The organism is Erythrobacter sp. (genome assembly GCF_030066995.1).
Lineage (GTDB): Bacteria > Pseudomonadota > Alphaproteobacteria > Sphingomonadales > Sphingomonadaceae > Erythrobacter.
The window spans coordinates 1-57,671 of the sequence record NZ_JASJAP010000005.1 but is presented as its reverse complement, the minus strand read 5'-3'; the positions used below and the strand labels follow the sequence as shown (position 1 = coordinate 57,671).

General features: G+C 62.1%; 48 protein-coding genes, 1 tRNA gene, 1 pseudogene and 1 riboswitch (1 of these 51 running past the window's edge). Of the genes and pseudogenes, 26 read left to right on the top strand and 24 right to left on the bottom strand.

Annotation, left to right across the window (positions count from 1 at the left end; all coding sequences use genetic code 11):
• Nucleotides 1-930 carry the 3' portion of a solute:sodium symporter family transporter gene (locus QNI87_RS11890; protein WP_300596759.1) on the top strand. It extends 780 nt beyond the left edge of the window, so 930 of the gene's 1,710 nt are visible here — the last part of the coding sequence; the start codon falls outside the window, past its left edge; the stop codon is at nt 928-930.
• Nucleotides 931-1,137: 207 nt separating this feature from the next.
• Here QNI87_RS11890 and QNI87_RS11885 read toward each other — a convergent pair whose 3' ends face one another.
• The 5 genes from QNI87_RS11885 to QNI87_RS11865 are packed head-to-tail and all read right to left on the bottom strand — an operon-like array spanning nt 1,138 to nt 8,122.
• Nucleotides 1,138-2,046 carry a TauD/TfdA family dioxygenase gene (locus tag QNI87_RS11885; RefSeq protein WP_300596757.1) on the bottom strand — a complete coding sequence of 303 codons (909 nt, stop codon included), beginning with the start codon at nt 2,044-2,046 and terminating at the stop codon, nt 1,138-1,140.
• Nucleotides 2,039-2,995, bottom strand: a complete 957-nt coding sequence (locus QNI87_RS11880; RefSeq protein WP_300596755.1) for an aldo/keto reductase — start codon at nt 2,993-2,995, stop codon at nt 2,039-2,041. The genes QNI87_RS11885 and QNI87_RS11880 overlap by 8 nt, the downstream gene beginning before the upstream one ends.
• Nucleotides 2,996-2,997: 2 nt before the next feature.
• Entirely contained in the window at nt 2,998-4,074 is a 1,077-nt protein-coding gene (locus QNI87_RS11875) for a Gfo/Idh/MocA family oxidoreductase (RefSeq protein ID WP_300596753.1), read from the bottom strand.
• Nucleotides 4,074-6,002, bottom strand: a complete 1,929-nt coding sequence (locus QNI87_RS11870; RefSeq protein ID WP_300596751.1) for a beta-galactosidase — start codon at nt 6,000-6,002, stop codon at nt 4,074-4,076. The genes QNI87_RS11875 and QNI87_RS11870 overlap by 1 nt, the downstream gene beginning before the upstream one ends.
• Nucleotides 5,999-8,122, bottom strand: coding sequence for an alpha-galactosidase (locus QNI87_RS11865; protein ID WP_300596749.1), 2,124 nt, complete (start codon nt 8,120-8,122; stop codon nt 5,999-6,001). Before QNI87_RS11865 ends, QNI87_RS11870 begins: the two co-directional genes overlap by 4 nt.
• 119 nt (nt 8,123-8,241) lie before the next feature.
• Here QNI87_RS11865 and QNI87_RS11860 point away from each other — a divergent pair, with 119 nt between their 5' ends.
• From QNI87_RS11860 to QNI87_RS11790, 15 genes are all read left to right on the top strand, one after another.
• Nucleotides 8,242-9,732 (top strand): SLC5 family protein, encoded by a 1,491-nt coding sequence (locus tag QNI87_RS11860; protein WP_300596747.1) that lies wholly within the window; start codon nt 8,242-8,244, stop codon nt 9,730-9,732.
• Entirely contained in the window at nt 9,729-10,775 is a 1,047-nt protein-coding gene (locus QNI87_RS11855) for a UDP-glucose--hexose-1-phosphate uridylyltransferase (protein ID WP_300596745.1), read from the top strand. The genes QNI87_RS11860 and QNI87_RS11855 overlap by 4 nt, the downstream gene beginning before the upstream one ends.
• Nucleotides 10,772-11,995: a galactokinase gene (gene galK / locus QNI87_RS11850; protein ID WP_300596743.1), complete on the top strand. Its 1,224-nt coding sequence runs from the start codon at nt 10,772-10,774 to the stop codon at nt 11,993-11,995. The genes QNI87_RS11855 and galK overlap by 4 nt, the downstream gene beginning before the upstream one ends.
• 155 nt (nt 11,996-12,150) lie before the next feature.
• Nucleotides 12,151-13,167 carry a metalloregulator ArsR/SmtB family transcription factor gene (locus tag QNI87_RS11845; protein WP_300597510.1) on the top strand — a complete coding sequence of 339 codons (1,017 nt, stop codon included), beginning with the start codon at nt 12,151-12,153 and terminating at the stop codon, nt 13,165-13,167.
• Nucleotides 13,164-14,090: a methylenetetrahydrofolate reductase [NAD(P)H] gene (gene metF, locus QNI87_RS11840; protein ID WP_300596741.1), complete on the top strand. Its 927-nt coding sequence runs from the start codon at nt 13,164-13,166 to the stop codon at nt 14,088-14,090. Before QNI87_RS11845 ends, metF begins: the two co-directional genes overlap by 4 nt.
• 56 nt (nt 14,091-14,146) lie before the next feature.
• Nucleotides 14,147-14,914: a class I SAM-dependent methyltransferase gene (locus QNI87_RS11835; RefSeq protein ID WP_300596739.1), complete on the top strand. Its 768-nt coding sequence runs from the start codon at nt 14,147-14,149 to the stop codon at nt 14,912-14,914.
• Nucleotides 14,911-16,014, top strand: a complete 1,104-nt coding sequence (locus QNI87_RS11830; RefSeq protein ID WP_300596737.1) for a homocysteine S-methyltransferase family protein — start codon at nt 14,911-14,913, stop codon at nt 16,012-16,014. Before QNI87_RS11835 ends, QNI87_RS11830 begins: the two co-directional genes overlap by 4 nt.
• Before the next feature lie 29 nt (nt 16,015-16,043).
• Complete coding sequence (locus tag QNI87_RS11825; RefSeq protein WP_300596735.1) at nt 16,044-16,595, top strand: GNAT family N-acetyltransferase; 552 nt, start codon at nt 16,044-16,046, stop codon at nt 16,593-16,595.
• Nucleotides 16,592-19,255: a methionine synthase gene (metH, locus tag QNI87_RS11820; RefSeq protein WP_300596733.1), complete on the top strand. Its 2,664-nt coding sequence runs from the start codon at nt 16,592-16,594 to the stop codon at nt 19,253-19,255. Before QNI87_RS11825 ends, metH begins: the two co-directional genes overlap by 4 nt.
• A gap of 32 nt (nt 19,256-19,287) precedes the next feature.
• On the top strand, nt 19,288-20,505 hold the full coding sequence (locus QNI87_RS11815; RefSeq protein WP_300596731.1) for a serine hydrolase: 1,218 nt from the start codon (nt 19,288-19,290) through the stop codon (nt 20,503-20,505).
• Between the two features lie 99 nt (nt 20,506-20,604).
• Nucleotides 20,605-20,700: riboswitch (glycine riboswitch) on the top strand.
• Between the two features lie 188 nt (nt 20,701-20,888).
• Complete coding sequence (gene gcvT, locus QNI87_RS11810) at nt 20,889-22,049, top strand: glycine cleavage system aminomethyltransferase GcvT (protein WP_300596729.1); 1,161 nt, start codon at nt 20,889-20,891, stop codon at nt 22,047-22,049.
• Between the two features lie 6 nt (nt 22,050-22,055).
• Nucleotides 22,056-22,427 (top strand): glycine cleavage system protein GcvH, encoded by a 372-nt coding sequence (gene gcvH / locus QNI87_RS11805; protein ID WP_300596727.1) that lies wholly within the window; start codon nt 22,056-22,058, stop codon nt 22,425-22,427.
• Between the two features lie 110 nt (nt 22,428-22,537).
• A complete protein-coding gene (gene gcvPA / locus QNI87_RS11800) occupies nt 22,538-23,917 on the top strand; it encodes an aminomethyl-transferring glycine dehydrogenase subunit GcvPA (RefSeq protein ID WP_300596725.1) in 1,380 nt (459 codons plus the stop codon).
• A gap of 118 nt (nt 23,918-24,035) precedes the next feature.
• Nucleotides 24,036-25,613: an aminomethyl-transferring glycine dehydrogenase subunit GcvPB gene (gene gcvPB / locus QNI87_RS11795; RefSeq protein ID WP_300596723.1), complete on the top strand. Its 1,578-nt coding sequence runs from the start codon at nt 24,036-24,038 to the stop codon at nt 25,611-25,613.
• Entirely contained in the window at nt 25,610-26,641 is a 1,032-nt protein-coding gene (locus QNI87_RS11790; protein ID WP_300596721.1) for a DUF6624 domain-containing protein, read from the top strand. The genes gcvPB and QNI87_RS11790 overlap by 4 nt, the downstream gene beginning before the upstream one ends.
• A 14-nt stretch (nt 26,642-26,655) precedes the next feature.
• Here the strand turns inward: QNI87_RS11790 and QNI87_RS11785 are convergent, their stop codons facing one another.
• Both QNI87_RS11785 and QNI87_RS11780 read right to left on the bottom strand, forming a co-directional pair.
• Nucleotides 26,656-27,990, bottom strand: a complete 1,335-nt coding sequence (locus QNI87_RS11785) for a lipopolysaccharide biosynthesis protein (protein ID WP_300596719.1) — start codon at nt 27,988-27,990, stop codon at nt 26,656-26,658.
• A 19-nt stretch (nt 27,991-28,009) separates the two neighbouring features.
• The gene (locus QNI87_RS11780) at nt 28,010-28,822 is read right to left on the bottom strand and encodes an NTP transferase domain-containing protein (RefSeq protein WP_300596717.1); all 813 of its coding nucleotides are present in this window, start codon (nt 28,820-28,822) and stop codon (nt 28,010-28,012) included.
• A gap of 107 nt (nt 28,823-28,929) precedes the next feature.
• Here QNI87_RS11780 and QNI87_RS11775 point away from each other — a divergent pair, with 107 nt between their 5' ends.
• Complete coding sequence (locus QNI87_RS11775) at nt 28,930-29,655, top strand: hypothetical protein (RefSeq protein ID WP_300596715.1); 726 nt, start codon at nt 28,930-28,932, stop codon at nt 29,653-29,655.
• A 36-nt stretch (nt 29,656-29,691) separates the two neighbouring features.
• On the opposite strand, the gene mmsB is transcribed toward QNI87_RS11775, so the two are convergent.
• The 5 genes from mmsB to QNI87_RS11750 form a co-directional block, all read right to left on the bottom strand.
• Complete coding sequence (mmsB, locus tag QNI87_RS11770; protein WP_300596713.1) at nt 29,692-30,609, bottom strand: 3-hydroxyisobutyrate dehydrogenase; 918 nt, start codon at nt 30,607-30,609, stop codon at nt 29,692-29,694.
• Between the two features lie 90 nt (nt 30,610-30,699).
• A complete protein-coding gene (locus QNI87_RS11765) occupies nt 30,700-31,494 on the bottom strand; it encodes an enoyl-CoA hydratase-related protein (RefSeq protein WP_300596711.1) in 795 nt (264 codons plus the stop codon).
• 113 nt (nt 31,495-31,607) lie between these two features.
• Entirely contained in the window at nt 31,608-32,666 is a 1,059-nt protein-coding gene (locus tag QNI87_RS11760) for an enoyl-CoA hydratase/isomerase family protein (protein WP_300596709.1), read from the bottom strand.
• Nucleotides 32,666-33,067 carry a VOC family protein gene (locus QNI87_RS11755; protein ID WP_300596707.1) on the bottom strand — a complete coding sequence of 134 codons (402 nt, stop codon included), beginning with the start codon at nt 33,065-33,067 and terminating at the stop codon, nt 32,666-32,668. The genes QNI87_RS11760 and QNI87_RS11755 overlap by 1 nt, the downstream gene beginning before the upstream one ends.
• A gap of 307 nt (nt 33,068-33,374) precedes the next feature.
• On the bottom strand, nt 33,375-34,520 hold the full coding sequence (locus QNI87_RS11750) for an acyl-CoA dehydrogenase family protein (RefSeq protein WP_300596705.1): 1,146 nt from the start codon (nt 34,518-34,520) through the stop codon (nt 33,375-33,377).
• Nucleotides 34,521-34,649: 129 nt separating this feature from the next.
• On the opposite strand from QNI87_RS11750, the gene QNI87_RS11745 reads away from it, so the two are divergent.
• On the top strand, nt 34,650-35,087 hold the full coding sequence (locus QNI87_RS11745; RefSeq protein ID WP_300596703.1) for a hypothetical protein: 438 nt from the start codon (nt 34,650-34,652) through the stop codon (nt 35,085-35,087).
• Nucleotides 35,088-35,089: 2 nt separating this feature from the next.
• On the opposite strand, the gene QNI87_RS11740 is transcribed toward QNI87_RS11745, so the two are convergent.
• The 5 genes from QNI87_RS11740 to QNI87_RS11720 all read right to left on the bottom strand — a co-directional run bounded on the left by QNI87_RS11740 (nt 35,090) and on the right by QNI87_RS11720 (nt 38,515).
• Nucleotides 35,090-35,602 (bottom strand): DUF1254 domain-containing protein, encoded by a 513-nt coding sequence (locus QNI87_RS11740; RefSeq protein WP_300596701.1) that lies wholly within the window; start codon nt 35,600-35,602, stop codon nt 35,090-35,092.
• Entirely contained in the window at nt 35,599-36,201 is a 603-nt protein-coding gene (locus QNI87_RS11735) for a DUF1214 domain-containing protein (protein ID WP_300596699.1), read from the bottom strand. Before QNI87_RS11735 ends, QNI87_RS11740 begins: the two co-directional genes overlap by 4 nt.
• Nucleotides 36,198-36,596, bottom strand: a complete 399-nt coding sequence (locus tag QNI87_RS11730) for a RidA family protein (protein ID WP_300596697.1) — start codon at nt 36,594-36,596, stop codon at nt 36,198-36,200. The genes QNI87_RS11735 and QNI87_RS11730 overlap by 4 nt, the downstream gene beginning before the upstream one ends.
• Nucleotides 36,593-36,865 (bottom strand): I78 family peptidase inhibitor, encoded by a 273-nt coding sequence (locus QNI87_RS11725; protein ID WP_300596695.1) that lies wholly within the window; start codon nt 36,863-36,865, stop codon nt 36,593-36,595. The genes QNI87_RS11730 and QNI87_RS11725 overlap by 4 nt, the downstream gene beginning before the upstream one ends.
• Before the next feature lie 156 nt (nt 36,866-37,021).
• Nucleotides 37,022-38,515 carry a CoA-acylating methylmalonate-semialdehyde dehydrogenase gene (locus QNI87_RS11720; RefSeq protein WP_300596693.1) on the bottom strand — a complete coding sequence of 498 codons (1,494 nt, stop codon included), beginning with the start codon at nt 38,513-38,515 and terminating at the stop codon, nt 37,022-37,024.
• A gap of 168 nt (nt 38,516-38,683) precedes the next feature.
• On the opposite strand from QNI87_RS11720, the gene QNI87_RS11715 reads away from it, so the two are divergent.
• From QNI87_RS11715 to QNI87_RS11705, 3 genes are all read left to right on the top strand, one after another.
• On the top strand, nt 38,684-39,439 hold the full coding sequence (locus QNI87_RS11715; RefSeq protein ID WP_300596691.1) for a hypothetical protein: 756 nt from the start codon (nt 38,684-38,686) through the stop codon (nt 39,437-39,439).
• Between the two features lie 94 nt (nt 39,440-39,533).
• Nucleotides 39,534-40,352 carry a DUF5522 domain-containing protein gene (locus tag QNI87_RS11710; RefSeq protein ID WP_300596689.1) on the top strand — a complete coding sequence of 273 codons (819 nt, stop codon included), beginning with the start codon at nt 39,534-39,536 and terminating at the stop codon, nt 40,350-40,352.
• A 72-nt stretch (nt 40,353-40,424) separates the two neighbouring features.
• Nucleotides 40,425-40,498, top strand: a tRNA-Gly gene (locus tag QNI87_RS11705).
• Between the two features lie 21 nt (nt 40,499-40,519).
• On the opposite strand, the gene QNI87_RS11700 is transcribed toward QNI87_RS11705, so the two are convergent.
• The 3 genes and pseudogenes from QNI87_RS11700 to QNI87_RS11690 all read right to left on the bottom strand — a co-directional run bounded on the left by QNI87_RS11700 (nt 40,520) and on the right by QNI87_RS11690 (nt 42,221).
• Nucleotides 40,520-40,729, bottom strand: coding sequence for a hypothetical protein (locus QNI87_RS11700; RefSeq protein WP_300596687.1), 210 nt, complete (start codon nt 40,727-40,729; stop codon nt 40,520-40,522).
• Nucleotides 40,730-41,346: 617 nt separating this feature from the next.
• On the bottom strand, nt 41,347-41,697 hold the full coding sequence (locus tag QNI87_RS11695) for a hypothetical protein (RefSeq protein WP_300596685.1): 351 nt from the start codon (nt 41,695-41,697) through the stop codon (nt 41,347-41,349).
• Nucleotides 41,698-41,819: 122 nt separating this feature from the next.
• A pseudogene (locus QNI87_RS11690) lies at nt 41,820-42,221 on the bottom strand (single-stranded DNA-binding protein).
• Between the two features lie 513 nt (nt 42,222-42,734).
• Here QNI87_RS11690 and QNI87_RS11685 point away from each other — a divergent pair.
• From QNI87_RS11685 to QNI87_RS11665, 5 genes are all read left to right on the top strand, one after another.
• Nucleotides 42,735-44,654, top strand: coding sequence for a winged helix-turn-helix domain-containing protein (locus QNI87_RS11685; protein WP_300596683.1), 1,920 nt, complete (start codon nt 42,735-42,737; stop codon nt 44,652-44,654).
• A 353-nt stretch (nt 44,655-45,007) separates the two neighbouring features.
• Nucleotides 45,008-48,082: an outer membrane lipoprotein-sorting protein gene (locus tag QNI87_RS11680; protein ID WP_300597508.1), complete on the top strand. Its 3,075-nt coding sequence runs from the start codon at nt 45,008-45,010 to the stop codon at nt 48,080-48,082.
• Entirely contained in the window at nt 48,072-49,388 is a 1,317-nt protein-coding gene (locus QNI87_RS11675; RefSeq protein ID WP_300596681.1) for a DUF1302 family protein, read from the top strand. Before QNI87_RS11680 ends, QNI87_RS11675 begins: the two co-directional genes overlap by 11 nt.
• Nucleotides 49,389-49,793: 405 nt before the next feature.
• Nucleotides 49,794-50,279: a DUF2141 domain-containing protein gene (locus tag QNI87_RS11670; protein ID WP_300596679.1), complete on the top strand. Its 486-nt coding sequence runs from the start codon at nt 49,794-49,796 to the stop codon at nt 50,277-50,279.
• A gap of 2 nt (nt 50,280-50,281) precedes the next feature.
• Nucleotides 50,282-52,615, top strand: coding sequence for a hypothetical protein (locus tag QNI87_RS11665; protein WP_300596677.1), 2,334 nt, complete (start codon nt 50,282-50,284; stop codon nt 52,613-52,615).
• A gap of 105 nt (nt 52,616-52,720) precedes the next feature.
• Here the strand turns inward: QNI87_RS11665 and QNI87_RS11660 are convergent, their stop codons facing one another.
• From QNI87_RS11660 to QNI87_RS11645, 4 genes are all read right to left on the bottom strand, one after another.
• On the bottom strand, nt 52,721-53,434 hold the full coding sequence (locus tag QNI87_RS11660; RefSeq protein WP_300596675.1) for a LytTR family DNA-binding domain-containing protein: 714 nt from the start codon (nt 53,432-53,434) through the stop codon (nt 52,721-52,723).
• Nucleotides 53,431-54,456 carry a sensor histidine kinase gene (locus QNI87_RS11655; RefSeq protein ID WP_300596672.1) on the bottom strand — a complete coding sequence of 342 codons (1,026 nt, stop codon included), beginning with the start codon at nt 54,454-54,456 and terminating at the stop codon, nt 53,431-53,433. Before QNI87_RS11655 ends, QNI87_RS11660 begins: the two co-directional genes overlap by 4 nt.
• Before the next feature lie 599 nt (nt 54,457-55,055).
• Nucleotides 55,056-56,291 (bottom strand): hypothetical protein, encoded by a 1,236-nt coding sequence (locus tag QNI87_RS11650; protein ID WP_300596670.1) that lies wholly within the window; start codon nt 56,289-56,291, stop codon nt 55,056-55,058.
• Between the two features lie 314 nt (nt 56,292-56,605).
• A protein-coding gene (locus tag QNI87_RS11645) for an IS5 family transposase (RefSeq protein WP_300596668.1) occupies nt 56,606-57,387 on the bottom strand; the annotation gives its coding sequence in 2 pieces (ribosomal slippage) (nt 56,606-57,063 and nt 57,063-57,387; 783 coding nt in all).
• Between the last annotated feature and the right edge of the window lie 284 nt (nt 57,388-57,671).

Here is a 57,671-nt window from a genome sequence, read left to right as displayed (position 1 = left end):
TATTGGTGCACCAACCAGTATGTGATCCAGCGCACGCTGGGCGCGAGCAGCCTGGCGGAGGGGCAGAAAGGGGTGCTCTATTCGGGCTTCTTCAAGATTCTGGTGCCGTTCCTGATGATGATCCCCGGCGTCATCGCCTTCCACATGTACGGACCTGGATTGGGTGGCATCGACGAGGCCTATCCGCGCCTTATCCGCGACGTCCTGCCCGTGTGGTTGAGCGGGTTCTTCCTCGCTGTCCTGCTGGGCGCGGTGTTTTCCTCGTTCAACTCGCTCTTGAACTCGGCGGCGACCCTATTTGCGCTCGACGTGTACGCTCCCGCCCTGAAACGCGCGGCGAGCGATGCGGAGCTGGTGCGCGTGGCCAAGATCGCGAGCCTTGTCATTGCACTCGCCAGCTTCGTTATCGCGCCGATGCTGACCTTCGCCTCCGAAGGGCTGTTTCAGGTGATCCGCAAGTTTACAGGCTTTTACAACATCCCGACCATCGCGATCGTGATGGTGGGCCTGTTTACAAAGCGCGTGCCAGCGCTGGGCGCGAAGATCGCGATCGTCTTCCACGTCATCGCCTATGGCCTCTTGCGGTTCGCGCTGGATGATGTGGTGACGCTGCACTTCATCCACCAATACGCGGCGCTGTTTGCGGTGGAGGTGGCCATCATGCTCGCCTGCGGGGCGCTTCGCCCGCGTGACGAGGCGTGGCGTTTCAGACGCGATGAGAAGGTTGATATGACGCCGTGGCGCTTTGCCAGACCGCTGGCGGGGACGCTGCTTTCGTGCGTCGTGGCAACCTATCTGCTGTTCTCGCCGCTGGGGCTCGCGCGCGCGGACGAGATCAGCACGTGGTTCGGGCCGTTGATGGGGGCGCTGGTTTTGGTGAATGCGGGCTATTGGGGGCTCGCTCTTCTCCGACCAACCCGCTCATCCTGAGGAGCCCGCGAAGCCGCAGGCAGAGCGGGTGTCTCGAAGGACACGCTCATGGGCTGGGTGCTTCGAGACGGGCCCTCTGGCTGCGCCTTCGGCCCCTCCTCAGCATGAGCGGGACTGAGGGATTTGAGCCACGAGCCAGGCTGTGTGTTGCGAATGTGAGCTAGTGGGGCGCTATCTGGAGAAGCCTTCAGCATGACTAGGTGCGCCTTAGGCCACCAGCGAGGCCAGCACTCGGCGCTTGCCCTGGAACGGCCTGCGCCCGTGCATCACGGTGAAGTTGTCGACCAGCGCGACGTCGCCCGCCTGCCACTCGCAATCCACGGTGAGCTCGTCGGCGAGCGCGATGGCGGGCGCCATGTCCTCAGCCGTGATCGGCTCGCCTTCGCCAAAGGTGATCGCCTTGTTGGGATCGTTGCGGCTGTCCGACCACCCTCTGAAGGCGGCGATAAGCTGGTTGAAGAAGCTGCGACGGCCATCGCGCAGCGCTCGAACAGCGGGAAGCGCGGCTGTGGTGACGCGCAGCGAGCCGTCCTCCAGCCACGCCCACGAATAGCCGAGCTCCATAAGGCGCGTCTCGGCTTCTTCGCTCGTCGCGACGCTCAGTGTCGAGCGCCAGCTGCGCCCTTGTCCCGAGCCCGCGTCGTCATCGCCCGGCATCACATTGGTGTAGCGCACGCCTTCGGCCTCCAGCCGCGCGAGAAAGTCCGGCGCGACCTCAGCCAGACGTTCGGCCACCCGGTCCGAACGGCACAAGGGTGTGGCCCCACCCGTCATCTCGGCCACCTCGCAATAGAAGAACAGCTTGGAGGGGTAGAGCGGGGTCTGCGCCATCTCGTGGTGGAGGAAGATCTCGGTCGATGGCGGGGCTTCGTTGGCGGTGAAGACGCGCGGCGTCACATTGGTGCGCACCGCGTTGCTGAGCGAATCCTCGTAGGTGAAGCCGGCTTCGCCATAGCCCTCGACCGCGGCGTCGAACGCGATCGGGTCGGGTACGTCGAACCCGCGAAAGAGCAGCGCGCCCGCGTCCTCCAGAGCGGCGTCGACCGCGCCTTTATTGGTCTTCAGGAAAGCGGCCAGGTCGCCGCCGCCGGTGATCAGGGCGGGAAAATCAGTCATAGATCGGGTGGAAGGTTCCAAAAGCGGCCTCGGTGAAAGTGCCGGGATCGTTAAAGCGGCGGTTCTGGTTGAGCGCGCTGATCGCCGCCATCTCCACCGCGCTCAGTTCGAAGTCGTCGATCGCCAGGTTCTCGCGCATCCGCTCGGGCTTCGATGTCTTGGGGATCACCGCCGTCCCGCGCTGCACCCCCCAGCGCAGCAGCACCTGCGCGGGCGTTTTGCCATGCGCCTCGGCGGCCACCATCACCGGCGCTGCGCCCAGCAGGCTCTCGCCGGCCTCCGCCATATCGAGCTCGAAATAGCTTTGCGCGCCCAGCGGGGAAAAGGCGGTCACCTCGACCCCGTAATCGCCCGCGAGCCGGATCAGCCGCTCCTGCGTGAGGTAGGGATGCGCCTCGATCTGGAGCGTGTGGGGCCTGACGCGCGCGTAGCTCATCAGGTCGTGCAGCAGGCCGGAATTGTAGTTGCACACGCCAATGCGCTTCACGAGGCCTTTCTCGACCAAGGCCTCCATCGCGCGCCACGTCTCATGAAGCGGCACACGCGCGCGGACCATGCGCGGGGATTCAGCGTCGGGATCGACGAGCCATTCGGGCGGGTAGCGCTTTTCGATGGGCACATATTGCAGCGCGATGGGGAAGTGGATGAGGTAGAGGTCGAGGCAATCGAGGCGAAGGTCGGACAGCGTCTTGCGGCACGCCTCCTCGACGTGTTCGGGCGCGTGGAAAGTGTTCCATAGCTTCGAGGTGATCCACAGGTCTTCGCGCGCCACCAGGCCCTCGGCCATCGCCTGCGCAAGGCCTTCGCCGGTCTGCGCCTCGTTGGCGTAATCCGCCGCGCTGTCGAAATGGCGGTAGCCCGCGCGCACCGCCTCGACGACGGCGCTGGCGGTCTCTCCCTGCGGGATTTTCCAGAGGCCAAAGCCCACGCGGGGCATGTCTTCACGCATTCCTAGTCCTCATCCTTGAAATCGATTGCGACCGGCATCCCGGTGGCGATGCTCTCTTGCGCGGCGGCGCCCATGACGACCGAGCGATAGCCATCGCGCGCGGTGATCCGAGGCTCGGCCCCGCTCGTCAAGGCCGCGTGGAAATCGCGCAGCTGATAATAGGTTGCCCCGTGATGCGAGCCGGCTTCGAGCGCCTTCGCAGGCACCGCGACATGCTCGCAATGGGGCCCGGACTTGTCGCGCGGAGACCAGGTGACGAACCCTCCCGGCAGTTTGACCTCGAGCTTGCCGACCGGGCCGACGGCGCTGATTTCCTCCTGCTCCTCGGACCCCTCGGCAAACATGCACAGGTCCAGCACCGCGCGCGCGCCGCCTGCAAAATCGACCACGACGAACGCGTTGTCGAGGATGTCGGGCGCCTCTCCGTCATAGCGCTCCTCCAAATGGTTCACGTCCTGCGCGCCGCTTGCGAACACGCGCACGGGTTCATCGCGCAGGATGTGGCGCATCAGGTCGAAGAAGTGGCAGCATTTCTCCACCAGGGTGCCGCCGGTGTTGCGGTTGAAACGGTTCCAGTCGCCCACCTTGGTGAGGAAGGGGAAGCGGTGCTCGCGGATCGCGAGCATCTTGATCGCGCCCGCCTCGCCCGCGTGCACCCGCTCGATAAAGCGCGTGGCGGGCGGCATGTAGCGGTATTCGAGGCCGACCCAGAACAGCCGGTCATAAGCGCGCACCGCCCGCTCGAGCGCCTCGGCGTCGGCGAGCGTCGTGCACATCGGCTTTTCCATCAGCACCGCGCAGCCCGCTTCCATCACCGGCCCCGCCACATCGAAATGGGTGAAGTTGGGCGAGGCGATGATGACCGCGTCCGGCTTCGCCTCGGCCAGCAGGGCGGCGCTGTCCTCGAACACGCGCACATCCAGGCCGAGCGCGCGAGCCTCGGCCTGCGCCAGCGTGCGCGAACCGGCATCCGGGTCCGCCACTGCGACCAGATCGGCCCCCTCGACCAGCGCCATATTGCGCATATGCTCGCGGCCCATCATGCCGCAGCCAATGATCGCGTAGCTGCGCGTTTCCATCAAGGACGCCTCCACACGGCGTATCCGGCGGGCGGGATCACGGTCTTGCCGATCAGAGGCGCGCCGGGGCCGATCCCGGCGGTGTTAATCGGCGTATCGCAATAGTTGAAGGCCAAGAGGTGCCGCGCGGTGCGGCGCAGGCGCAGCCCTTCGGGAAGTGTGGTGAGCGCGACCCCCGCTTCTCTGGCCATGCGCGCAACAAGCTGATCGAGCAGGCGCGCATCGGGCCAGCCCGCAATGTAGCGCGTGCGCGCCCGGCGATAGACAACGCCGCCCGTACTGGCTGAAAGCTCAGCCATTTCGCTTGTCTCCACGTCCTCGCGCCAGCGCGCAATCGAACCGTCTCCCGCCTCCAGGCGCACCCCATCGCGCAGGCTTTCGACGCGGGTGACGGTGAGCGGCATAAGCGCGCGCAGCTCACCCGGCGCAAGCTCATCGGGGATCGCGAAGCTGGCGGTCTTGCTGCCGGTGCGAGGCCCGATGAGAATCGGCGCGGTGAGCTTGGACAGGCGCTCGACAAATCCGCCGGGCAAAATAGGCAAGCTGGGCACCAGCACCATGGCGTAGCGCGACAGATCCGCTTGCGGTGAGACGATGTCGACATCGAGCCCCTGGCGCCTGAGCGCGCTGTACCATTCGAACACCAGCTCCAGATAGCGAAAGCTCTTGGCCTGCGGCTGGATACCGCACACCCAGGCGGCTTCGTAGGAGAAGACGAGTGCCGCCTGCGCCTTGACCGGCTCCGCCTCCCCCAGCGTGTCCAGCGCCTTGGCGGCGGCGCGCGCTTCGGGCGCGGCCTCGGCTTCGGAGCTGTCGGGACGCAAGAGCCCGGCGTGCATCTGCTCCTGCGCAAACGGCGCCTGTCGCCAGCGGAAATAGCCCACGAACTCAGCGCCGTGGGCGTAGGCCTCAAGGGTCCACAGCGCGACCATACCGGGCAGTGGCGCGGGGTTGAACCGCGCCCAGTTCACCGGGCCGGGCTGCTGTTCCATCACCGCCCAGCGCCCGCCCGCCGTTGTGCCGCGATAAAGGTCGTGGTGGAAGGCGGCGATATCGGGATGGCCCTGGCGCAGGTAGGCGCGCTTGGTCGCATCATCGAACCAGAACTGCTCCAGAAAGCCGAGCGGATAGCTGTCCCACGTCGCCACATCGAGATCGCGGCCAACCGCGTGATGATCGAACTCGGTGAAGAAGCCCATGAAATTGTGCGTGATGTCGCGATCGGGCGAGAGTTCGCGCAAGATATCGGCCTGCTCGCGGTTGAAGCGCACCACTTCGTCCGAGGCGAACCGGCGGTAATCCAGCCAGTGCGCTGGATTGGCTTCGGTGACGGTCAGGTTGGGAGGATCGATGGCCTCGAAGCTTGCGTATTCCATGCTCCAGAACACATTGCCCCACGCCTCGTTCAGCGCTTCGATGGTGCCGTAGCGATTGAGGCACCAGACCCGAAAACCCGCCGCTGCGCTGTCCGAAAAGCTGAGCACGGTGTCGTGGCAACCATATTCGTTATCGGTCTGCCAGGCGACGATGGCGTCGTGTCGGCCGTAACGCTTAGCGAGCGCGGTGATGATCCGGCGGCTTTGCGCGCGGTAGCCCTGGTGCGAGAAACAGTAATGGCGGCGCGAGCCAAAACGGCGCGGGCGGCCCTCGGCGTCCACCGCAAGCATGTCGGGCATCCGGTCGACCAGCCATTTGGGCGGCGTGGCCGTCGGCGTGCATAGGATGATCCGGAGGCCTTCGGCGGCGAGCGTGTCGATCGCGCGATCCAGCCACTCCCATTCGAACCGGCCCGGCTCCGGTTCGATCCGGCTCCACGCAAACTCGCCGATGCGCACAAGGCTCAGACCCATTTCGCGCATGCGCCGCACGTCTTCGGCCCACATCTCCTGCGGCCAGTGTTCGGGGAAATAGCACGTGCCGAGCTTCATGGCTCACATCTCTCCAGCGCGATCAGCCACGTGGTTTCGGGGTGCGTGAGCGGCAAGGCAAGCCCCTGCCTCATAAGCGCCTCGCCCGAAAGCGTAAGGCCCTCGCGCCAGCGCTCCGGCTGGTCAAGGTAGAGCGAGGCCCTTGCGGGCCATGGGGCAGGCAGCGTGACGCGATACGATGCGCTCGGATCAAGCCCGGCGAGGCGCAGCGGCGCGGCGTCGAATTGGGGCGAGAACTGCGTCTGCGCGGCGATGGCGAGCGCGCGGGGCCCGCCCACGACCATCTGCGCGAAGATATGCGGATCGGGGTGGTCGAGCCGCCACAGATCGCCCGAATGCAGCAGGGCGCGCCAATCTTTGTAGAGCGCGATATGCGCCGCGAGCGTTTTGCGCTCCGCCTCGCTCATCGCGCGCGGATCGGCCTCGATCCCCATGTGCCCGAACAGCGCAACCTTGGCGCGAAAATCCATGTCGAGCGTGCGCCCGGTGATCGGGTTGGGCGAGGGGCCAACGTGATTGCCCAGAACCTCCAGCGGCAGGAATTGCGACCAGGCCTGCATGATGCGCACGCGCTCTGCCGCGTCGTTATTGTCCGAGGGCCAGACACGGTGGCAGCGCTCCAGCAGCGCGTAATCGATCCGCCCGCCGCCCTCGGCGCACCCTTCGATATCGACCTCGGGATGCGCGGCGCGAACGCGGTCGATCAGCGCGTAGGACCCCATGGTCTGCGCGTGGCGATGGCCGACGGGGAAGAGGTCGCGGTTGTGATCCCATTTGAGATAGGCGATCGCGTGCTCGTTCAGCAGCGCATCGAGCTGGGCAAAAACCGCCTCGCGAACCTCGGGGCGGGCGAGGTCCAGCACGAGCTGGCCGCGCATGGTGGGGCGCTCATCGCTCTCGCTGTGCAGGCACCAGTCGGGATGCGCGCGGTAAAGGTCGCTTTCGGGCGAGACCATTTCGGGCTCGACCCACAGGCCGAAATCCATACCCAGCGCGTGAACCTGGTCGATCAGCGGGGTGAGCCCGTTCGGGAACACATCGCGCGACACAAACCAGTCGCCAAGGCTTGTGGCCGTGCTGCGCCGCCCGGCAAACCAGCCATCGTCGAGGACGAACCGCTCCGCGCCGACTTCGGCCGCCGCCTCGGCGAGCGCGATCAGCGCAGGCTCGGAGAGATTGACGCCGAGCGCGTCCCATGAATTGACGTGCACCTTGCGCGGGGCGCCGGGGGAGCCAGTCGCAAGGCGCTCGGCCCGGACATGGCGGTGCCAGTTGTGGGCGAGAACCTTGCGGTCGGGCGCGATGGTGAACACCGCCTCAGGCGTTTCGTATGTGTCGCCGGGGGCAAGCGCGATCTCGCCCGGCGTCAGGCGCGGGGCCATTTGCAGGATCGCGCGGCCATCGCTGTTGCCCGGCCGGTCGCATTCGATACGGGTGTCGAAATCGCCGCTCCAGGCCAGATGCGCGCTGAGCGCTTCGCCCGTGTCTGGGCCGTCGAGGATCAGCCAGTTGCCGCCAAAGCCCGGCTTGCCGTGCGCGGACCCTTGCGCAAGTCCCTCGGCCCCCAGCGCGCGGCGGGTCTGCTGGATCTCGTGCGCCCAGCGCCCCGAAAATGTCGTTACATGCGTGAAGCGCGGTGGCACGGGCAGCGCCAGCGCGCTGAGGCGGTCCACCCAAAAGGGCCGCTGATGCGTGCTGGACAGCGCGGTCCGCGCTCGCACCACATCCCCGGCGCTGAGTGTCCAGGTCTGCACGCACTCAAGCCCCAGCCGTGGATCGGCGCTGCGGATGGCGAGGCGCGTTTCCTCCGCCTCCCACGAGGTGACGCGAAAGTCGGTGGCGAGCGCGATGGGCGCGCCGTCTTCGATCGCAGTCAGCGCCACAGCGGGCGAACCCATCCACCCGGCCTTTGGTTCGGGCAGGAGCCCCGGCACGGGCGGCGCGTCTGGCTGGCTTTCGTGCCGCCCGCGCCCTTGCGCCGCGGCGAGCGCGGACAGGTCCTCGCGTCCGGGCAGCCGCGCGCCAAGATAGACGAGGTCCGCCGCGCCGCCTTTCTCAAGCGCGACGACCAGTGTGGCCTTCTCCCCATCAAGCCGCACAAAGTCCCACCGCTCGCTCAAACCGGCTCTCTCCCTCACCGGCCCTGTGTCAGACCGCCGTTGAAGAGGCCCCATGAACTCTTGCCGCGCTGATGGCAATCGGCTCTAACGCGCGCACCTGAAACGAGACGTCATCATCCATGCTATCCAGCCTTCCGACGAATAACGCGATCCAGATCGCGGTCTGCCTTGGCATCACCGCTCTGGTGGGCCTGGCCACATGGCTCACCATCCGCCGCGCCAAGCACGATGGCTCGAAGAAGGACGTGTTTCTCGCGGGCGGCGGGCTCAATTGGGTGTTTGTCGCCGGCGCGATCACGCTCACCAACCTTTCGACCGATCAGCTGGTCGGGATGAACGGCAACCAGATGGCGCTGCTCGCCTGGTGGGAGATCGCAGGCTTTGGCGGCCTCCTGATCCTCGCCTTCGTGTTCGTGCCCATCTATTACCGCAACAATTGCACGACCGTCACCGAGCTGCTGGAAAAGCGCTATGGCGGGCGCTCGATCCGCACGCTGATTTCGGCGCTGTTCCTGTTCGGCAATATCCTCATCTACCTGCCCGCCGTGCTCTATTCGGGCGGTACTTTCATGCAGGCCCTGTTCGGGGACAATCTGCCGATCCTGTTCTTCGCCGCGATCCTGGCGGTTGTATCCGCAGGCTACACCATTTTCGGCGGGCTGCGCGCGGTGGCGGTGATGGACACCTATTCGGGTGTGGGCATTCTGGGCCTGGCGCTGCTGATCGTGTTCCTTGCGCTTGCGGCGGTGGATTTCGACCTCTCGGGCGTTCCGGCGGAGCGGCTGACCCTGATCGGCGGGCCCGACAGCCCGATCCCGTTTCACACGCTGTTCACCGGCATGATCTTCATCCAGATCTTCTACTGGTCGACCAACCAGAACCTTACCCAGCGCGCCATGGCCGCGCCGACGATCCGCGAGGCGCAAAAAGGGGTTCTCGCCGCCGCGTTCATCCGCATTCTGATCGTTCCGCCGATTGTCGTTGTCCCCGGCATCGTCGCCTACCAGCTGTTCGGCGATGTGGGCGATGCCGCCTATGGCCAGCTGATCGCCACCGTGCTGCCCCCGTGGCTTTCGGGCGCGTTTGCCGCGATGGTTGCCGCGGCGGTGATCACCACGTTCAGCGCGGTGCTCAATTCGAGCGTTGCGCTCTATTCGGTCGACTTTCACGAACAGTTCGTGGGCGAGGTGACGAACCACTGGAAGCTCGCCGCGGCGGTTTCGGTGCTGCTGACGGTCACATCGATCGCGCTGGTAACCGTCTTCATCGACGCCTCGCAGGCGGACCCGGAAGATTTCAGCATTATCAACCTGCTCCAGCAATTGAACGGGCTGCTATCAATGCCGATCCTCTCCGCATTCGTCGCCGGGCTGCTGTTCCGCAATGTCGATGCGCTCGCGGCGATTGCGGGCGTTGTGTGGGGCGTGGGCTTGTACGCGGTGTACACCTTCGTCTGGCAACCGGCGGGTGTGGTGACGATGCACTATATCGACTTCATGGTGGTGACGCTGGTGACAAGCGTGCTGGCGGCGCTGTTGGTCAACCGGTTGGCGCTGGGCAATCGGGCCGAGTTCGTCGGTTTCAAGCGCCACGACAAGGCCGCCGCGTGAGCATCGATCTTACAAGGCCGCACCGCCGCTACAACCCGCTAAGCGGGCGCTGGGTGCAGGTTTCGCCGCATCGGCTCGACCGGCCCTGGCAGGGCGAGGAGACCGTGCCCAAGCCGCCTGTGCCCGCTTACGATGAGGGGTGCTACCTGTGCCCCGGCAACACACGCAAGAACGGCGAAGTGAACCCTGACTACGAGGGCGTTTACGTCTTCGATAACGACTTTCCGGCGCTGCTCGATCCCCCCGACCTCGCCCAAAGTGAGGACGCGCTGTTCAAGGCCCAAACGACCCAAGGCGTCTGCCGCGTCGTCTGCTTCTCGCCCGACCATTCCAAAACTCTGCCGCTGCTGACGCATGCTGAGCTGCGCGAAGTGATCGATGTCTGGGCCGATCAAACCGCCGAGCTGGGCGAGCGGTTTGCGAGCGTGCAGATTTTCGAGAACAAGGGCGCGATGATGGGGTGCTCCAACCCGCATCCGCATGGGCAGATCTGGGCGACGCGGCACATGCCCGATGAACTGACGGAGGAAATCGTCCAGCAAGTCGGCTATCATGATAAGAACGGCTCCAACATGTTGCTCGATCTCGCGGCGCGTGAGGTCGAAAGCGGCGATCGGGTGGTGGAGTGCAATGCGGACTGGGTCGCGATCGTCCCGTTCTGGGCGGCATGGCCGTTCGAGACCTTGGTGCTACCGCGCTTCAAGGCCGCGCGATTGCCCCAGCTCTCCGATGGCCAGCGCGGCACCCTTGCCCGCGTTCTGAAAGCGCTCACCACGCGCTATGACAATCTCTTCCGCACCAGCTTTCCCTATTCGATGGGGTGGCATCAGTTTCCATTTGCCGAAACGGCGCTCGATCATGCGCAGCTCCACGCCCATTTCTACCCGCCGCTCTTGCGCTCGGCCTCGGTGCGCAAGTTCATGGTGGGCTATGAGATGCTCGCCGAACCCCAGCGCGACCTCACCCCCGAGCGCGCGGCGGACATGCTGCGCGCGGTCAGCGGCTCTGAGCATTACCTTGCCGCCAGCGAGGCGTCCGCGTGATCCGGCGCGAGCGCCTGATCGCCCGCGCCCGGCAGGGCTATCGCCTCGCTTTCGGCACCCAGGGAGAGAGCCCGCGCCGTTTCTTCGCCGCGCCGGGGCGGGTCAACCTGATCGGCGAGCATGTCGATTACAATGAGGGCTTTGTTCTCCCGTGCGCGATCAACCGCGAGACGGTCGTTGCCATTCAGGCGGGGCCGGAAGTCGGAGGCCAGGGCTATATCGAAGCGGTGGCTATCGACTTTGGCCAGAACCGCGACAAGATCGCGCTGTACGAGCCGATAGCCCGGTCCGATTCCAGCTGGCAGAACCTTCTTCGCGGGGTGGTGGTGGCCCTGCAAAAGCGCGGGCACGAAGTCCTGCCCGCCCGCCTTGCGATCACGGGCGATGTTCCGATTGGCGCCGGCCTGTCCTCCTCGGCCTCCTTTGCCGTCGTTGTGGCTCTGGCGCTCGCGTATCTGAGCCGCATCCAGGTTTCAAAGGCGGAGCTGGCGCTGGTCGCGCAGGAGGCGGAGAACGACTTTCTAGGCACAAAATGCGGGATCATGGATCAGATGGCCTCCGCGCTTGGAGCAAGCGACGCGGCTTTGCTGCTCGATTGCCGTTCGGGCCAGAGCATGCCGATTGCGGTGTCAAGCGAGCTGGCCCTTGTGGTCGCGGATACCGGTATCCGCCGCGAACTGGTCACCAGCGCGTTCAACGAGCGCCGCGCCCAGTGCGAGGCCGCCGCGAAACACTTCAACGTGCGCGCCTTGCGCGATCTCAGCGCGCGAGCCCTTGAGGCGGGGCGCAGGGACCTTGACGCGACCCTGTACAAACGCGCGCGCCACGTGGTGAGCGAGATCGCGCGGGTCGAACCCACGGCGGTCGCGCTCAACCAGGGCGACACGGCGGCGATCGCGCGGCTGTTTGCCGAGAGCCACACCTCCCTGCGCGAGGATTACGAAGTGACCGTGCCCGAGGTCGATCGACTGGTCGGGACGATCGGCGCGGCGCTTTCGGCTGGCGACACGCCTTTAGGCGGGGTGCGGATGACGGGCGCGGGCTTTGGCGGCTGCGTGGTGGCTGTGGTGCGCAAGTCCGCCGCCGACCTGGTTCTCGAAGCGGTGCACGACACCTACAACGCCGATGCCGATACCCCCGCGAGCGCGGCGATCTACTCAATGGTGGGCGGCGCCAGCGACATCAGCCCGCAGCGCCCATCCTCGCTTCCAACTTCGTAGCGCGCCCGAGGACTCTCCTGAGAGGCCATTTACACATATAAAAATATCTTTATATGCATGACGCGCCTATGACGACCGTGTCTTCCTCCAGCGCGCTTTCCAGCGCACCGCCCAGTTCCGCGACGAGTTCCGCGACGGGCGCGCTGACCAAGGCCGTGCCGGTGGACGCCCTATTCAAGGCGCTCGCCGATCCCACGCGGCTGCGCATGGCTCGGCTGCTGGCGACGATGGAGCTGGCGGTGGGTGAACTCGCGCAAGTGCTCGGGCAAAGCCAGCCGCGCGTCTCGCGCCATGTCGGCATTTTGTGCGATGTGGGTCTGGCCGAACGCCGCCGCGAGGGCAGTTGGGTCTTCCTGCGCGGCACGGGGGCTGCGGAAGAGGCTGGCCCGATTGCCGCTGCCCTCGACCGGGTGCTGGCCGTTGCCGAGGCGGAAGAGCCAGCCTTTGCGCAAAGCTGCGCGGACGACCGGCGCAAGCTTGCCGCGATCCGCTCCGCCCGCGAAGACGCTGCGACGCAATATTTCGCGCGACACGCTGGCGAATGGGATGAATTGCGCGCGCTCCACAGCTCGGACGGGGAAGTCGAAGCGCGCCTGGTCGAGGCGCTGTCCGGCCATGAGCTTGGCGCCTTGCTCGACATCGGAACCGGGACGGGACGCATTGCCGAACTGTTCGCGGGCCGGGCGGCGCGCGTCACCGCGCTGGACAAGAACCTTGAAATGCTGCGGGTCGCGCGCGCCAAATTGCAGCATCTGCCCACCGCGCAAATCGAGATTGTGCAGGGCGATTTCGCCGACCTGCCGTTTGACGCGGGAAGCTTTGACACGGTTCTGCTGCATCAGGTGCTGCATTTCGCGTCCGATCCCGCGCAGGCTCTGGCGGAGGCCGCGCGCGTCACCCGCCCGCAAGGTCGCATCGCGATTGTCGATTTCGCCGCGCACGACCGCGAAGAGCTGCGCGGCCGCCACCAGCACGCTCGCCTGGGATTTTCGGATCGCCAGATGGCGAGCCTTCTGCGCCGGTCGGGCTTCACCGCCAGCGAGCCGATTGCGCTCGAAGGCGGCGAATTGATCGTCAAAGTCTGGATCGGTCAGCGCAAGACGACGTTGAACGAGCAACTCGACGCGATCTCCACCCCCACCCCCACTCCCGCCCAGAAGACCCCGTCATGAACCCGACCTTCGAGGAACTGCGCGAACACCGCACCGCGCTTGATACGCCGCTGTTCTCCGGCCTTCCCGGCGACATTGATGTGAGCTTCGAATTCTTCCCGCCCAAGAGCGAGAAGATGGAAGAGCAGTTGTGGAAGGCGGTGGTCGAGCTGGCGCCGTTGCAGCCGCAATTCGTCTCGGTCACCTATGGCGCGGGCGGCTCGACGCGCGAGCGCACCCACGCCACTGTCGCGCGGATCATCGCCGAGGCGCAGCTTCCCGCCGCCGCGCACCTGACCTGCGTGGGCGCGAGCAAGGCGGAGCTCCGCGAGGTTGCCGAACACTACTGGGAAGCCGGCGTGCGCCATATCGTCGCGCTGCGCGGCGATGCCGGAGAGCCGGGCGCGCCCTTCACGCCGCACCCCGATGGCTACGCTGGCGCGGCCGAACTGGTCGCGGGGCTAAAAGAGATCGCCGACTTCGAAATCTCGGTCGCCGCCTATCCCGAAACGCACCCCGACGCCGATTGCCCCCAATCCGATATCGACCATCTCAAGCGCAAGCTTGACGCCGGGGCCACGCGCGCGATCAGCCAGTTCTTCTTTTCCGCCGACACCTTCTTTCGGTTCCGCGACAGACTGGCGGCGGCGGGGATCGAGCAGAAGGTCTTGCCGGGTATCCTTCCCGTCACCAACGTCGCCCAGGCGCGCAAGTTTGCGGGCGCGTGCGGGGCCGATATACCGGCGTGGATGGACGGCCTGTTCGAAGGCCTCGATGAACGGCCCGCCGCGCGCCAGCTGGTCGCCGCAACGGTCGCTGCGGAATTGTGCCGCCGGCTCTACGCGGGCGGCGAGCGCGATTTTCACTTCTACACGCTCAACCGCCCGGACCTTGCCTATGCGATCTGCCACATGCTCGGCAAACGCCCGGCATGTGCTGGATGAGGCCCACGCGATAGGGCGAAGTCATCTTGCGGGACACCGTCGCAAAGGAACAGATTATGCTTAGAGAATTGCGATCTTATGTGAGCGTGCTGAGCAAACTGGGCAGCCCGCAGACCGTGCAGGAAATGGCGCTATCGGGCGGGGCGTGGCGCAAGGCGGATGCGATGGAGTGTCCGTATTGCGGTTATGTCGGGCCGTTCGCCAGTTCGGGTGTCATGCTGATGCCCAAGAGCTGCTGCCCCAAATGCGGATCCTTGCCGCGCCATCGACTGTTCCGACTGATCGATGCCGACTTTGCCGGTAAAGACCTGCTCCACTTTGCACCCGAGGGCATCGTGAAGGACTGGCTTGGGAGCGTGGGCCTGGCGAGCTATCGCACCGCGGATCTGTTTCGCACGGATGTGGATTTGAACCTCAACGTTGAGGATTTGGATCTGCCGTCGCAATCGGTCGACATGATCCTGTTCTTCCACGTCCTGGAACATGTTGATGACCGCAAGGCCTTGCCCGAATTGTTCCGTGTTCTGCGCCCCGGTGGCACGCTGTTTGCTATGTTCCCGATCGTGGAAGGGTGGTCGCAAACCTATGAGAACCCCGAAATGGTCACCGACAAGGAGCGCGAAATCGCCTTTGGCCAGTCCGATCATGTGCGCTTTTACGGGCGTGACGTGCGCGACCGGATCCGCGATGCGGGATTTGAGATCGAAGAATTCACCGCTGGCCCGGTTGAAAGCCCGCGTTACGGTCTGGAACGCGGCGAGAAGGTGTTCGAGTGCAAACGCCCCCCTGATAGCGACCCCCATACGAAAGGCGTTCCCCAATGAGCACCGCTACGCTGTCCCCGGCACCCGCCGCGACCGCGCGCAAGCGCCTGAACGAAGCGGCCAAGGCGCGCATTCTGATCAAGGATGGGCCCTATGGCACCGCGATCCAGGCCGAGAAGCTCTCGGCTGAGGACTACGCGGGCGCGACCGGGCTCAATCGGGATCAAAAGGGCAATAACGATCTGGTGAACCTCACCCAGCCGCGGGTGATCCGCAAGATCTGCGACAGCTATATTCACGCCGGCGCGACGCTGCTCGCGACCAACACCTTCAACGCCAACCGCATCAGCCAGGCGGATTACGGCGCGGAAGACCTGGTGCGCGACATCAACATCTCGGCAGCAAGGGTCATCCGCGAAGCCTGCGACGATGCCACCGCCGAGGACGGCCTACCGCGTTTCGTGTGCGGCGCGATGGGGCCGACCAACAAGACGCTGTCCTTGAGCCCCGATGTCGAAGACCCCGGTTTTCGCGAGGTCGACTTCGACGAAGTCAAGGCGATCTACAAGGAACAGGCGGATGCGCTGGTCGAGGGCGGCTGCGACTTCATCCTGATCGAGACGGTGTTCGACACTCTGAACTGCAAGGCTGCGATCATGGCGGTGAAAGAGATCGAGGCGGAGCGCGGCCACGATGTACCGATGCTTATCTCGCTCACGCTCACCGATATGTCGGGGCGCAATCTGTCGGGCCACACGGTCGAGGCGTTCTGGCACACCGTGCGCCACGCCAAGCCCGCCGCCATTGGCCTCAATTGCAGCTTTGGCGCCGAGCAATTGCGCCCGCATGTCCAGATCATGTCGAGCATCGCCGACACGCTGCTGCTCGCTTATCCCAACGCCGGGCTTCCCAACGAGCTGGGCGAATACGACGAAGCGCCTGCGACCACGGCCGAGCTCGTCGCGCTGTGGGCCAAGGAAGGCCAGGTCAACATTCTGGGCGGGTGTTGCGGGATCACGCCGGGGCATATTTCCGCTATCGCCGCGGCGGTGCGCGAGGCGAAGCCGCGCGAGAAGCCGACGCTTGATCCCGCGATGCGTCTTGCAGGGCTGGAGCCGTTCTCTATCGCCAGCCCCGCCAGCTGCTGCTCCTGCAAATAGTCAGTCCTTTTCCAAGACCCTGATCCCCCGTGAGCACGCCAGACGCTTCCAGCACCAACGGCACCGCGATAGTCGTTCGACCGGCAAGCGCCGGGGACGCCGGGCGTCTGTCGTTGATCAGCAACGCGACCTTTCTCGAGACCTTTGCGGGCCAGATCGCAGGCGAGGCGCTGATGGCGCATTGCGCGACCAAGCACACGCCCGACTTTCTGGCAGGCCTGCTTGCGAACGGCGCGAAAGCCTGGCTTGCCGAACTGGACGACGCGCCGGTCGGCTACGCCCTGCTGACCCCGCCCGAGCTCGACGCCGCGCAACAGGGCGATATCGAATTGAAGAAGATCTATGTCCTCTCGCGCTTTCACGGCGGCGGTCTCGCGCGCGACTTACTCAGCGCCGCGCTGGCGGGCGCCGCGGGGCATCGCCGCCTGCTGCTGGGCGTCAAAGCCGACAATGCGCGCGCCATCGCTTTCTATGAAAAGCACGGCTTTGAACGCATCGGGACGCGCCGCTTCGATGTCGGCGGAAAACTCTACGATGATTTCGTCTTCGCACGCGATCTGACCCTGGAACCGACCATATGAACACCCAATCCGCCTCGACCTTCATCAATATCGGTGAGCGCACCAATGTGACCGGATCTGCCCGGTTCAAGAAGCTTATCATGGCGGACGATTATGCGACCGCCGTGGAAGTCGCGCGCCAGCAGGTCGAGAACGGCGCGCAGGTGATCGACGTCAACATGGACGAAGGCCTGCTCGACGCGAAACACGCGATGACGACCTTCCTCAAGCTGATCGCTGCAGAGCCGGACATTGCCCGCGTGCCGGTGATGATCGATTCATCGAAATGGGACGTGATCGAGGCGGGGCTCAAATGCGTCTCGGGCAAGCCGATCGTCAATTCGATCAGCATGAAGGAAGGCGAAGAGGAGTTCCTCAAGCACGCAAGGCTTTGCATGGCCTATGGCGCGGCCGTGGTGGTGATGGCGTTCGACGAGGTCGGACAGGCGGACACCAAGGAGCGCAAGGTCGAGATCTGCAAGCGCGCCTATGATCTTCTGGTCGGCATCGGCTTTCCGCCCGAGGATATCATCTTTGATCCCAATATCTTCGCGGTCGCCACCGGCATCGAAGAACACGACCGCTATGGGCTCGACTTCATCGAAGCGGTGAAGGAGATCAAGGAGCAATGCCCGCACGCCAGGACCAGCGGCGGGCTTTCCAACCTCTCCTTCAGCTTCCGCGGGAACGAGACGGTGCGCCGCGCCATGCACTCGGTCTTCCTCTATCACGCCATCCCCGCCGGGCTCGACATGGCGATCGTCAACGCAGGCCAACTCGACGTCTACGACACGATCGATCCGGTGCTGCGCGAGGCGTGCGAAGACGTGATCCTGATGCGCGACCCCAAAGATCGGGGGCTTGAAGGAGAGGAAACCGCGACCGAACGGCTCATCGCGCTCGCTGAAAGCTTCAAGGGCAAGTCCAAGGAAGACGACAAGCAGGCCGCCGAATGGCGCGGGTGGGAGGTCACCAAGCGGCTCGAACATGCGCTCGTTAAGGGGATCGACGCGCATATCGTCGAGGACACCGAGGAAATGCGGGCTACCACGGCTGAGGCGGGCGGTCGCCCGATCGAGGTGATCGAAGGCCCGCTAATGGATGGCATGAACGTCGTTGGCGACCTGTTCGGATCGGGCAAGATGTTCCTGCCGCAAGTCGTCAAATCCGCGCGCGTCATGAAGAAGGCGGTCGCGCACCTCATCCCCTTCATCGAAGCCGAGAAAGAACTCCTTCCCGAAGCCGAACGCAGCGCAAAGGGCACGATCATCATGGCAACGGTAAAGGGCGATGTGCACGATATCGGCAAGAATATCGTCGGTGTGGTCTTGCAGTGCAACGGCTACGAAGTCGTGGATCTGGGCGTCATGGTCCCCTGGCCCGACATCTTGAAGGCCGCGAACGACAACAAGGCGGACATGATCGGATTGTCCGGCCTCATCACCCCCTCGCTCGATGAGATGGTGACCGTCGCCGAGGAGATGCAGCGCGTAGGCATGAATATGCCGCTGCTGATCGGCGGCGCGACCACCAGCAAGGTTCACACCGCGCTCAAGATCGATCCGCAATACGAAGGCCCCGTCATCCACGTGCTCGACGCAAGCCGCGCGGTGGGCGTCGCCTCCAAGCTGCTCTCCGACACCCAGCGCGACGATTACGTGGAGGAGGTCGCAAACGACTATGTGAAGGTGCGCGACGCGCGCAGCGGCAAGGCGCCCAGCCAGTTGATGACGCTGGATGAGGCGCGCGCGAACTTTTACGACGCCTATCTCTCCGACAAGCCCGCGCCGCCGCTGGAACCCGGCGTGCACGTCTATGACGACTGGTCGCTCGAAGAACTTGTGGACTACATCGACTGGACGCCGTTCTTTCGCGCCTGGGAACTGCACGGTACGTTCCCACGCATCCTTGATGACGAGGTTGTCGGCGAAAGCGCTCGCGCACTGAAGGCGGACGCGGACGCGATGCTGGACAAGATCATCGGCGAGAAATGGCTGACCGCAAAAGGCGTCGCGGGTTTCTGGCCCTGCGCGCGCGATCACCAGTGCCCCGACGATGTGATCATCCACCGCGTGCGGCGCGAGGAGAACATCCGCCTGCCCTTCCTGCGCCAGCAGATCAAGAAATCGCGCGACCGGGCCAATATGTGCCTTGCCGATTTCATCGATCCGGCGGGTGACTGGATCGGCGGCTTTGCCGTGGGCATTCACGGGATCGACCCGCATATCGCGCGTTTCCAGGCCGACAAGGACGATTACTCCGATATCCTCTTGAAGGCGCTCGCCGACCGCTTTGCCGAGGCCTTCGCCGAGCGTCTGCACCAGCACACGCGTACGACGCTGTGGGGCTACGCGCCCGGTGAACAGCTCACCAACGCAGCGCTGATCAAGGAGGAATATCGCGGCATCCGCCCCGCGCCCGGCTATCCGGCGTGCCCGGATCACTCGCTCAAACCGATCCTGTTCGAACTGCTGGAGGCGGAGAAGAATGTCGGCCTGACCCTGACCGAAAGCTTTGCGATGTATCCCACCGCGGCGGTCAGCGGCTTCTATTTCGGCCATCCGGAAAGCGAATATTTCGGCGTCGCGCGCATTGGCCGCGATCAGCTGGAGGATTACGCGGCCCGGCGCGCGGTCGATATGGCGACGGCGGAACGCTGGCTGAGGCCCAATCTCGATTGATTTTGCGCGGGTATGCGGCAAGGGTGCGGGCCATGATCCGCACGCTTCTTGCCGCACTGGCTCTCGCGCTTCCCATTACCGCTTCCGCCGCCGATGACACCCAGAAGCCTCCGCCCGCCGCCGTGGTGGTCGCCTTTGACCGCGAAAGCGTCACCCCGCTGATCGCCGAAGGGGTGCGCAATTTCGACAGCCGCGAGCCGGTCGCTTTCAACGATCCGGTGCGCATCGCCTCGATCTCCAAGCTGATCATGGCGCTCGCGACCCTGCGGCTGGTGGACGAGGGCAAAATCGATCTCGACGCCGATGTGTCGGATTATCTGGGCTTCACGGTGCGCTCGCCCAATTTCCCGGAGACGCCGGTTACGCTGGCGCAGCTTCTCTCGCACCGCGCGGGGCTGCGCGACAAGGCGGGCTATATCATCCCGCTGGGTGCGAGCCTCGAAGAAAAGCTCGCCGACCCCGACGCGTGGTATCCGCAAGCGCCTCCGGGCGAAGCGCCGTTCGAATACGCCAATCTGGGCTCGCCGGTGGTGGCGACCGCGCTCGAAGCGGCGACGGGTGAGCGGTATGACGCGCTGCTGGAACGCACTGTGTTCGGCCCGCTGGGCGTTGAGGCCTGCGTCAACTGGGTCGGGTGTTCGGATGACATGGTGGTGCGCGCCGTGGCGCTCTACCGCCACACCGATGAGCCTGCGCGCGACTACCCCGGCGATCTGCCGCCCGCCTGCTCGATCCCGGTGGCTGAGGGGGTGGAGTGCACGCTGGAGGATTATGTCCCCGGCACCAACGCCTCGGTCTTCTCACCTCAGGGCGGAGTGCGGATTGGGATGGTGGATCTGGCGAAGATCGGGCAGAGAGTGATGCAGCTTAAGGCTGGTGATTTCCTCCAGCGCAAGAGCATAGACAGGCTGATCGCCTCAGCAGTAACCGGCCAAACCGACAATCAGGAATTTTTCTGCGCTTATGGATTCGGCTTGCAAATGATCGACAACCCCAATTGGGATTGCTCTGACAAACTCTTTGGCACTGGCATGATCTTCTTTGGTCACTCAGGCGAGGCTTATGGTCTGCAATCGGGGCTGTGGTGGGGCAGTGATAGCGAAACTGGTTATGTCTACTTCCAAACCCAAGCTCCGCCGCCTGTCGGAGGCGAAGACACAGGCGGGTTCTCGCAGGGCGAAAAGGACTTGATGAAGCGGGCCCGGAAAATCCTCGCCGCGCGCCAGGAAACCGGCGAATCCGGCGACTAGCCGCAGGAAAATATCGTAATCGCCCGAATTCCCCTTTTGGGCAATTGACGCACCCCTTCGCATACGCAACATAGATGCGGCCTGCCGGAAGCGATTCCGGTGTCTTTCGCGGGAGAGATCACGGTCCTTTTGGGCCGAGGCGCCGAAGGAGCAACCGCCCCGGAAACTCTCAGGCAGAAGGACCGCGACAAGGCTTCAGGCGCTCTGGAAAGCGTTTTGGATGCGTGCGTCCAAAACCACCGAAGGGGAGGCGGATGAGGCGGCCAATATACGTTTGGTGCCACACTCGCTGAAGCTCTCAGGTTTCCCGACAGAGGGGGCAGGAAAACGCCTGGAACGGGGCACCAACCCGGGCGTTAAAGCTGCTTACGGGGACCAGGACTTTGAGCGCCACAGACACATCCGATGAAGCACGGGACGATCGGCCGCTCGACACGCTTCCGCTCGATGCCTGGCACCGCGCGCGGGCTGCGCGCATGGTCCCGTTTGCGGGCTATGAAATGCCGATCCAGTACACCGGAGAAGGGGGCGGGATAGTTGCGGAGCACAAATGGACGAGGCAGAGCGCCAGCCTGTTCGATGTCAGCCATATGGGCCAGCTTGCGCTGAAGGATGCGGCGGACGATCCGGGCAGCGCCGCGCGCGCGCTCGAAAAATTGCTCCCCGGCCTCATCACCTCCTTGAAGCCCGGCAAGATGCGCTATTCGCTGCTGCTGACGGAGGCAGGCGGGGTTATCGACGATCTGATGGTGACCAACACCGGCCCGCATCTCGCGCTGGTGGTCAACGGCGCGTGCAAGCGGGACGATATCGCGCACTTGCGCGAACACCTGCCCGACGAGATTACGCTCACGCATTTCGACGATTTTGCCCTCCTTGCTTTGCAAGGGCCAAAGGCGGGCGCGGTGCTGGAAGAGCTGATCCCTGGCACGGGCGCACTCACCTTCATGACCGCCGGGCTGTTCGAGTGGGAAGGCGCGCATCTTTGGGTCAGCCGTGCAGGCTACACCGGGGAGGATGGCTTCGAAATCGCCGTCCACGAAAGCCGGGTCGAAGCGCTCGCCGAGGCGCTGGTCGCGGATGAGCGCGTGCGCCCCGCCGGGCTGGGCGCGCGCGACAGCCTGCGTCTCGAAGCGGGCCTGCCGCTCTATGGCCATGATCTTACCACCGACATCAACCCGGTCAGCGCCGATCTGACCTTTGCGCTCTCAAAGAAGCGGCGCGAGACGGGCGGCTATATGGGCCACGGCGCGGTGATGACCGCTCTGGAGAACGGCCCGGACCAGATCCGCGTTGGTCTGACGCTCGAAGGTCGCATGCCCGCGCGCGAAGGCGCCGAAGTGTTCGCGGGCGATGCAAAGGTCGGCGTTGTCACCAGCGGCGGCTTTTCGCCCACGCTCGGCCACCCGATTGCCATGGCCTTCATCGACGCGGCGCACGCCGCCCAAGGCACGAGCCTCGAAATCGCCGTGCGCACCAAAAGGCTGCCCGCGACCGTATCACCCATGCCCTTTGTCCCGCACCGCTATTACCGAGGGAGCTGACCAGCAATGCCGCGCTATTTTACCGATGAACACGAATGGATCGAAGTCGAGGACGACAGCGCGACGGTGGGTATCACCGATTACGCGCAGGAACAGCTGGGCGACATCGTGTTCGTCGAACTGCCCGCGGTCGGCACTGCGCTCGACAAGGGCGGCGATGCGGCGGTGGTCGAAAGCGTGAAAGCGGCGAGCGATGTTTACGCGCCGATTTCCGGCGAAGTGACCGAAGGCAATTCCGCGCTCGAAGACGAGCCCGCTCTCGTCAACTCCTCACCCGAAGAAGACGGCTGGTTCTTCCGCATGAGCGTTGCCGACAAGGACGAGCTCGAAGGCCTGATGGACGAGGCTGCGTACAAGGAATTCGTCGCGGGGCTGTAGTCCCCTTGAATTATCCGCCGTCACCCCCGCGCAGGCCGGGGGCCAGGAGACTGGGGGCGGCGCTCTTAAACTGGATCCCGGCCCTCGCCGGGATGACGAAGGTGAAGACAATGCGTTACCTCCCTCTCACCGATACCGACCGCGCGGAAATGCTCGCCAAATGCGGCGCGTCATCAATCGATGATCTGTTCGTCGATGTGCCCGAGGTCGCGCGGCTCGATGGTCCGATCCGCGATCTGCCGATGCACGCCAGCGAAATGGCGGTCGAACGCCACATGAAAGCGCTCGCGGGCAAGAACCTGGCGGCGGAGAACACGCCGTTCTTCATTGGCGCGGGCGCCTATCGCCACCACATTCCGGCCAGCGTCGACACCGTGATCAGCCGCGGCGAATTCCTCACCGCCTACACGCCCTATCAGCCCGAAATCGCGCAGGGCACGCTGCAAATGCTGTTCGAGTTTCAGACCCAGGTCGCGCGGCTTTACGGCTGCGCGGTGGCCAACGCCTCGCTTTACGATGGCTCGACCGCGTGCTGGGAAGCGGTGGCGATGGCCACCCGCGTGACCAGGCGCAAGCGCGCCGTGCTTTCCGGTTCGCTCCACCCGCATTACGCGCAGGTGGTCAAGACCATGGCGCAGTACACCGGCGAGGAGATCGCCGACGCGCAGCCCGCGATCACCACCGAACCCAATCTCGACACGCTGACCGCGCGGATCGACGAGGACACGGCCTGCGTCGTGGTGCAGTATCCCGATATCCTCGGGCGCATTTCGGACCTTTCAAAGGTCGCCGACGCCGCGCGCGCCAAGGGCGCGCTGCTGGTGGTCGTCAACACCGAGCCGGTGGCGCTGGGCGCTATCACATCGCCGGGCGAGATGGGCGCGGACATCGTCGTGGGCGAGGGCCAGGCACTGGGCGTGGGCCTGCAATTCGGCGGGCCGTATCTGGGCCTCTTCGCGGTGCGCGATCCCAAGCATGTGCGCCAGATGCCCGGACGTCTGTGCGGCGAGACCGTGGACGCCGAGGGCAAGCGCGGCTTCGTCCTGACGCTCTCCACGCGCGAACAGCACATCCGCCGCGAAAAGGCGACGTCGAATATCTGCACCAATTCAGGGCTCTGCGCGCTGGCGTTCACCACGCATATGACGCTGCTGGGGGAGAAGGGCCTGCGCCAGCTGGCCGCCGAGAACCACCGCCTTGCGTGCCTTGCGGCGGACAGGCTTGAGAAGGTGCCGGGCGTCAGCCTGCTCAACAATTCGTTCTTCAACGAGTTTACCCTGATGCTCGATGGCAAGCCCGCGCGTGAGATTGTGCGCGACCTGGCCGACCGCGGCGTTCTGGGCGGTGTGTCGCTCGGGCGCCTGTATCCCGGCGTCGAAGCGCTCGAACACGCGCTGCTGGTCGCGGTGACCGAGACCACCACCGAAGACGATATCGACCGCCTTGCGATCGAACTGCACGACGCTCTTGCTGCACAGGTACCGGCATGATCGCACCATCATCAACCGTTCGCCCTGAGCTTGTCGAAGGGCCGTCCTTCTTATTTCGCACGCCTGCACTCGAAGAAAATACGGTGCTTCGACAGGCTCAGCACGAACGGAGTTTCGTATGAACGCCCCCAACAAGTCCGGCTGGAAGCCCACCATGGAAGTCGCCGACGCGAGCGGGGAGACCGTCACCACCACCGGCAACCGCGCGCTGATGCTGGAAGAACGCTTGATCTTCGAGATCGGCAAGGCTGAGACCACCGGCGTCGATCTGCCCGAGATCGACAAGCGAGCGCCTTCGCGCCTTGGCGGTTTCGAACGGTCCGAGCCCATCGGCCTTGTCGGCCTGACCGAGCCGGAAACCGTGCGCCACTACACGCGGCTCAGCCGTCAGAATTACGGCATCGATCTGGGCTTCTTCCCGCTCGGCAGCTGCACGATGAAGCACAATCCGCGCCTCAACGAAAAGCTCGCGCGGCTTCCGGGATTTGCCGATATCCACCCGCTTGCGCCCCAATCCAGCGTGCAGGGCGCGCTGGAAGTGATCGATCAGCTTGCGACCTGGCTCAAGACGCTGACCGGTATGCCGGGCGTCGCGATGAGTCCCAAGGCGGGCGCGCATGGCGAATTGTGCGGCATCCTGGCGATCCGCGCCGCGCACACCGCCGCGGGCAACCCGCGCGAGGTTGTGCTTGTGCCTGAGAGCGCGCACGGCACCAACCCCGCGACCGCCGCGTTTGCCGGCTACAAGGTCGAGAACATTCCCGCGACGCCCGAGGGGCGCGTCGATGTCGAGGCCCTGAAAGCGCGCCTTGGCAAGGGCGGGGAAGGGGACAGTGATGTGGCGGCGGTGATGATCACCAACCCCAACACGTGCGGCCTGTTCGAAAAGGATTTCCGCACCATTGCGGACGCGGTGCACGCGGTTGGCGGCTACGTCTATTGCGACGGCGCGAACTTCAACGCCATCGTGGGCCGAGTGCGTCCGGGCGACCTTGGCGTCGATGCGATGCATATCAACCTGCACAAGACCTTCTCCACCCCGCATGGCGGCGGTGGCCCGGGCTCAGGACCGGTGGTTTTCTCCGAAGCGCTGATGCCGTTCGCCCCGCTGCCTTACGTCGAAAAGGACGAAGCTGGCGAATTCCATATCGTCGAGGAAGAGAACGCCGACGCCGAACATCAGACCTTTGGCCGGATGACGGCGTTCCACGGCCAGATGGGCATGTTCACAAGAGCGCTGACCTATATGCTCAGTCACGGCGCCGATGGCCTGAAGCAGGTTTCCGAGGACGCGGTGCTCAACGCCAATTACATCCTGCGCAGTCTGGAAGACATTCTCCACGCGCCGTTTGCGGATAGCGGACCGTGCATGCACGAGGCGCTGTTTGGCGACAAGGATTTCGGCGGCGGGCTCTCGACGCTCGATCTCGCCAAGGGTCTGATCGATGAGGGCTATCACCCGATGACGGTGTACTTCCCGCTGGTCGTCCACGGCGCGATGCTGGTCGAGCCGACCGAGACCGAGAGCAAGGCCTCGATCGACCAGTTCATCACCGCCTTCCGCCACGTGGTCCAGCGCGCTCTCGACGGCGACGAAACGCTGAAGCAGGCGCCGTATTTCGCGCCGCGTCGGCGGCTGGATGAAACGGCGGCGGCGCGTAAGCCGAAACTGGCGTGGGAAGAGCCGGCAGAGTGAAGGCTTCGCTTTTGAAGGCGGGTTTACTCGGTGTCGTCAGCCTCGCGCTGATCGCTGCGCAAGAGCCGTCTGAACCAGCGCCCGACTACCCCGAACCGCCGCCGCTGGTGGCCGAGCGGATCGTCGATGGCCGGTTTGAGCCGGGCCATTTCGAATATCTGCGCGGCCATTTTCCCGAAGCGAGCGAGGTGGAAAAGGCGCAGTACGCCGAACTGATAACGTGGCTCGATGCGTGTGAGCAGAAAGGCAAGGCGCGGCTCGACGCCGAATTGGCCGAGTTGGGCATCGCTTCGATTGAAAACGGTCTTCTTCGCGCGCCTTCTATCTGCCTGCAGGTGGTGATGGGCGATCCGTTTAAGGGCTTTGCCAACTACGCCGAACTCGCAAAAGCGACGCGCGGCGCACGGCTGGTGTTTGATACGCTTGTGCAGTCGGTAAAGCGCGCGCAGGAGCGGATACCATTTGCAAGCTCCGATGATTTTGCGGGCGAAATTGAAAGTCGCACGATGGCCGATCAAATGCTGCGAGGCGCCTATCGCTGGGGCGTGATGGAAGTGTCGGCACCGCGCACTCCCAAGATGACTGCTGAGGAGCGCACCGTTTTTGTGGCCCTGCTCGGCAGTGAGATCATGCGGGTTGATCGCGACAACACAGAGTGGCTCGAGGCGCAGGTGATGAAAAGTGGGTGGCCTCGCCAATCCCAAGTAGGCAAGCGCGCCGCGTTTGGAGCATGGCTGATCACCCAACACGCCGATCTCGATCCTGCCTTCCAGCGCCGCGCGCTTGGGCTGATGGAGCCGCTTTTGGCGACCGGCGAAATCTCGAAAATCGGTTACGCCTCACTTTATGATCGCAATGCACGCGCGCTCAATATTAAGCAGCGATATGGTGTTCAGCTAATCTGCAAAGGCGGCGCATGGGAGCCGCATCCTCTGGAAGAACCCGAACGGGTGGATGAGCGGCGCGAAGCCATGGGGCTAGGCCCGTTGGCAGAGCACATTGCGGGAAATTCTCAGCCCTGCTCATGACAGCCTGCGCCAACCTATTCGGCGGCCTGGCGGGCCTCTTGCGCCTCGTTTTCGCTGTCAGGCTCGCTCTCCGCCTGCGGCTCCAGTTCGATCCGGATCTCGCTCAGATTCAGGATCGCCACGTAAAACCCGATCACCGCGAGGCTGCTGGAGCCGAGCACCGCAAACGCCGCGCCCTTGGCACCGTTCCAATCGATCGCCGCGTCGAGCAGGACCAGCGCCAGCACGGTGGGCACCGCGCGCACGATGAAGGCCGTGCCCGCGCGGCCAGCCGAGACCAGCAGCGATTCAAGGCTCGCCCCGATCAGCTCCACTGCGCCCGCAATGCTCAGGATCACCATCGCCCAGTAAAACGCGCTGAAATCGTCCTGCGCGATGACGCCGAGCGCCCAGCGCCCGCCGAGTAGCGCCACCACCACCGCGACCACACCCGCGACCACTGCGATATTGGCCATACGCCGCGCCATAGCGAGCGCGTTGTCCCGCGCGTGGACCAATTCGGGCAGAATCGCTTTGGAGATTGTCTGCGCGAGGCTCACCAAAGCCTGACCGAGCTGCGAAGCGACGCGGAAGCCCCCGGCAAGCGCGGCGCCGCCAAACGTGCCCACCAGAAGAATGATGACTTGCTTACCGGCAATGCTGAGCGAACCCGACATATTGGTTGACCACACAAAGGCCCAGGCGTCGGAATAGCGCGCGGGGATGCGGGTGAAGCTGATCGCGCTGAGGTCAATGCGGCCCTCGCGCGCCGCCGCGATCCACAGCGCGACCGCCACGCACACCTCAGACGCCGCCCAGGCGAGGATGAACCCGGCCACATTGGGCATCAGGAAGAATGCCAGAATGGCCCCGGCGGCGCGGATCGCGGGCTGCACGGCCTCGGCTGCGGTCGCGGTCGCGAACTTGAAGCGCAGGCGCAACAGCCCCGTGGGCGTGGTGCGGATCGCCAGCAGCGAGATCACGCAATAACCGAAAGTGATGGGGTAAAGCTCTTCAGGGAGCGGCAACCAGGCGGATGCGGTCCAGACCAACAGGCCCGCCGCCACCGTGCCCATTGCAACCGACAGCGCATCGAGCGCAATTGCAAAACCGGTTGCCTCGCGCACGCTTTCGGGATCGGGGTTTTCCGGGGTTCCCGACCCATTCGCGCCCCAGCGCACGATAAACTGCCAGGTCTGGAAATTGGCAAAACCGGTGATCGATTGCCCCAGCGCGACGATCAGCGCGAAATAGCCAAAGCTCTCCAGCCCCAGCGTGTGGGTGGCTAGGTAAAGGTAAACAAGGCTCATCACGGCGTTGAAGCCGCGTCCTCCCAGAAGCCAGCCAATGTTGGAAAAGAGCCGTTTCATCGGTTCGTCGCGAAGCCGATCAGGCGGCGCTTCGGTCGCCCTCGCGCCGCTTGAGGATCTTCTCGGTCACCGCAAAGGTGCGTTCGTTATCGACATCGATGGCGTAGTGCCCGTCGGACAGTTCGACCGGGACCATGTTGAAGCCGAACCGTTTCGAGACCTGCTCGAACAATTTCTCCTTCGAGCCGGTGCCCAGGCGGAAGCGGATCAGGTTTATCAGGCCAAAGGCCTTGATGATGCGGCGCGGAAATTTCACAAACTGCCCGCCCTCGCGCATGATCTCCGCCGCGCTTAGCGCCTGCTCGCTGCCGATCCAGTACATGTTGCAGTTCGAAAAGCCGCCGTCCTTAAACTGGTAGAACTTCTTCTGCCCTTCGGGATCGGCGGCCTGCACATCTTCCCTGCGCGCGAGCCCCGCGGCGCCTCCGGCATCCGCCGCGAGCGCTTTGCCGATGAACTCCGAATAACCCTCGGGCGTCACCAGGCAATTGTCGGCGGTGGTGATCAGCAGCGGAAAATCCGCGCCCTCGGCTCCGCTGAAGACGCTGTCGACGATGTTGAATTTGCCTTCCGCGAAAGAGAGGCGGCCTTCCTCGATCAGTTTGGCGATATTGGGCTGCGCGGCGATCTCATCGGGCTCATGCGCGACGATGCGGATCGCACCGACTTCGGGGCAGGCGGCGACCGCGGCGGTGACCCGCGCGACCATAGGTACGCCGTTGACCGGGACCACGCATTTCTGCGCCACGCCCGCGCGCTCGGCCAAGGGATCAAGAACCCCCGAACGCTTGCCGGCCATGATCAGGGCGGTCACTTTGATATCGGATGTCATGGCGGCGGGCCTTACTCCCAAAGCGGCTCCAAATCAAAGCAAGGAAATACGCCTCTAGTGCAACATTTTGTCGCAAGCAGGGCAGGGCGTGGCTAGGTGACGGTCGCATGCGGATCGTCTTTTCACGTAAGGGCTTTGACACAAGCGCGGGCGGAGGGCCTTCGCCGATCGTGGATGGCGCGCCGGTCAGCCTGCCCATCCCCGACACCAAAGGGCTCTCGCGCACCACCTATGGCGATCTGGGACTGGGCGAGCACGCGGAAAATGCGAGCAGGGGGCGGTTGAGCGCGGGTGATCTGTGCCACCACGATCCGATGTTCCTGCCCGATGGGACCTGTGCGTTCGGACAGACCGGCGCGGCGCAAACGCATCTGGAGCGGCAAGGCGTGACGCTTGGCGACGTGTTCGTCTTTTTCGGGCTGTTTGCGGACGAGCTGAGCGGCGAGCCGCACCACCGTATCTTCGGCTACCTGAAGGTTGAGGCGATCATCGCCCTCTCGCAGGGCGCGCCACAAGTGATGCTCGACCTCAATCACCCGCACGCGCTGGGGATGCATGGCGCAAACGATGCGATCTGGTTTGGTGAAGGCGCGGTCGCAGCGCGCGCGAGCGAGGCTTTGCGGCTGACCGTGCAGGGTGGTCCGCCCAGCGTGTGGCGGCGGCCCGATTGGCTAAGGCGCGGCGGATTGTCCTATCACGACCGCGCGGATCGCTGGCTGCGGGGAGGCAGGCTGAAGAGCGTTGCGCGCGGGCAGGAATTTGTCGCGGATGTGGGGCGGCGTAAAGCGCCGCGGGAGTGGCTTAAGGGGATCGTTGCGCAGATCGTGGGTTGAACGCGCAGTGTGTGGGCTCGAAGGACGCGCATTCTCTTACGAATACGTCTTGATGATCCCCGAGAAATCCACCGCTTCGTTGCCCGCGCCAAGGTAATCCTCGTACAGCGCCGCCGCGCGCGAGGCCAGCGGGACCGCCGCGCCCGCGCCTTCGGCCGCTTCCATCGCGAGCCGCAAATCCTTGACCATCAGCGCGGTCGCAAAGCCGCCAGCGTAGTCCTTGTCCGCCGGGCTCTCGACGCCAACGCCGGGCATCGGCGTGTAGGCGTTCAAGGACCAGTTGTAGCCGGAGGATTGCGAACTGATCTCGTAGAATTTCTGCGGATCGAGGCCCAGCTTTTCCGCCATTGTCATCGCTTCGCTCGTCCCGATCATGGTGATGGCGAGCAGCATGTTGTTGCAGATCTTGGCGGTCTGGCCCGCGCCGATATGTCCGGCGTGGATCACCGCCTTGCCCATGGCAGCAAGGATTGGCTGGGCCGCATCGAAAGCGTGATGCTCGCCGCCGACCATGAAGGTGAGCGTTCCGCCCGCCGCCGCCGCTATCCCGCCCGAAACCGGCGCGTCGACCATCTTGTAGCCTTCCGCGTGCGCCGCATCCGCAACCTCGCGCGCGGTGGCGACATCGATGGTGGAGCAGTCGATCAAAACGGCGGTGTGCGGCGCGTGGCCGATCACGTCCTTGGTGTAGACCGCCTTGACGATTCCGCTGCTCGGCAGCATCGAGACAACAGCCTCGGCCTCGGCGCACGCCTCGCGCGCGGTGTCGAAAGTCTCACACCCTGCGTCCTTCGCCGCAATCAGAGCCTCTTCGCTGAGATCGAACGCGCGCACTTCGTAGCCCGCTTTGACCAGGTTCGCGGCCATCCCGCCGCCCATATTGCCAAGCCCGATAAAGGCGATTTTCATGTCATTGTCCTCTCTTGAGCTCGCTAATGCTCGCGCCGTAGCCACCCGCGCCCTCCACCCTTCCACCCGGAGCCTACCGGGATATCATCCGGGTGGAAGGGTGGAGGGCGCGGGTGGCTACGGCCTCAACACAGACTAACGCCCCTTCCACGTGCCCTCGCGCTTCTCGATGAACGCCGCCATGCCTTCCGCCTTGTCCTCGCTCGCGGTGAGGATCTGGAAGATGCGGCGCTCCATGATCAGGCCCTGATCCAGTGTCGTCTCGAACGCGGCGTTGACCATCTCCTTGTTGGCGATTGCGGCCATGGGCGGCTTGCTTGCAATGGTGGCGGCGGTTTTCAGCGTTTCGGCGATGAGGTCGGCTTGCGGCACGACGCGCACGACCAGATTGGCGCGCTCGGCTTCCTCGGCGCCCATCATCCGGCCTGTGAGGCACATTTCCATCGCCTTGGACTTTCCAATCGCGCGGGTCAGACGCTGCGAACCGCCCATGCCGGGCGCGACGCCCAACTTGATTTCGGGCTGGCCGAACTTGGCGTTGTCGCTCGCGATGATGAAATCGGCCATCATCGCCAACTCGCAACCGCCGCCCAATGCAAAGCCGTTGACCGCCGCGATCCAGGGCTTGCGGGTCTTCTTGACGATCTCGCTCGTCCAGGGGCTGAAGAAATCGTCGAGATAGAAATCGGCTGCAGCCTTGTCGTGCATCTCCTTGATATCTGCGCCTGCGGCAAAGGCCTTCTCGCCCGAGCCCGTCAGCACCGCGCACAGCTGCGTTTCGTCGGCCTGGTATCCGGCAAAGGCGCAAGTCAGATCGGCGAGCACCTGGCTGTTGAGCGCGTTCAGGGCCTTGGGCCGGTTGAGCGTCATCAGCGTAACGCCCTTGGTGCCCGCTGCGTCGGTTTCGACGGTGATCGTTTCGTAGGTCATTTTCGTCTCCGTTTCCGTCATGCTGAACTTGTTTCAGCATCCATCGCCAGCTCAAACTCTAAAGGGTAACGCGTGCGATGGACCCTGAAACAAGTTCAGGGTGACGATCAGTCTTAAAGCGGCCTCCACTCTTCATCCGCAGGCAGCGGGGCAAAAATACTGTCCAGCAGCTCTTCGCTCACATCCTCGGGTGTGGCGGGGTCCCATTTGGGATCGTTGGTCTTGTCGATAATGACCGCGCGCACGCCTTCGGCAAAGTCCGGGCGCAGCAGCACGCGTGAGGCGATGCGGTATTCCATCGCCATGTTGTCGGCAAAGGTCGGCAAAGTCAGGCTGGTCGCCAATTGCCGCAGCGCCACCTTGCAGGTCTGCGGGCTCTTGGTGCCCAGCGTGTCGCGTTCCTTCGCCGCCCAGTCGTCGCCCTCGTCCGCTGCGGCGTCGAGGTTTGCAAGGATATCCTCATAGCTATCCGAGGCGAAGTGCTTGAGGATCTTGTCGGCGTTGTCGGCAAGGCGCGCTTTGGGCGGGGTGCCGACCGGCTCGGAAAGGATACCGGCGATCCGACCCGGACGCTCCATGATCCGCGCCTTCAGGTCATCAAGCATGGCGTGCTCGACGTAATGTGTGGCAAGGCCCGCCCACAGGCACTCCTCGCCCTTCAGCCGCGCGCCTGTGAGCGCGAGGAAGGGGCCCAGCCGCCCGCCAAGACGCGAGAGATACCAGCCGCCACCGACATCGGGGAACAGGCCGATGCCGGTCTCGGGCATGGCAAACCGCGTGTTCTCGGTCGCGACGCGGAACTTGGCGGGCATGGCAATGCCCACGCCGCCGCCCATCGTGACCCCATCCATAAAGGCGACCACGGGCTTGAGATAGGTGAAGAGTTGGTGATTGAGTTGGTATTCGTCATGGAAGAACCGGCGACCGCTTGCCCCGCCATCGTTCAACGCGCTGTCGCGCAGCATCGCGATATCGCCCCCGGCGCAAAAGCCACGCGTGCCCTCCGCGTGGTCGATGATGACCGCGTGCACCGCCTCATCGCTCGCCCATTGGGCAAGAGCGGCCGACATGGCGTGACACATCTCCAGCGTGAGCGCGTGGAGAGCCTTGGGGCGATTGAGCGTGATGTGGCCAACATGGCCGGAGATGCGGGTGAGGACGTCTTGGGTCATCAGTCGTTATTCTGGGCTTTCGGTTCGATCAGGTCCCAGCGATTGCCAAAAGGATCGCTGAAGACCGCAACGGTGCCGTAAGGCTCGGTGCGCGGGCTTTCAAGAAATGTCACGCCGGCGGCTGTGAAACGGGCGTGAGTGTCGGCGAAATTGTCGGTGTGCAGGAAGAAGGACACGCGCCCGCCGGTCTGGTTGCCGATGGCGGCGCGCTGCTTTTCGTCCGAGGCCTGAGCAAGAAGCAGTTGAGCGCCGCTGTCAGGCGCGACCATCACCCAGCGTTTGCCACCGCCAAGCTCGGTGTCGTGCACAAGGTCGAAGCCGAGCTTATCGCGGTAGAAGGCGATCCCCGCTTCGTAGTCAGGCACAACAAGAGTGACGGTGGCGATGCCAAGGGTGGTCATCGCAATTGCCTTTTGAGGCGGCTGCGATCCTTCGGCAAGCTCAGGGCCTGCGCCTCCTTACGACGAACGGGTTTCCAAAAACTGATCATCCTCTTGCGTTCATGCTGAGGAGCGAGGACGTATGTTCGAGCGTCTCGAAGCATCCGCACGTGAACGAGTGCGCCGCGAGCGGTTCTGGCTCTCGACTTCGCTCGAGCGGGTCCTGCGACAGGCTCAGGACGAACGGTTATGTATGCAGATGGCCTCCCCACCGTTCGTCCCGAGCGAAGTCGAGGGATCGGGTCGAACGAAGCCGAGACCTTGCACCTCACTGCCGCAGCAAGTCCCGGCCCACGATCATGCGCATCACCTGGTTGGTCCCTTCGAGGATCGAGTGCACCCGCAGATCGCGCCAGAACCGTTCGATCGGGTAGTCGCGCAAATAGCCATAGCCGCCGAACAATTGCAGCGCGTCGTTGACGATTTTGCTGCCATTGTCGGTCGCAAGCCGCTTGGCCATGGCCGAAAACCGCGATTTATCGGGGGCGTTCTCAGTAACTTTGGCGGCGGCGAGATAAAGGAGGGCGCGCGCCGACTCCAGATCGGTCGCCATATCGGCCAGCATGAACTGCGTGTTCTGGAAATCGGCGACGGGCGTGTCGAACTGCTTGCGGTCCTTGGTGTAGGCAATCGCTTCATCGAGGCAGCGCTGCGCTCCACCGAGCGAACACGCGCCGATATTCAGCCGCCCGCCATCGAGCCCCATCATCGCAAAGCGAAAGCCTTCGCCCTCCGCCCCTACTCGGTTGGAGACGGGGATGCGCGCGTCTTCAAAGATCACCTGCGCTGTTGGCGAGGCGTTCCAGCCCAGCTTCTTCTCCGGCGCGCCGAAGCTGACGCCGGGCGTGTCTTTGTCGACCACGAGGCAGGTGATGCCGTTCGTCTTGTGATCGCCTGTGCGGACCATCACGACATAGACATCGTTGACCCCGCCGCCCGAGATAAACTGCTTGGTGCCGTTCACCACGTAATGATCGCCGTCCAATACAGCACTGGTCTTGAGCGCGGCGGCGTCCGATCCGCTGCCCGGCTCGGTAAGGCAATAGCTCGCGATCTTCTCCATGGTGACGAGTTCGGGCAGGTAGCGGTCTTTCAGCTCCTGCCCGCCAAACTCATCGATCATCCACGCGGCCATATTGTGGATCGAGATGAACGCGCTGGTGGTCGGGCAACCATAGGCCATGGCTTCCATGATCAATGCGGCTTCCAAACGGCCAAGCCCGATGCCGCCCGATTCTTCCGAGACATAGATCGCGCCAAAGCCAAGCTCGGCGCTTTGTTTGATCACGTCCTTGGGAAAGATGTGTTTTTCGTCCCATTCGGCCGCGTTGGGCGTGATCTGGTCGGCGGTGAAGCGCTCGGCGGTCTCGCGGATCGCGAGCTGATCGTCGGTGAGTTGAAATTGTCCTTGCATGACCAGCGGACTAGCCCGTCGCGCCGGGATAGAAAAGAGCGCAGCGTGCGTGTGTGATTACGCTGCGGCGCGCGGGCTTTCTGCGCAATTTTTCGTAACCCAATCGCTCTTTCGCGCGTATTTATGGGTATGAGCCCCCCGAAGCCTCTGCAACGCCCGCGCTTGATATGCGTCTACAACGCCGACACCGGCCTGATCGAAGCCTTGAAACACGCGGTGCACAAAGCGGTTCGGCCCGAGACCTATCCCTGCTCGCTCTGCGCGCTGACCTATGGCGCGGTGTCGATGCGCGGCGACTGGAAGCGGTTCTGGCGGTCGCTGGATGCGGACGTGGACTTCTATCACCGTGACGATTTCACACGCGATTTTCCGGCGCTGGGCACCGGGGGCGCGCGCCAAGTCGCTTTGCCAGTGATCCTCGTCAGCGAAGCGGGCGAAGAACCGCGCGTGGCTGTTTCGAGCGAAGAGCTCGACGCGATGGCGGACGTTGATGAGCTGATGGCGCGGGTGGGCGAGAGGCTTTCGCACTTAGCGCTGGCGTTAAGCCGCGTCGCCAGCCCCGCCTGACGCTACCGGATATTGCAGGCGTCGGCCTTCGCGGCTTCAGCCGCTGCGGCAAAGGCCTTCTGTGTCGGCGCTAGCCGCCGGATAAGCACAACTCCGCGTTTGGTGGGAGCTTGGACGCCGATGGCGTCGTCCGGAGGCGGCGCATGGAAATAGACGGTCTGCGAAACGGATTTTCCCGTCCCTCGAAGCGTAAGGAAGTTGTTCGTCTCCGCGTCGAAGAAGGACAGCGATTGGTAGTCTGGCCACTCGCCCATAGTGACGCTTAACTCGCTGCCTCGTTCGCTCAGGTCAAACCGGCACAGCGAATAGAACAGGTCCGGCGAACTGCGCACCACGGCCTGCGTCTGCGGCATGATCCGCTGAGGCGTGGTGAAGGCGTGCTCGGCGATCCCGCGGTTTTTCAGCGTCGAGAGCGCGCGGTCCATGATCACATTTGGCGCGAAGGCAAGCGTCGCCCAATGCGCTCCGATAGCGGCGACAATCAGCGTGGCGAAGGGGCCGAACCAGCGGGTCACGCAGCGTCCACCGCGCACGAAAGGCGCTCCACCACCGGCGGTGTGAGCGCGGTCTCAGGATCGGCCAAAAGCGCTTCGCTCGGGACATAGAGGCGCAGCATCAGATCAAAGGCCTCCGCGCCCTTGCTCGATATCCAGTGGCGCTCGCCATCAGGTTGCTTGGACGAGACGCGGGCCGACCACGCATCTCCATCTCTACCAACGCTGGTGGCGTCAATGCTGAGCGCTTCATCCGTGTTCATCGGCAGCATGCTGTCGGACTGGCGGTAGAGCGTCAGCGACCACCATTGGGACGGCATGGAGCCGCCGGTGACGCGGTAATCGCAAGTCTCGACCAGCGCGCGGCCTTCGCTGTCGGTCGTGGTGGTAAAATACACCGCTTCGCTCTTTGCCAATGCCAGCAGACCATGCCGTGCCACGCGGGCTCTGGTGTAAGGATCAGCCGCCTCGGAGCCGATGGCAAAATCGCTGCGCCAGCCGTCGATCTCGACAGTACCGAAATCGAGCGGCTTCATCCCCGGCCACAGCCCCGCCATGTAAAGCGCGCTGCCAACCCCGAACGCTGCGCCGAGAAGCAGGGCGAAGCCGTATCGAATCACGAAATCACCGCTTCGGCTTCGATCTCGACCTTCCAGTCCTCGCCGCACAGCCACGCGACCCCGGCCATCGTGGCGGCGGGCTTTGCCTCTCCGAAATAACGCGCGTGGACCGCGCCGACCGCGTCCTGATCGCCCGCGTCGGTGAGCAACATGCGCGTGCGCACCACATCGCGCGCCGAGCCGCCAAGGTCTTCGATAGCCGCGATGATCAGTTCACAGCACCGCGCCGCCTGCTCGGCGGCTCCGCCGGACGTGGTGGCGCCATCGGGCTCAATCGGCCCCGTCCCTGCGACGATTATCCGGTCATCGACGCGGACCGCGCGGCAAAAGCCGAAGCGTTCTTCGTAAGGGGAGCCCGATGTTGCTCGCTCGCGGATCGCGGGCGCGCCGCTCATCCGCAGGTAACCGAGACGACTTTCATGTCGCGGTCATAGACCACGCGCACGCGCTCGCGGCGATAGTCCTTGGTCACCGGGCTGCCGACAAGCACCCATTGGAAGATCGTGGCCCGCGTCGCGGCCATGATCTGCGCGCCGGTTTCCTGCGTGGCCGGGCCTCCTACAAATTGCTGCGCCGAGCTCGCGTCGCACACTTGCGGTTCAAGCTGCGCGCTGGCGAGCGCCAGAGTTATAGAGCTAAGGGCCGCAGCCAGTGATATCGTCATGTCACCTCTCGCTGGTCGGTAAATCGGCCCGCACTCTCGCGCGCCCCGGAACGAGTGACAAGAGGCGATTGATCTTTCCTCGCCACTCCGGCGCTTCGGGCAGCGGCTTTGACTGGCGCGTTCTTATTCGGGCGCATTGTCCTCGCGCCCTACCGCTCACCCCATGGTCGGGATAACGAACGCGTTCGAGCTGTCGCCGCCGCCATCGGGCCAGCGCTGGGTGACCTTTTTGCGCTTTGTCCAGAAAGCGAGGCCTTCGGTGCCGTACTGGTCGATGTCGCCAAAGCCCGAACGCTTCCAGCCGCCGAACGAGTGGTAGGCGACGGGCACCGGGATCGGCACGTTCACGCCGACCATGCCGACATTCACGCGGCTGGCAAATTCGCGCGCGGCGTGGCCGTTGCGCGTGAAGATCGCGACGCCGTTGCCGTATTGATGTTCGCTCGGCAGGCGTACTGCCTCTTCGAAATCCTTTGCCCGCACGATCTGGAGGACGGGTCCGAAAATCTCCTCCTGATAGCTTTTCATGTCGGGCGTCACCCGGTCGATCAGCGTGGGGCCGACGAAAAAGCCGTTCTCGTGCCCCTGAAGCGTGAAGCCGCGCCCGTCGATGACGATTTCGGCGCCTTCCTCTTCGGCGGTGGTCACCCATTGCTCGATCCGGGCCTTGTGCTCGGGCGTGACCACGGGCCCGTAATGCGCGTCGGGATCGTTCGAGACACCGATGCGCAAGCCATGGATCGCGGGGATCAGCTTTTCCTTCAGACGTTCCGCCGTGTCCTCGCCCACCGGCACCACAACCGGCAACGCCATGCAGCGCTCGCCCGCCGAGCCATAAGCCGCGCCGGCGAGGTCGTTCACGACCTGATCGAGATCGGCGTCCGGCATCACCACGCCGTGGTTCTTCGCGCCGCCAAAGGCCTGCACCCGCTTCGAAAATTCCGCCCCGCGATGATAGATGTAATGCGCGATGTCGGACGAGCCGACAAAGCTGATCGCGGGGATCGCGGGATGTTCGATTATCGCATCGACCATCGCCTTGTCGCCGTGCAGCACCTGGAGCAGGCCTTCGGGCGCCCCGGCCTCAACGAACAGTTCCGCCAGGCGCACGGGCACGCTGGGATCGCGCTCGGAGGGTTTGAGGATAAACGCGTTGCCCGCCGCGATCGCCATGCCGAACATCCACATCGGGATCATGGCGGGGAAGTTGAACGGGGTGATGCCCGCGCCAATGCCCAGCGGCTGGCGCATCGAATAGACATCGATGCCGGGCCCGGCGCCCGGCGTGTATTCGCCCTTGAGCACTTGCGGGATGCCGCAGGCGTATTCGATCACCTCCAGTCCGCGCTGCACATCGCCCTTGGCGTCCGGCACGGTCTTGCCGTGCTCGCTCGACAGCAGCTCGGCGAGCGGCCGCATGTTCGCCTCGACCAGCTCCTTGAACCGGAACATGACGCGCGCGCGCTTTTGCGGGTTGGTCGCGGACCATTCCGGCTGGACCCTTTGCGCGGTGGCCACCGCACTATCGAGCAGCGCGGCGTCGCCCAGCGCCACTTCGGCCTGCACCTCGCCGGTCGAAGGGTTCCAGACCTGGTGCTTGCGGGTGGCCGCCGGGCTTGCGGTCGGCATGAAATGGTCAATCTGACGCATGGCTTGGTCTCTCTCCATCGGGGGTGCGCGCGTTCATGATCCCGTCGCGCTTCATCGCTGCCCCAAGTGCCGCCAAGCGCGTTCCAAGGCAAGCCTTGTCACCACCTGACTATCAGCCATTCGTCGCCCTTTCCTGACTGTCCAATTCGCTGTACAGCCCTATATGTCATGACTCTCTTTGGCGCCTTCGTCGTTCTCCACGTCATCGCCGGGACGATCGGTCTCGTCGCGTTCTGGATTCCGATCGCGACCAGGAAAGGCGCAAAGAACCACCGCAAGGGGGGGCGCTGGGCGCTGGGCGGCTTTGTCGGCGCGGGCGCGCTGGCCATCGCGATGGCGATCTATTCGCTGATCGACACCTCGCGCCATCCCGAGATCGAGGACCGGCTCCTTTACGAAGGGCTGTTCGGCTGGATGATGCTCTATCTCGGGATTCTCACCATCGGCTTTGCCGATTACGGCACGGCTGTCATCCGCCACCGAACCGACCGGCCCGCGCTGCGCGGCGCGCGCTATCAGATCGTGATGGCCGCGGTCGTCCTCTCGGGCGCGTGGTGCGGTATCTTCGGCTATCGCGTGGGCGATCCGCTGATGGTGCTCGTCGCGGCGATCGGCATCGTCTCGATGCTGATGCAAGAGGTCTTCGTGTTCCGCGAGCGTGTCCCCGGCCTCGGCGCGCCCGAGCCCAAGGCCTATGTCGGCGAGCACTTCCGCGCGCTCATCGGGATGGGCATTTCTGCCTACACCGCCTTCCTGTCGGTGGGCCTGATCCGATTGGTGCCCGAAGAGGTCTTCAACCCGCTGATCTGGGCGGGACCGAGCGTCATCGGGGTCAGTCTTATCATCGGGTTCACCCACCAGGCCAAGCAGAGGACCAAGAAGGCGCGCGTGCCCAAAGCCGGCGCCGCGCAGCCCACCGGCTAAGCCTTCGCAAATCCAGTCGAAACGGGCGGCTTTGCGGCCTCCGGTCGGCGTGCTATCGGCCGCGCTCTTTTTGCAATGAGGGAGCCTGTCCGGCGTGTCTCAACCCGATTACTGGGACTTGCACGAAGCCGCCGTCGCGCGCGGCGAGACGACCTATACCGATCCCGAAACCGGCCATATGGTCTTCACCCGGCTTGGCCTTGCCGAGCGCGACCAGTGTTGCGGGGCAGGGTGTCGGCATTGCCCGTTCGGTCATGAGAGCGTGCATGTCGCGATGCGCGCCAGGCGTATCCAACAGGCCGCCTGGCTGAGCCAGGCGCGCCCCGATCCCGAGGCCGCGTGCACGCTGCTGTTCTGGAGCGGGGGCAAGGACAGCTTCCTCGCCCTTCGCGCGCTCAAGCGCCAGGGCGTTACCGATATCGCCCTTGTCACAAGCTTCGACGTGCGCAGCCGCGTGATCGCGCATCGGGAATTTGCGATAGACGCTGTGACCGAGCAGGCGGCGCATCTGGGCCTTCCGCTTATCGGCGTGCCGTTGCATCCGGGCGGCGATTATCTCGATCAGATCGCACCGGCGCTCGATCTTGCCCCGGGCTGCGACACGCTTGCCTTTGGCGACCTGCACCTCGATCACATTCGCCAGTGGCGCGAGGAGACCTTCGGCGGCGCGGAGCGCAAGCGCTCGCTGGCGCTCTCCTTCCCGCTGTGGAAGGCGGACTACGCCGACCTGATCGCCGATCTCGAAGCCTCGGGGGCGCGCTGCGCGATCAGCGCCATCACGGCTGAGCTTCCTGGCGTCCATGTGGGAGACCTGTTCGACAGGGCCTTGATGGAACGCTTGCCCGAAAGCGTTGATCGCTTCGGCGAGAACGGAGAGTTTCACACCCGCATCGCGTTCCCCTCGGCGCGCTGAGGCGGGATACGAAAACCCCAGTTGTCAGTCCCGCGCCAACCTGCCAAAGGCGAGCGCCAGCCACAGCGCCTTGCGGGTGTAGCTCAATGGTAGAGCAGGAGCTTCCCAAGCTTAAGACGAGGGTTCGATTCCCTTCACCCGCTCCATAGAACACGGCGCGCGGTTGCTCACAGTTCAAGCACGACGGGGCGATGATCGCTCGGCCTTTTCGCGCGGTCCTCGCCTGACCCCTCGACCTCATCTTCATATTCCGTGTGCGCGATCCGCGCCGACTGCACCTCAGGCACCAAAGCGGGCGAGACAAGGAGATGATCGAGCAATAGGGGGCGGTCCATCACGCCATCGACAAAATCGTCGAACCGCGCGGTGAAGAGCAAGGGCGGCTCGACCCGCTCGATCAGCTTCGCGAAGGGGCGGAAGTGGCGCCGATCAAGGCTGCGAAACGCTGATTGATTGCGCCGAAAACCGCGACTCTTCTGCGATCCGCCTGAACACGGAGAAAAACCTCTTGATTACAGTTTCTTATCGCGAAGTGAGTTGTCTATAGCTCGGCGCAAACCCGCTCTACTCGTGGACGAGTTGATTCCGCCCAAGCCGCTATTCTCAAGAAATATCAGAGATCCACATCCCGAAGTCGCGGCGTACGGTGTGCACGAAATTGTTCCCCATATGTTCATGGTCTGATCCAACACTACCTAGACCGTTCAATGACGGCAAAGGCACTGGTTTCACGCGGATTTTCTAGCCCAAACCGGGCTTGAGGGGAAGAGCTGCGAAAGCAAGTTTGTTCTCATTGAGCACCAGTTTGGTAACAAATAGCCATTTCGGAAAGCCAAACTGCGTGGGATTCTCTGGAGCGCGTTATGGTTTGAACATAGTGTCATCCAGCCGCTCCCCACGGACCGTCTTAAAGGATCGCTGAAACCCTTTGCGCGACCTCAGCGAGCGTGGTTTGAAGCCGGTTTATTTCGGATAATGACGTACCGCTTGGCACCTACCGGGCAATCAGGAATTCGCGCGATTGTGACATGGTATGCAGGTGTTCAAGGGTACGTTTCCTGAGTGCTAGTCCGAGTTCTACCGCGAGGTCGGCGCGTGCGGCGAGGTTATGCTGAAACCCCCGGATCTGTGCCGCTTCATGGCCGGAGTGGAGAAGAAACGCGTTCAGATGAATTTCGAACGCATGGATTGCGGCCATACGAAACGGTGCCCGCGATTGCGGCACCTTGGGCCGCCCATTTTCCAACAGTAGCAGTGCCGCTAACCTGTATTCATCGGCGAGAGAACCCACCTCAACTGGAGTTGCTGATTCACCCGGATGACTGGCGTTGGACTGATCGTTCATGTTGCTGCTGATAGCAGCAATCCCGCAAACGAAAGCCGAAAACTTCCAGCACCCCAAGCGCACGAAAGGGGGCCTGTCCGGCTCGGACAGGACCCCTTCGGGAGAGAGATCGACAGGAGAGTTCAGTCGATTTCGGGAGCGTCCTTGTTGTCGTCGTTCTCGTCGCCCGAGCCGTTGCCGCGCGAGAGAAAGTCGACCTTGTCGGCGAGGATCTCGGTGCCGTAGCGGGTGACCCCGTCCTTGTCTTCCCACTGGGTGTAGTGGATGCGGCCCTGTACGCTGACCAGTTAGCCCTTGGTGCAGTACTGTCCGACGGTCTTGGCGAGGCCGTTGAAGCAGGTCACCCGGTGGAACTCGCTTTCCTTGGCGGTGTAGCCGTTCTCTTGCCTTTTGGTCTTGCCGTCCTTGTCTCGCGCAGGGCGATCGGTGACGACGGTGATCCCGGTGACATTGGTGCCGCCCTTGGTCTCGCGGGTTTCCGGATCGCGGGCGATGCGGCCGGTGAGGATTGCGATATTGGTCATGATAGTAGTCCTTCAGTTCCTCAAACCGGAGACCATCTCCGGCTTGCGAACATCTGAAAGAAGCAGGGCATGGGAGGACTGCACCGCAGGCCTGAAGGGGCGAAGGGAAACCTGTTCATGACGGGTGGCGCGGGCAGGCGCGCCCAAGCGATTGCAGCAAAAGTGGGAACCGGTTTTGCGTCCGCAATCGCGCAAGAAGGCGCGACAACACGGCCGTCGAAGGAACGGGTTGCCGTCCTCAGCTAACCCGGTTCAGGACTGTTCGCGAAGAACGCCGGATGGGTATCGGGTGCAGATCTGAAGGAGGCGTGACCAAGTTTCGGACCCAACGGGATGTCCGCTTCGCGCCCTAAAGTCGGTCAATGGTTACGCCTCTTGGCGCTCCCGAAAGCGGACGCTCAGACGTACGCCCGAGCGTCGAACGACGAAGCCGAAGCGATTGTCGTCAAAAAGGGCTGAAATTCTGATATATGATTGGGTTTGACGTATATGAAGCTTGATTGAGGGATGCGCTTGGACGATCAGGACAGTACCTTACATCAGACGTTGCGCCTTGGCTCGATCGCCTTTGATCCGCGCCGCAATGAGCTTTCCTGTGCCAACGGTAAGGTTACCCGGATCGAACCCATGGCCGGAAGGCTGTTGCTGTCTTTAGCAAGCGCTCCAAGACAGGTTCATCTTCGAGAAGAGCTGATCGATGCGGTCTGGGGAAGGTCGCACGGCGCAGACCAGAGCCTGACGAACGCGGTATCTGCTCTGCGAAAAGCCTTGCGGGAATGCGGCGATGGAAGTGTCCGGATCGAGACGATACCAAAACGTGGTTACCTCTTCGTGGCTCCGAGATCGAATGATCGATCAACCAATCCAGAAACGCAGAACGACGACGATTCCTCTGTTGTCGGAGCGCCGGTTGGCCAGTTACGAGCGATGGTCGCTATTGGCGCACTTCTCGCGCTCCTCGCAGCTGTATTCGCTTTCTCCTCGCCAAAACGACCGCAGGAACAGCCCGTGGTCGCGGTTTTGCCTTTTCTGGATCTCGATGAGGCCGAAGGCCGCTCCACGATGGCCGACAGCGTCGCGGAGGCTGTGCTCAGTTCATTGGCCAGGTCACAACAACTTTCGGTAATCGGCCGCAGTTCATCGTTTCAGCTCGGCAACGCTAATGTCAAGGCCCAAGAGATTGCGCGGCAATTGGGGGCAACCCATTTTGTGGAGGGGTCCGTGCGACGTACGGAGCGCGGGTATCGCGTGAATGCGCAGTTGGTGAACGTGCGAACAGGAGTTGCCGAATGGTCGAACACCTTGGAACGCTCGCGCGGAGAATTGTTTTTGCTGGAAACCTCGGTCGCGCGCAGCATTGCGACGGCGATGGCGGTCAACTTACCTCAGACTCCGGACGAATCGGCCATGCCGCCGGCTCCGGTGTTCGATGTCTATCTCGATGCTCGCCAGCTTCTGGCTGCACGCGATCCGCAAAGCACGGATTCAGCGATCGAGCTACTCCAATGGGTGACTTCGTCCGCGCCAGATTTTGCTGACGGGCAGGCAGCGCTGGCCCATGCTCTCAGTGTCAAACGATCGCTTGTAGCCATGTCGGCCGGCGAGAGCGCAGAGGCATCAACGAAGGCGCTCGCTGCCACCGAGCGAGCGCTCGAAATCGACGCTGACAATGTCATGGCGCTAACCGTGCGCGGAATCATTTATCTCATGGAGGGGGATTATTCGCGGTCGGAAGAGGAATTCAAACTTGCCATCGCACTGAGCCCTAGTGCGGCGGAAGCACACAATTGGTATGGTGACCTGCTTGCGATTCAAGGCCGCATTGCGGAACATCTTGCGATGGAGGAACGCGCCGCCGCGCTCAATCCGTTGCTCGTGTCCAATCAATATAACCTCGCTCAAGCCCGGCTGCTGAATGGGGATCCGAAAGGAGCGCTGAATGCTGCTGATCGGGCGGTCAATCTCGCGCCGGGATCAAGGATCGCGCATGAGGTAAAGCTGCATGCACTCTATGAAACGGGCGATCTGGCAAACCTGAGAGCCTGGCGGGAGCATATCGTGACCGCCGCCTCACTTGGTGATGACGAGGCTGGTTCTGAAGCTCGCATATTCCTGCGTACACTTGCAGGAGTGTTCGAAGCGGAATTGGAAGGCGACGGCGAAACCGCAACCCAGTTAATTGCGGAGTTTGCTTCCACCAATTTGTCCGCCCGTATGCAGCATGTCGGACTGTTACACGTCTATCGTGACGACTACGAGGCAGCAGCAACGTTGTTCGCTGCGCTGGAAAAAGAGCCCTTCTTTGCCCGTCATCCGCTATATTTTCCCACTGAAATCGCTCTTCTACGTAGCCATCCAAAATATGCGGAGTACTGGCAACGCGATGGCCTCGACACCTTGTTGTCCGAGCGGAGAGTTTTCGCACTCCAATAGTTCTGCATGCATTTGGTTTGCGAGGCTCGTTCGAGGGCGGGGAAGAGGCTGAAGTGGACTGACAGACGGCGTTACGTCCGCACTGTCCAAACAGAGCGCCATCGTCGGCCCCATCTGCGCTGCAGATGCTAACCCCATGAAACATAATCGCTCTCCAACGCCTTGAGAAAAAAATTAGCTATTCTTGAGACCGCCAGTAGGACTTGACCAAGGGAATTGGCGCAAAGGCTCTGCGAATCCACCGCAGGGAGAGCGTCATGCCGACCGACCAAGCTCACAATCGTGCAGAAGCATTCTTTGATATGGTCTTGCGACGCCCAGTCGTAACCTTAGCGGCAGCCGCCTTGTTTGTCGTGGCAATGGGCACACAGCTTACTGGCCTCACCAAGGATACCAGCATCGATGCCTTCCTCGCACCCGATAGTCCGACCCGCATCTACCGGGATCAAGTGCGCGAGGTGTTCGGACTGGAAGACGCGGTGGTCATTGCGGTCACCGGCGAAGGTGCGGATGGTATCTTCACGCCTGAGGGGCTGGATTTCGTCAGAGACCTGTCCGACCAGGTCGGGATGATCGCAGGTGTAGATCCTGAGCGGGTCACGTCGCTTTCCACCGAGAAGAACATCTATGCGAATGGGGAAGAGATCGTCATCGAGCGGTTTCTCGAGAATGCCACCGCCGACGCTGCTTCCGCTCGCGCCGTTCGCGATGCGGTATACCGAATACCGCTCTATCAAGGCTTGTTGGTGAGCAATGATGGGCGCGGCACTCTGATCGCGGCGGAGATTATCGATGGGGACAGAGCCGAGACCATTTACCAGGAGATCCGCAACATTGCAGCGGTTACTCCCGATGGAATAGAGGTCCACATTGCGGGTGAAGGCGCAGCGCAGGGCTATCTGGCGGCTTATATCGACGCCGATGCGAAGGTTCTCCAGCCGATCGCGTTTCTCGCCATCCTACTCGTGATTGGCGTTGCGTTTCGAACCCTGTTCGCCGTGATCGCTTCGATTGCCGTGATTGCTGTAACACTTACCGGTGCGCTGGGAAGCATGGCAGCTCTGGGTATTCCCTACTTTGCGATCACAGGAGCTCTGCCGGTGATCCTGATCGGCATATCGATCGTCGACGCTGTCCATATCCTCAGTGTCTATTACAGCAAATCGGCGCGTCACGCAGGAGAAGGCAAGCGGCAGATAATTCTACAGACCATGGTCGAAATCTGGCGGCCGGTCTTCCTTACCACGCTGACGACGATTGCCGGTTTTGCCGCGATCACCGCAACTGCAACCATGCCGCCGATGCAGTATTTCGCGCTTTTTGCAATGGTTGGTCTCGTCCTCGCACTGCTCGCGTCTCTCACGGTGCTGCCGTGCCTGCTCCTAGTGTATCGTCGGCACGATAGCCCGGTCGCCGAGCGTCGCGCTGAGCGCGATCCGCAAAGCGCTGGCTGGCTTCCGTCGCTTGGGCACAATATGGCGCAGCGCCACATCGCCAGTCTAGCCGTGCTGGCCGTGCTCGTTACCGGCTTTGGCCTTCAGGCCAACCAACTGTCGGTCGACCGCAAGCTGATGTCCAATTTCCGCGCGGAGGAGCCTATCCGCGTCGCTGACGAAGTCATCAACCGGGGATTTGCTGGCTCCAACTATATCGACATCGTGGTCGAAAGCAGAGAGCCGGAGGGTATCCTCAACCCTCAGTCACTCCAACGGATCGAAGCCTTGCAGCGATATGCCGAAGGGTTGCCGCATGTCGAAAAGAGCATCGCGATCACAGATTATCTTAAACTGATGAACCGCTCGCTCTCGGGCGATGATCCGTATGCGTATCAGTTGCCGCAGTCTCATGAAAAAGCGGCACAATACATGCTACTATACTCGGCGAGTGCCGATCCGAGCGATTTTGAGGATGAGATCGACGTCGAATTCCAAAAGGCGCTGGTCCGCGTGCACATGACGACCGATCGCTTCAGCGAGTTCGCACCCGCAGTCGAGAACCTGCGAACCTATATCGCCGAAGAATTCGCAGACGACCTGAACGCCAATCTCAGCGGCCGCGTGACACTCGCGCATGACTGGATCGCACCGCTCGGTATCAACCACGCGTTGTCGGTCGCCGCCTCGCTCTTGGCTGTAACGCTTGTGAGCATGTTGGTTTTTCGCTCCTTCACTCTGGGCATTCTAACGATTGTGCCTGTCGCTCTAACGCTCCTATCAATCTACGGAGTGATGGCCATGACGGATATCTGGCTCGAGCCAGCCACTTTTATGTTTGCTGCAATCGCGCTGGGTCTGGGTGTCGACTTCCCGATCCACATGATCGATCGAATGCAGTATTGGAGAGAGCAAGGGCTGACCTTCTTCCAGGCTATCGAACGGCTTTACGAAGGCCCCGCGAGAGCTCTGTTTATCAACTGCGTGGCAATCGCAGCCGGTTTCTCGCTGCTGATGCTGAGCACGTTGCCGACCATCAACCGGTTTGGGCTGCTCACTGCTGTCGCACTCGTGAGTGGCTTCGTCACCTCGATCCTGTTCCTGCCGGCGATGGTGCGAATGTTGCGTCCGCGTAGGCTGTTTCCGTCAGAGCTGGCCCGACCGAACGCGGTCGCTTCTGGCGCTCTGTCGGGAAATGCGGCGCTCGTATTCGCGGTCACTGTCGGAATAGCCGCATGGCCGTCTACAGCCTTGGCGCAGACGCTGTCCGATGGCGACACTGTCGCAGCGCGGATGGAGGCACGGGCTGAAGGTGCTACGCTTCGCCAGACCCTGATTATGACGATGTCCAATAGCCGCGGCACCACCCGCACCCGGCGGGCCGAACTCGTCCGGCTAAAGCAAAACGGGGTCAGGCGAACCATGATCCGTTTCCTCGCCCCCGGAAACATCCGAGGCACGAGCTTCCTGACGTTCGATTATGAAGCGCGGGACAAGGCCGACGATCAATGGATTTTCCTTCCTGCGCTTCGCCGGGAGCGCCGCATCTCGGCCAACGACCGCGGCGATTATTTCTTTAGCACTGATTTCACCTACGAAGATATCAAGGATGCGACAAAGTTCGATCCTGCCGACTATCGCTTCGTTACCCTTCGCGCCGAAAAGCTGGGGCAACGCGATACATTGGTGGTTTCCCTGCTCCCGCAATCACCGGAGATCTCACGCGAATTGGGGTACGGACGGGTGCAGGCATGGATCGATCCTAGTTCATGGATGCCATTGCGGGCCGATTACTGGGACGTCGCGGGCAATCGATTGAAGACTGTTCGGATCACCAGTTTTCGGCGTGTGAGCGGCATCTGGACGCCTCTGCGGATCGAGGCTGCTAATCACAAGACCGGTCACAAGACGGTGTTCAGTTTCTCGCAGATCGACTACTCCGCCGATATAGGCACGTCGCAGCTATCCGTAAGGGCGTTAAAGAATGCGCTTTGAGATGGTCGGGCGGACCCCATGGTTGCTCATCCCGGTTGGCGTGTTTTTTGCTGGTCAGGCAGACGCGCAAGAAGTTTCAGTCGACAATGAAGTCGAGTTGAGAGCGGCCCTCGAAACAGCCGACGAGGATGTTCAACTCACCCAGCTCGAGTGGAACGTGCGTGTCGACAGCGAATTGAGCCCATCGATTGCGGCAAGGATATCCGGGCGGTTGCGGGTCGATGGATCGGATCGGCTCGATCCCGGTAAACCCGATCAGTCCAACCGTTCCTCCTTGAACAGACGGCATCTGCTAGGCGAGGCTGGTGAGATCGAGTTGCGCGAGGCTTTCATCGATCTGAATTTCGAGCCGGTCTCCATCCGACTTGGCAAACAACAGATCGTTTGGGGGCAGGCCGACGGGCTCAAAGTGCTGGACATCGTCAATCCGCAGTCCTTTCGCGAGTTCATTCTCGAAGACTTCGACGCGTCCCGCATTCCGTTGTGGTCGGCCAAGGCTGAGGTGCAGCTTGGACCGGTTGACGTGCAGGTGTTCTGGATACCCGATCACAGCTTTCACGATATCCCCGAACAAGGTGCGGCTTTCGAGCTGACTTCGAGCCGTTTCCTTCCCCCGGTCGGGCCTGACGACGCGCCAATCGTTCTAGACGATGCTCGCCCGTCCGGCCTCAAGGATGACTTCGGAGGTCAATTGTCGCTGCTTGCAGGTGGGTGGGATCTGACCTTCAATCTTCTTCGTCATCATGCAGATCGGCCGGTCTTCAGCGTGACCGCTGAAGGGGGCAACACCATCGCTTCGCGCGTCTATGATCGACAGATGACCTTAGGTGGCTCGTTCGCAAAGGCTCTCGGCGAATTCGTGATCCGGGGAGAGATCGGCTATGCGTGGGGTCGAGCAATCAATGTCACGCAGGCGGCCAACGATGTCGACCGCATCGTGGAAGCGGATGCCCTGAGCTATGTTGTCGCGGTCGATTGGCGCTCGTCAGATACCTTTATTAGTGCGCAATTCTTTCAGGATCGCTTGATCGACGCTGGCCCGGGACTTCTGCGCCCCAGAAACGACGAATACGCGACATTCTATCTAAGACAGACTCTGCTTCGCGACACGCTGGAGGTAGATTTCAAATCGCTGGTCAATTTCGACGATGGCGACGTCCTACTGCGTCCGAGATTACTCTACGACATAACCCCATCGATCCAGCTCAGCCTTGCAGCCGACCTATTCTTCGGGAAGCCGGACGGCGTTTTCGGGCAATTCGAGGAACAATCGAGAGTGTCACTAGCGATGATTGCAAGGTTTTGACGCGTTGGTGCTATCCAACTGGCTGGGTGAGGTTAACCTGAACTTCCGCTTTTCTTCGCTTTCGCTAGAAAGCAGACTGTCCACTCGCGGCCCAGGTCTCGCCGCCACTCAACGGCTGACACTGGGGGTGAAAGCGGACGGGAGAGGCTCATCTGGAAGCATTTAAAAAATTGCGCTGCGAACCGCGCTTTGCACCACGCACTTTTGTCAGCTCGTATGTTCCGGTCGATTGGCTCCAGCATCCTCGCAAACTCCGAGTCTCATCAATTCACAGGCTCCTCGGCGTCGATGAGCAACGACTTTTGGACATTCGCCGAGATGCACGCAAAAAGGCGAAGGTCATCGCTAGTTTCTCGTCCATGAAAAGCGCGCCCTTCGGCGCAGCACCAGGCGAGGGGCACATCAATGGGTCTTCTAACAATTGCAAAACCAGCGCTGGTTGCAGCCGCGGCGATCTGCTCAACGGGAGTGGGCGCACAGAACCCAGAGACTGGCCAGCCCTTGAAGCTCTCCTTCGGAAATATTGATCCCGAAGAGGGCGAGATTTCCGTAAGCGTGTGCACCGAGCCCCAGCTAGAGGAACGCTATTCGGGCGGTTCAAGCGATTGCCTTGCATCCGCACGTGTTCCCGCGAAAGAAGGCGCGCAAGTCGTCTTCGATGATCTTCCGCCTGGCATCTACGCCGTGACAGCGTATCACGATGAAGACACCAGCGGCGCGTTGGATTTCGACACACGAGGCATCCCGTTCGAAGCGACAGGGAATGCCCATGGCGCACGTGGCTCTTTCGGGCCGCCCACCTTTGATCAGATGAAGATCACGATCGCGCCAGCGAGCGATGGCGCGGGCACCCTAACCTATCGCATTCGCATGTTTCGCTACGATTTTTAAACATGGCTTACAGCTTTGAGCATCGCGCCCACGCGTTCGATCAGATGGCGAAGGTCAAGCGCCCGAAACTGAAGAGTAAGCCCATGTGGGTTGCGTGGTTAGCGTTGTCGGTAACCTGGGTTGGAGCGCCTATCCAAGCGCAGGCCAGTGATGAGGCACAGCCGGACGGGCCACCCCCGTCCGATGGAATTCAAGACGAGCTGCCCGCCGCGGACGAAGGCGTAGCGGACGAGGACGTCATCATCGTTCGTGGCCGCCGAATGATCTTAAGCGAAATCGAGCCAGAGCGTGAGCTCACTGAACAAGATATCGCAGCCTTTGGGGCGAGCTCGCTTGGCGATCTTGCATCGCTGCTGCTGCAAGAAACCTCCTCCGGGCGAGGCCGGTCGCGCGATGCTCCGCCGGTCGTTCTCGTCAATGGCCGGCGCGTGTCGGGTTTTCGTGAGATCGGCCGCTACCCCGTGGAAGCCCTCTCCAGAGTTCAGGTTTATCCCGAAGAGGTTGCGCTCTCCTTCGGGTTTTCGGCGGACCAGAGGGTGCTGAATTTCATCCTCAAACCCAACGTCACAGTTACTGCGTTCGAAGCTTCGGGCGATACGCCGCAGGAAGGCGGCTCGACAACCGCCGACACATCTGGGCAGTTTCTCTACATCAACAACGACACTAGGCTGAGTATCGACGCAAGCCTTGGTCAGCGCACGGCCATTACCGAAGCGGAACGTGACATTGTTTTCGAGGGCAGCAACGAGAGCGCCGCGTTTCGGACTCTGTCCCCCTCGCGCGATCAGTGGAGCTCCGGCTTCTCAGCAGGAACCGGGATTTGGGGAGGCGCCGCCGCCACGCTCAGCGGGTCGTTTGAACGGACCGATGAACAAGATCTATTTGGTATCGATCCGGCGGCTCCCGCTGAAGCCTTGGAGCAGGATCGGCGCTTCGATGATGCAAGTATCGGGCTCACTTTCACTAGCAAACTGGCGCCCACGACTTGGACGCTCACGTCAAGCTACAACATCTTGGACGTCAATGTTGTCACTGACCTAGTCAATCAAGATCGACGTTTCGCGTCTTCGCAAAACCGCAATTTCGACACCGCCTTCGTCGTCAACAGCGCTCTTGCCGATCTCGCGGCCGGGCCGCTTTCGCTTACGGCGCAGACCAGCGTGACCAATGAGGTGCAAGAGGCGCAAACCGACGACATTTCAAACGAGATTTCGCGAACCGTTTTGGCCGGCGGTTTAAGCCTTGATGTTCCATTCTACCTTCCCGCTCCCCTGCCCGGAGAGTTCAGCGTCAACGCCAATCTCGACGTTGAAGACTTCTCGGACTTCGGGACATTGACGACGTACGGATATGGCCTGGTTTGGCGACCGCTTGCGGCCTTGCGCATCATTGCCTCGATCACCGAAGAACAAGGAGCGCCCAGCCTTGCAAGCGTTGGGGACCCAATTATTGTCACGCCGGGGGTGCGTGTTTTCGATTTCGCAACGGGCGAGGATCGTTTCATTGATGTCATCGACGGTGGCAATCCAGACCTCACCGTCGATGATCGGAGCGTCTTTAAGCTGGGCGTACAAGTCGATCCGTTTCCAAAAAAGCGCGTGCGGTTCAACACCGACTACACTCGATCGCGGATTAAGGATGAAACGCGCAGTTTCTTGCTACTCACCGAGGAGTTGGAAGCCGCTTTCCCGGATCGTGTGCTGCGTGACCAGAATGGCGCTCTTGTTGCCTTCGACCGGCGTCCACTGCTCGTCACTGAGAGCTTACGCGAAGAACTGCGCTCGGGGATCAATTGGACCATTCCACTCAAATCCAAGCGTGTGCGGCAAGAACCAGGAGCGAAGCAGCGTCGCAGCGGTCGCCGAGGGCAAATGCGCATCACCCTGAACCACACCTGGACACTGAACGATGAAGTGCTGCCTATCGAAGGCGGTGAGCGGTTCGATTTTCTCAATGGCTCAGCCTCGAACGGGATCGGAGGCGTTCCTGAGCACATTTTTGACTTCTCCCTATACCGTTGGAACAACGGCTTGGGCTTCGGCGCGAGATTCAATTATCAAACTGCCACCAAAGTGGACGCGCCCGAGGGAAGATTGACCTTTTCCGATAGAGCGCTCCTCGATCTACGAGTGACATACGAGCTAAACTACGCTGACAGCGTCCTGGAAAAAGCCCCGTTCTTGGAAGAAACGCGGCTGAGCTTTGGCATAAGAAACCTTTTTGCCGACCGAATAAAGGTAAGAGACGCCTTCGGCGAAATCCCCCTTTCTTTTCAGCGCGAAGCTCTTGATCCATTTGGACGGGTTTTCGAGATCGAGCTGCGGCGCCGATTCTGAGCTCGCTCTTGGCTCCAATGCACTCCGTGCTGACCTAGGCCCACTGGCTGCAAGGGGGTGATCCTAGGATGGCCTCAAACGCTGTTTCGTGATGACGCGCATGCCCTAACTTAGGCTAATCTGCTTGAGAAACCGCTCACGGTAGCTGCGGCCAATCGGAACCGTGGTTCCGCCAATGTGTATCTCGGTGCCAACGATGCGCGAGATGTGCCGCATATTCACAATATACGAGCGATGCACGCGCGCGAAACCGTCGCTGCCCAGTTCATCATGCAGCGATTGCAGCGTTCTCGCGAAGAAGAATTTGTCCGTGGTCGTGAAGAGTTCGACATAGTCGCTCTCAGCGCGAATGAATTCGATCAGATCCACGGGGATGCGCCGTATCTCCCCGTTTGCCCTGATAAAGAGGTCTCGGCCGCGTGCGTCCTCTCGATGCGATCGGCCCGCGCTGGGTTCGAAATAGCGGCGCTGGCGAGCCTTTTCGACGGCTTGCAAGAAGCGCTCGAAGGAAAAGGGTTTCAGCAGATAATCGACGACGTTGTGCGAATAACCTTCAAGAGCCTGTTCAGCGTCCGCTGTCGTGACGATCACCAAAGGCGGTTGTGGCAAAGTCCTCAAAAAGGAAAAGCCGTCCATTTTGGGTAGATGCAGGTCAAGGAAGAGGAGATCGACACGCGATCCTGCAAACCCTCGCGCCGCTTCGGACGCGGCCTTGAAGACCCCGACCAGTTCCATCCCATCGGCATCGGCGACATATGTCGTGAGAACCCTTTGGGCTGGCCTCTGGTCTTCCAGGATTGCGCATCTGAGCGGGTTCATGCGCCCACCGGTATATCGAGGTGGACCCGGTATTCTTTGTCGCCTGGACCTACCTCAAGCGCGAAATCACCTTTCATGAGCAATTCTAACCGGCGCCTCACATTGGCAAGACCAACACCCGAAACCCGAGGAGAACGGTCCTTTACAGAGGCGAGATCGAAGCTGTTCACACAGTCGAGGGTCAACCGACCGTTAGCCGCTTCGATCCCGATCGTGATGGCTATGTCTTCCGCTTGTGTATCCAAACAGTGCTTGAAACAGTTTTCGACAAACGGGATGAGAAGAAACGGCGGGATCCGCTCGCCCGACATATCACCGCGAGTCTCAAAGGCGACTGCGCCGCGGCCCGCTACGGCGAGTTTCTGTATTTCGACGTAGTCCGAGATAAACTCCAATTCTCGTTCAAGATCGACTTCGTCGTCCGCGCAATCATAGATCATGTAGCGCAGCATGTCGCCAAGCTTTAAGATCAACGTTGGGGTTCGCTCCGACTTATGAAGCGCGTGCGAATAGATGTTGTTCAACGCGTTGAAGAGCACATGCGGATTGATCTGCGCCTTCAGATATTGGAGCTCTGACTCTATCTTGGCTTTTTGAAGCTCTGCGAAACGCCGCTCACTACGCTGGCGCTGAAACAGCAACCGGATCGCAGTGAGAAGCAACGCGGCCGTTCCCGTTTCCAGCGTTTGCGGCCACACAGTGGCAAGAATGGTTCGTCCACCAAAGACTAATGGGTCGACTAGAAACTCAAACGCGAACGCCCCTGCGAACAACAATGCAATAGCTTGGAGGCCGAAAGCGGTGTAGCGCTGCTTAGCCAATTGCCGGTTGGCAACAGGGAACGCGATAAAAAAGGCGATGGCACCTTGGTAAAGCGCTTCGATTGCCGATTTCAGATTGATGGGGATGCCCCAAATGGACGGCGCCAGCAGCGGATATACAAGATTCTGGATGAGAACGAACGAAAGCCAAACCGAGAGGAGGATTAGCCACTCATTTCGACTGGCAATTTGATCTTTCATCAGGGACACGGGACTCACGAACTTCCTAGCATTTTGACGACCGTTTAGTCGTATAGCGCTGCGGACAAGATCCTTGAACTCAACAAAGGAGCCGTTCGCCTTCCCAGTTCCGTCGTTCACCGAACAAGAGTCTGACACTCGATTCCCGAACCGCCTCAGTGAGGCGACGTGTTTCGAATGGTGTTGTCCCGCATTGCCCGAGCCCTCCAGGCCGCATGAGCTATGCCAGCAATACGACTATCTATCGCGGCGAAGTCGGCTTCTCATAGGGCCTGATGCGCCGCGTCAACACCGATGGTATCCCTTCCTACAAGGCCGACATGCGTGAGCTTGGCAATCAAGATCGCCAGGAGATCGGTCGCTGTGACAATAAACGGGTGTAGAATTCACACTTACCCTTCCGACGACTAGAGCGGTTGATGCAGCGCTTCAGGCACATGACGTCTCTTCAGACATTCGCTTCCGTTCACGCCAACGTCCACAGCCACTTCAGCTCCGACCGTCACCTTACTGATCGACAAACCTACAAGACCACCCGCTCCGGCGCTCTGGCGGTGTGGCTATCGATGATCCGATCAAAATTGGGCTACGCGACTATCCTACGGGGCGTGTAGCTCAAACCACTCAACCATTGACGGAGTAAGTGTATGAAGTCTCACATTGGGATTCTTCTTTCGCTGCCGTAGCAGCCAGTCTTGAAACTCCGCGAAATCGATGAAGCCGCGACGGTCTGTCATCGTGCTCGCAACGCTTGTCGCGATTACTTGGCAATCCTCCGAACTGTAATGCTCACAGGCATAGATGCTTATGAGAGCCCAGTTGAGATACTCAAGGAATACCCGCCGACCGCTCGCGTAAGAAGGCGATACCTTTTCCGGATCGACGAACCGATTGCCGCCCCAAAAAACTTTCTCAATGCGCTCAAGTAGAGCAGGCGAACTCGGTTCGATAAAACCGTGGTTCAACTCTGTGAACAATATCGAGGTGCGTTCAAAAGCAGCCGCAGAGGGTGAAAGTCTTTTGGCGATCTCTCGGCGCTGAGGAAAGTTCACATGCGCGATGAGTTGACGAAAATCTCTGTCCACGACCCCATCTTGATGCTGATAAGCGAAGGCAAGAGGAGAGACGATCAGCCGAACACTTTCAAAGGGCTTGGTCTCAGGATACTCCGTGTTCAGCCAATCCAGCAACTGCTGGGTCTGCGCCTCTTGACGGAAGAAATCCTGCTGCTGATTATAAAGCCGCTGCGATGCCCGAGATCTGAAAAACGACTTAAAATCAGTATCTTCGGAAAAGTCTTGAAGCATCGGCAGAAGCTGTTCTAGATTGTCTTCAGAGCCCCTGATCCATGTGTATTCGGGTCGCTTTTCAAAAGTGCCATCATCGCGCATGCGATAAGCAGACGCGTCGATCTTGGCTGCTATGTGATGCGGCGTTCCTTCTGCGAGGAGGGACTCAACCGCGCCGACAACTTCGTGAGTGAAGTAAACACCAAAGTGTTCACGGACTCTCGCAGCGTAGGGCGTGTCTGTCCTCACAAGTCTGGACTCAGGATTGCGGCCCTCTGATGTCAGGGTTGTTATGATTAAAAATAGCTCGTGCAGAGCTGGGGTGTCGACGTGCACTTTATTCATGATTTCAGCGCGCGTTTGGGTGTCGAAACACGCAGTTGGAAAGCGTGCCGAATCCTCCGGGGACTTGGGCACACAACCTGCCTGAAATCTATGTTGATCTTCAATGGAGGCATCTGCGCTTGCGCCTGGATCATCTGCGTCACCGCCAGTTGCGTATACGACGGATGCACAAGCGCTGGCCGCAGCGCTCAACGCGAACATAGCTCTTGCTACTCGCGATCTCAAAATATGTGGCCGACGCTTCGTCGCATCGGACGTGTGCAATAGTCGCGGTATGTCCAAGTGGATACTCCTCATTATGGCCGGTGGCCTTTATGAGGTTTGCGGCCAGACGCTAAATCTCAATTATGCTTGAACTAGGCGGAGGTTTGGGCGAGATTCTGTGAACGCCACAAAAGCGGCGGCGAATGGCCTCCTACGTACGACCAGAGCTGCAAATTCACATGGTTGCGCTACAATGATCTGCTTGAATGTTCATTTGGGCAGGCAGAATGGAAGAACACAATCTTAAGGGTCTAGGCGGCGTGGACAAATTTGAGCCAGTATCTGGCTGATGCGATGTGGACCATTGAAAGGAAGCTTTCGGCGAGTTGGTCGTATCGGGTTGCGATGGCGCGGTTGATTTTCAAACGACCGAAGAAGCGCTCGATCTGGTTGCGTTCCTTGTAGAGCGACCGGTCATGTTCGATCTTCACCCTCCGGTGTGACCGTCCCGGAATGACGGCTTCGATGTTTTTGCAGGCAAGATCGGCCCGGATGGCATCGGCGTCGTATCCCTTGTCAGCCAAGAACGCCTTGGGTGTCCGCTCCGGTAAGGCGATCAGCGTGTCATAAGCTTTGCAATCTGCCGCTTCGCCAACTGTCAGGTGGAAGGCGAGTGGTCGCCCTTGTCGATCAACCAGACAGTGAAGTTTACTGGTGAACCCGCCCCGCGAGCGGCCAAGAGCTCGTCGATGAGTCCCCCTTTTCCGCCCGCTGCCGACACATGGGCGCGGACCGTGGTGCTATCGATCGAGTAATGGCCGCTGTCGGCCATCAACTCAGCCAGCGTGATCGAAACGGCTTCCCAGACCCCAGCCTTGCTCCAACGCCGGAAACGTCGGTAGATCGTGTTCCAGTTCCCGTACTTGGGCGGAACATCGCGCCAAGGCGTGCCGCAGCGAAGCCGCCAAAGTATCCCATTGATGATAGCGCGGTTCTGTTCAGGCCGTCTGCCACGGCCACGGTTCGATGCCTCAATCGGCAGCAAATCTTTCAAAACACGCCATTCTGCTTCTGTCAGATCGCCCCGGCTCAAACCTGCCTCCAAAAGGCAACCTTGAATCAATCAGCCAGCGCTACGTCAACCAATTTGTCCACGCCGCCTCATTCCCGCTTTTTTCCACCGAAGCGCGGGGCGCTGGGGCCAGATTGGGGCCTCTTGTTTCTCGGGTTTTAGAAAAACGAATATATTCAGTTTTTTACTTGACCTATTGGCTTCCCTTCACCGCCGCGGCGCGCGGTTGCTTACAGTTCAAGCACGACGGGGCGATGATCGCTCGGCCTTTTCGCGCGGTCCTCGCCTGACCCCTCGACCTCATC

Bases quoted from the DNA above. Each gene is read 5' to 3' on its own strand.
- QNI87_RS11655 (WP_300596672.1), bottom strand. From the start codon at position 54,456: ATGAAAGATCAAATTGCCAGTCGAAATGAGTGGCTAATCCTCCTCTCG.
- QNI87_RS11750 (WP_300596705.1), bottom strand. From the start codon at position 34,520: ATGCAAGGACAATTTCAACTCACCGACGATCAGCTCGCGATCCGCGAG.
- gcvPB (WP_300596723.1), top strand. From the start codon at position 24,036: ATGAACGCCCCCAACAAGTCCGGCTGGAAGCCCACCATGGAAGTCGCC.
- QNI87_RS11675 (WP_300596681.1), top strand. From the start codon at position 48,072: ATGCGCTTTGAGATGGTCGGGCGGACCCCATGGTTGCTCATCCCGGTT.
- QNI87_RS11760 (WP_300596709.1), bottom strand. From the start codon at position 32,666: ATGACCCAAGACGTCCTCACCCGCATCTCCGGCCATGTTGGCCACATC.
- QNI87_RS11885 (WP_300596757.1), bottom strand. From the start codon at position 2,046: ATGACTGATTTTCCCGCCCTGATCACCGGCGGCGGCGACCTGGCCGCT.
- gcvPA (WP_300596725.1), top strand. From the start codon at position 22,538: ATGCGTTACCTCCCTCTCACCGATACCGACCGCGCGGAAATGCTCGCC.
- gcvH (WP_300596727.1), top strand. From the start codon at position 22,056: ATGCCGCGCTATTTTACCGATGAACACGAATGGATCGAAGTCGAGGAC.
- QNI87_RS11695 (WP_300596685.1), bottom strand. From the start codon at position 41,697: ATGAACGATCAGTCCAACGCCAGTCATCCGGGTGAATCAGCAACTCCA.
- QNI87_RS11765 (WP_300596711.1), bottom strand. From the start codon at position 31,494: ATGACCTACGAAACGATCACCGTCGAAACCGACGCAGCGGGCACCAAG.
- QNI87_RS11670 (WP_300596679.1), top strand. From the start codon at position 49,794: ATGGGTCTTCTAACAATTGCAAAACCAGCGCTGGTTGCAGCCGCGGCG.
- QNI87_RS11835 (WP_300596739.1), top strand. From the start codon at position 14,147: ATGCTTAGAGAATTGCGATCTTATGTGAGCGTGCTGAGCAAACTGGGC.
- QNI87_RS11860 (WP_300596747.1), top strand. From the start codon at position 8,242: ATGCTATCCAGCCTTCCGACGAATAACGCGATCCAGATCGCGGTCTGC.
- metF (WP_300596741.1), top strand. From the start codon at position 13,164: ATGAACCCGACCTTCGAGGAACTGCGCGAACACCGCACCGCGCTTGAT.
- QNI87_RS11755 (WP_300596707.1), bottom strand. From the start codon at position 33,067: ATGACCACCCTTGGCATCGCCACCGTCACTCTTGTTGTGCCTGACTAC.
- QNI87_RS11870 (WP_300596751.1), bottom strand. From the start codon at position 6,002: ATGAAGCTCGGCACGTGCTATTTCCCCGAACACTGGCCGCAGGAGATG.
- QNI87_RS11815 (WP_300596731.1), top strand. From the start codon at position 19,288: ATGATCCGCACGCTTCTTGCCGCACTGGCTCTCGCGCTTCCCATTACC.
- QNI87_RS11875 (WP_300596753.1), bottom strand. From the start codon at position 4,074: ATGGAAACGCGCAGCTACGCGATCATTGGCTGCGGCATGATGGGCCGC.
- QNI87_RS11660 (WP_300596675.1), bottom strand. From the start codon at position 53,434: ATGAACCCGCTCAGATGCGCAATCCTGGAAGACCAGAGGCCAGCCCAA.
- QNI87_RS11775 (WP_300596715.1), top strand. From the start codon at position 28,930: ATGCGGATCGTCTTTTCACGTAAGGGCTTTGACACAAGCGCGGGCGGA.
- metH (WP_300596733.1), top strand. From the start codon at position 16,592: ATGAACACCCAATCCGCCTCGACCTTCATCAATATCGGTGAGCGCACC.
- QNI87_RS11745 (WP_300596703.1), top strand. From the start codon at position 34,650: ATGAGCCCCCCGAAGCCTCTGCAACGCCCGCGCTTGATATGCGTCTAC.
- QNI87_RS11780 (WP_300596717.1), bottom strand. From the start codon at position 28,822: ATGACATCCGATATCAAAGTGACCGCCCTGATCATGGCCGGCAAGCGT.
- QNI87_RS11730 (WP_300596697.1), bottom strand. From the start codon at position 36,596: ATGAGCGGCGCGCCCGCGATCCGCGAGCGAGCAACATCGGGCTCCCCT.
- QNI87_RS11880 (WP_300596755.1), bottom strand. From the start codon at position 2,995: ATGCGTGAAGACATGCCCCGCGTGGGCTTTGGCCTCTGGAAAATCCCG.
- QNI87_RS11665 (WP_300596677.1), top strand. From the start codon at position 50,282: ATGGCTTACAGCTTTGAGCATCGCGCCCACGCGTTCGATCAGATGGCG.
- QNI87_RS11785 (WP_300596719.1), bottom strand. From the start codon at position 27,990: ATGAAACGGCTCTTTTCCAACATTGGCTGGCTTCTGGGAGGACGCGGC.
- QNI87_RS11725 (WP_300596695.1), bottom strand. From the start codon at position 36,865: ATGACGATATCACTGGCTGCGGCCCTTAGCTCTATAACTCTGGCGCTC.
- QNI87_RS11650 (WP_300596670.1), bottom strand. From the start codon at position 56,291: ATGTTCGCGTTGAGCGCTGCGGCCAGCGCTTGTGCATCCGTCGTATAC.
- QNI87_RS11715 (WP_300596691.1), top strand. From the start codon at position 38,684: ATGACTCTCTTTGGCGCCTTCGTCGTTCTCCACGTCATCGCCGGGACG.
- QNI87_RS11720 (WP_300596693.1), bottom strand. From the start codon at position 38,515: ATGCGTCAGATTGACCATTTCATGCCGACCGCAAGCCCGGCGGCCACC.
- QNI87_RS11830 (WP_300596737.1), top strand. From the start codon at position 14,911: ATGAGCACCGCTACGCTGTCCCCGGCACCCGCCGCGACCGCGCGCAAG.